This is a genomic window from Neorhizobium sp. DAR64862/K0K3, from assembly GCF_050500185.1.
GTDB classification, from domain to species: domain Bacteria; phylum Pseudomonadota; class Alphaproteobacteria; order Rhizobiales; family Rhizobiaceae; genus Neorhizobium; species Neorhizobium soli.
In genome coordinates, this window is the sequence record NZ_CP191449.1 from 1,800,716 (window position 1) to 1,858,386 (window position 57,671).

At 60.5% G+C, this 57,671-nt stretch carries 42 protein-coding genes and 3 tRNA genes (1 of these 45 cut by a window edge); 12 read left to right on the plus strand and 33 right to left on the minus strand.

Translation table 11 applies throughout. From position 1 onward, the window contains the following. Positions 1-22: 22 nt before the first annotated feature. From ACQY1L_RS08815 to ACQY1L_RS08905, 19 genes are all read right to left on the minus strand, one after another. Positions 23-1,690, minus strand: a complete 1,668-nt coding sequence (locus ACQY1L_RS08815; protein WP_184654927.1) for a ribonuclease J — start codon at positions 1,688-1,690, stop codon at positions 23-25. A gap of 8 nt (positions 1,691-1,698) precedes the next feature. Further along, the gene (locus tag ACQY1L_RS08820) at positions 1,699-2,469 is read right to left on the minus strand and encodes a biotin--[acetyl-CoA-carboxylase] ligase (RefSeq protein WP_430240700.1); all 771 of its coding nucleotides are present in this window, start codon (positions 2,467-2,469) and stop codon (positions 1,699-1,701) included. A 2-nt stretch (positions 2,470-2,471) separates the two neighbouring features. Continuing rightward, positions 2,472-3,914, minus strand: a complete 1,443-nt coding sequence (gene nuoN, locus ACQY1L_RS08825; protein ID WP_430261834.1) for an NADH-quinone oxidoreductase subunit NuoN — start codon at positions 3,912-3,914, stop codon at positions 2,472-2,474. Between the two features lie 18 nt (positions 3,915-3,932). Beyond that, complete coding sequence (locus tag ACQY1L_RS08830; RefSeq protein WP_062580009.1) at positions 3,933-5,444, minus strand: NADH-quinone oxidoreductase subunit M; 1,512 nt, start codon at positions 5,442-5,444, stop codon at positions 3,933-3,935. Continuing rightward, positions 5,444-7,444, minus strand: a complete 2,001-nt coding sequence (nuoL, locus tag ACQY1L_RS08835) for an NADH-quinone oxidoreductase subunit L (RefSeq protein ID WP_062453228.1) — start codon at positions 7,442-7,444, stop codon at positions 5,444-5,446. The genes ACQY1L_RS08830 and nuoL overlap by 1 nt, the downstream gene beginning before the upstream one ends. Before the next feature lie 7 nt (positions 7,445-7,451). Continuing rightward, entirely contained in the window at positions 7,452-7,760 is a 309-nt protein-coding gene (gene nuoK / locus ACQY1L_RS08840; protein ID WP_062453229.1) for an NADH-quinone oxidoreductase subunit NuoK, read from the minus strand. Between the two features lie 27 nt (positions 7,761-7,787). Further along, the gene (locus ACQY1L_RS08845; protein WP_062453230.1) at positions 7,788-8,402 is read right to left on the minus strand and encodes an NADH-quinone oxidoreductase subunit J; all 615 of its coding nucleotides are present in this window, start codon (positions 8,400-8,402) and stop codon (positions 7,788-7,790) included. A gap of 138 nt (positions 8,403-8,540) precedes the next feature. Further along, complete coding sequence (nuoI, locus tag ACQY1L_RS08850) at positions 8,541-9,029, minus strand: NADH-quinone oxidoreductase subunit NuoI (RefSeq protein WP_062580005.1); 489 nt, start codon at positions 9,027-9,029, stop codon at positions 8,541-8,543. Positions 9,030-9,068: 39 nt separating this feature from the next. Continuing rightward, the gene (gene nuoH, locus ACQY1L_RS08855) at positions 9,069-10,112 is read right to left on the minus strand and encodes an NADH-quinone oxidoreductase subunit NuoH (RefSeq protein WP_062454722.1); all 1,044 of its coding nucleotides are present in this window, start codon (positions 10,110-10,112) and stop codon (positions 9,069-9,071) included. A gap of 7 nt (positions 10,113-10,119) precedes the next feature. After that, complete coding sequence (gene nuoG / locus ACQY1L_RS08860; protein WP_430240701.1) at positions 10,120-12,201, minus strand: NADH-quinone oxidoreductase subunit NuoG; 2,082 nt, start codon at positions 12,199-12,201, stop codon at positions 10,120-10,122. Between the two features lie 233 nt (positions 12,202-12,434). Further along, positions 12,435-13,739 carry an NADH-quinone oxidoreductase subunit NuoF gene (gene nuoF / locus ACQY1L_RS08865; RefSeq protein ID WP_092661984.1) on the minus strand — a complete coding sequence of 435 codons (1,305 nt, stop codon included), beginning with the start codon at positions 13,737-13,739 and terminating at the stop codon, positions 12,435-12,437. A gap of 91 nt (positions 13,740-13,830) precedes the next feature. After that, the gene (gene nuoE, locus ACQY1L_RS08870) at positions 13,831-14,763 is read right to left on the minus strand and encodes an NADH-quinone oxidoreductase subunit NuoE (protein WP_430240702.1); all 933 of its coding nucleotides are present in this window, start codon (positions 14,761-14,763) and stop codon (positions 13,831-13,833) included. 15 nt (positions 14,764-14,778) lie between these two features. Then, positions 14,779-15,027, minus strand: coding sequence for a hypothetical protein (locus ACQY1L_RS08875; protein WP_062453234.1), 249 nt, complete (start codon positions 15,025-15,027; stop codon positions 14,779-14,781). Then, positions 15,027-16,217, minus strand: coding sequence for an NADH-quinone oxidoreductase subunit D (locus ACQY1L_RS08880; RefSeq protein WP_062580001.1), 1,191 nt, complete (start codon positions 16,215-16,217; stop codon positions 15,027-15,029). The genes ACQY1L_RS08875 and ACQY1L_RS08880 overlap by 1 nt, the downstream gene beginning before the upstream one ends. Before the next feature lie 234 nt (positions 16,218-16,451). Next, a complete protein-coding gene (locus ACQY1L_RS08885; RefSeq protein ID WP_062580253.1) occupies positions 16,452-17,054 on the minus strand; it encodes an NADH-quinone oxidoreductase subunit C in 603 nt (200 codons plus the stop codon). Positions 17,055-17,072: 18 nt separating this feature from the next. Then, entirely contained in the window at positions 17,073-17,654 is a 582-nt protein-coding gene (locus ACQY1L_RS08890; RefSeq protein WP_062453236.1) for a NuoB/complex I 20 kDa subunit family protein, read from the minus strand. Then, a complete protein-coding gene (locus ACQY1L_RS08895; protein ID WP_062453237.1) occupies positions 17,645-18,010 on the minus strand; it encodes an NADH-quinone oxidoreductase subunit A in 366 nt (121 codons plus the stop codon). Before ACQY1L_RS08895 ends, ACQY1L_RS08890 begins: the two co-directional genes overlap by 10 nt. 375 nt (positions 18,011-18,385) lie before the next feature. Next, a tRNA-Asp gene (locus tag ACQY1L_RS08900) sits at positions 18,386-18,462 on the minus strand. A gap of 58 nt (positions 18,463-18,520) precedes the next feature. Continuing rightward, positions 18,521-18,597, minus strand: a tRNA-Asp gene (locus ACQY1L_RS08905). A gap of 279 nt (positions 18,598-18,876) precedes the next feature. Here ACQY1L_RS08905 and ACQY1L_RS08910 point away from each other — a divergent pair. Continuing rightward, positions 18,877-18,952 (plus strand) — tRNA-Val (locus tag ACQY1L_RS08910). A gap of 997 nt (positions 18,953-19,949) precedes the next feature. Further along, on the plus strand, positions 19,950-20,741 hold the full coding sequence (locus tag ACQY1L_RS08915; protein ID WP_430240703.1) for a metallophosphoesterase family protein: 792 nt from the start codon (positions 19,950-19,952) through the stop codon (positions 20,739-20,741). On the opposite strand, the gene ACQY1L_RS08920 is transcribed toward ACQY1L_RS08915, so the two are convergent. From ACQY1L_RS08920 to ACQY1L_RS08930, 3 genes are read right to left on the minus strand one after another with little or no spacing between them, the layout of a single operon-like run. Then, a complete protein-coding gene (locus ACQY1L_RS08920) occupies positions 20,738-21,511 on the minus strand; it encodes an SDR family oxidoreductase (RefSeq protein WP_430261836.1) in 774 nt (257 codons plus the stop codon). The genes ACQY1L_RS08915 and ACQY1L_RS08920 overlap by 4 nt on opposite strands. Before the next feature lie 16 nt (positions 21,512-21,527). Continuing rightward, complete coding sequence (locus ACQY1L_RS08925; RefSeq protein ID WP_062453239.1) at positions 21,528-22,961, minus strand: aminotransferase class I/II-fold pyridoxal phosphate-dependent enzyme; 1,434 nt, start codon at positions 22,959-22,961, stop codon at positions 21,528-21,530. Next, entirely contained in the window at positions 22,958-30,394 is a 7,437-nt protein-coding gene (locus tag ACQY1L_RS08930) for a type I polyketide synthase (protein ID WP_430240705.1), read from the minus strand. Before ACQY1L_RS08930 ends, ACQY1L_RS08925 begins: the two co-directional genes overlap by 4 nt. A gap of 441 nt (positions 30,395-30,835) precedes the next feature. Between ACQY1L_RS08930 and ACQY1L_RS08935 the strand changes: the two genes are divergently transcribed. Continuing rightward, positions 30,836-31,684 carry a DUF6030 family protein gene (locus ACQY1L_RS08935; RefSeq protein ID WP_430240706.1) on the plus strand — a complete coding sequence of 283 codons (849 nt, stop codon included), beginning with the start codon at positions 30,836-30,838 and terminating at the stop codon, positions 31,682-31,684. Between the two features lie 26 nt (positions 31,685-31,710). Here the strand turns inward: ACQY1L_RS08935 and ACQY1L_RS08940 are convergent, their stop codons facing one another. The 7 genes from ACQY1L_RS08940 to clpP all read right to left on the minus strand — a co-directional run bounded on the left by ACQY1L_RS08940 (position 31,711) and on the right by clpP (position 44,412). After that, positions 31,711-35,154: an AAA family ATPase gene (locus ACQY1L_RS08940; RefSeq protein ID WP_430261838.1), complete on the minus strand. Its 3,444-nt coding sequence runs from the start codon at positions 35,152-35,154 to the stop codon at positions 31,711-31,713. Positions 35,155-35,158: 4 nt separating this feature from the next. Then, a complete protein-coding gene (locus tag ACQY1L_RS08945; protein WP_430240709.1) occupies positions 35,159-36,394 on the minus strand; it encodes a metallophosphoesterase family protein in 1,236 nt (411 codons plus the stop codon). A 106-nt stretch (positions 36,395-36,500) separates the two neighbouring features. Further along, positions 36,501-38,690, minus strand: coding sequence for an esterase-like activity of phytase family protein (locus ACQY1L_RS08950; RefSeq protein ID WP_430240710.1), 2,190 nt, complete (start codon positions 38,688-38,690; stop codon positions 36,501-36,503). A gap of 189 nt (positions 38,691-38,879) precedes the next feature. Continuing rightward, complete coding sequence (gene hupB, locus ACQY1L_RS08955; protein ID WP_062453245.1) at positions 38,880-39,155, minus strand: DNA-binding protein HupB; 276 nt, start codon at positions 39,153-39,155, stop codon at positions 38,880-38,882. A gap of 186 nt (positions 39,156-39,341) precedes the next feature. Beyond that, a complete protein-coding gene (gene lon, locus ACQY1L_RS08960; RefSeq protein ID WP_062453246.1) occupies positions 39,342-41,762 on the minus strand; it encodes an endopeptidase La in 2,421 nt (806 codons plus the stop codon). Between the two features lie 441 nt (positions 41,763-42,203). Next, positions 42,204-43,481: an ATP-dependent Clp protease ATP-binding subunit ClpX gene (clpX, locus tag ACQY1L_RS08965; protein ID WP_062453247.1), complete on the minus strand. Its 1,278-nt coding sequence runs from the start codon at positions 43,479-43,481 to the stop codon at positions 42,204-42,206. 298 nt (positions 43,482-43,779) lie between these two features. Continuing rightward, positions 43,780-44,412, minus strand: a complete 633-nt coding sequence (gene clpP, locus ACQY1L_RS08970; protein WP_062453248.1) for an ATP-dependent Clp endopeptidase proteolytic subunit ClpP — start codon at positions 44,410-44,412, stop codon at positions 43,780-43,782. A gap of 346 nt (positions 44,413-44,758) precedes the next feature. Between clpP and ACQY1L_RS08975 the strand changes: the two genes are divergently transcribed. The 3 genes from ACQY1L_RS08975 to ACQY1L_RS08985 all read left to right on the plus strand — a co-directional run bounded on the left by ACQY1L_RS08975 (position 44,759) and on the right by ACQY1L_RS08985 (position 49,144). Beyond that, complete coding sequence (locus ACQY1L_RS08975) at positions 44,759-46,018, plus strand: GGDEF domain-containing protein (protein ID WP_430240711.1); 1,260 nt, start codon at positions 44,759-44,761, stop codon at positions 46,016-46,018. Positions 46,019-46,110: 92 nt separating this feature from the next. Further along, a complete protein-coding gene (gene ggt, locus ACQY1L_RS08980; protein WP_430240712.1) occupies positions 46,111-47,853 on the plus strand; it encodes a gamma-glutamyltransferase in 1,743 nt (580 codons plus the stop codon). 40 nt (positions 47,854-47,893) lie between these two features. Next, positions 47,894-49,144 carry a cytochrome P450 gene (locus ACQY1L_RS08985; protein ID WP_430262013.1) on the plus strand — a complete coding sequence of 417 codons (1,251 nt, stop codon included), beginning with the start codon at positions 47,894-47,896 and terminating at the stop codon, positions 49,142-49,144. A 27-nt stretch (positions 49,145-49,171) separates the two neighbouring features. Here the strand turns inward: ACQY1L_RS08985 and ACQY1L_RS08990 are convergent, their stop codons facing one another. From ACQY1L_RS08990 to ACQY1L_RS09000, 3 genes are all read right to left on the minus strand, one after another. Then, positions 49,172-49,516 carry a cupin domain-containing protein gene (locus ACQY1L_RS08990; RefSeq protein ID WP_174195971.1) on the minus strand — a complete coding sequence of 115 codons (345 nt, stop codon included), beginning with the start codon at positions 49,514-49,516 and terminating at the stop codon, positions 49,172-49,174. A 7-nt stretch (positions 49,517-49,523) separates the two neighbouring features. Continuing rightward, positions 49,524-50,825, minus strand: a complete 1,302-nt coding sequence (locus ACQY1L_RS08995; protein WP_174195970.1) for an O-acetylhomoserine aminocarboxypropyltransferase — start codon at positions 50,823-50,825, stop codon at positions 49,524-49,526. Between the two features lie 127 nt (positions 50,826-50,952). Next, positions 50,953-51,390, minus strand: coding sequence for a CoA-binding protein (locus ACQY1L_RS09000; RefSeq protein WP_430240713.1), 438 nt, complete (start codon positions 51,388-51,390; stop codon positions 50,953-50,955). A gap of 406 nt (positions 51,391-51,796) precedes the next feature. Here ACQY1L_RS09000 and rplM point away from each other — a divergent pair, with 406 nt between their 5' ends. The 4 genes from rplM (at position 51,797) to argC (ending at position 54,833) form a co-directional block, all read left to right on the plus strand. Then, positions 51,797-52,261: a 50S ribosomal protein L13 gene (gene rplM / locus ACQY1L_RS09005; RefSeq protein ID WP_062453255.1), complete on the plus strand. Its 465-nt coding sequence runs from the start codon at positions 51,797-51,799 to the stop codon at positions 52,259-52,261. A gap of 2 nt (positions 52,262-52,263) precedes the next feature. Next, positions 52,264-52,728: a 30S ribosomal protein S9 gene (gene rpsI / locus ACQY1L_RS09010; protein WP_062453256.1), complete on the plus strand. Its 465-nt coding sequence runs from the start codon at positions 52,264-52,266 to the stop codon at positions 52,726-52,728. 129 nt (positions 52,729-52,857) lie between these two features. Continuing rightward, positions 52,858-53,826 carry an agmatinase gene (gene speB / locus ACQY1L_RS09015; RefSeq protein WP_062579974.1) on the plus strand — a complete coding sequence of 323 codons (969 nt, stop codon included), beginning with the start codon at positions 52,858-52,860 and terminating at the stop codon, positions 53,824-53,826. Between the two features lie 74 nt (positions 53,827-53,900). Further along, positions 53,901-54,833, plus strand: coding sequence for an N-acetyl-gamma-glutamyl-phosphate reductase (gene argC / locus ACQY1L_RS09020; protein WP_430240714.1), 933 nt, complete (start codon positions 53,901-53,903; stop codon positions 54,831-54,833). Between the two features lie 35 nt (positions 54,834-54,868). Here the strand turns inward: argC and ACQY1L_RS09025 are convergent, their stop codons facing one another. Continuing rightward, entirely contained in the window at positions 54,869-55,972 is a 1,104-nt protein-coding gene (locus ACQY1L_RS09025) for a COX15/CtaA family protein (RefSeq protein ID WP_430240715.1), read from the minus strand. 159 nt (positions 55,973-56,131) lie between these two features. Here ACQY1L_RS09025 and ACQY1L_RS09030 point away from each other — a divergent pair, with 159 nt between their 5' ends. Next, the gene (locus ACQY1L_RS09030; protein WP_062453259.1) at positions 56,132-56,344 is read left to right on the plus strand and encodes a DUF2842 domain-containing protein; all 213 of its coding nucleotides are present in this window, start codon (positions 56,132-56,134) and stop codon (positions 56,342-56,344) included. A gap of 124 nt (positions 56,345-56,468) precedes the next feature. Next, on the plus strand, positions 56,469-57,671 hold the 5' portion of the coding sequence (locus tag ACQY1L_RS09035) for a GNAT family N-acetyltransferase (RefSeq protein ID WP_430240716.1). The gene runs 24 nt beyond the window's last position; 1,203 of the gene's 1,227 nt are visible here — the first part of the coding sequence; the start codon lies at positions 56,469-56,471; its stop codon lies off the right edge, out of view.

Here is a 57,671-nt window from a genome sequence, read left to right on the forward strand (position 1 = left end):
GACTTGGTTTGGCGACGGCGCCTTAGACTTTGGAGACGAACACCGTCACGACCGGCTTCTTGCCCCAGGCCAGGTTGGCCGCGGAGCGGACGGAGCGACGCACGGCTTCGCGCAGCATGTCGAGATCCTTGCGGCGGGCGCGCGGGATGCTTTCGATCGCATTGAGAACCGCGTCATAAAGCGTGTCCTCCATGTCCTCGCCCTCATAGTCGACCTCCGGCATGCCGAAGGCAACGACGTCGGGATCGCTCAGGAAGTCGAAGCGGCTGTCGAGCAGCACGTTGACCGAGACGTGACCGGCAAAGGAGAGCTTGCGGCGGTCGCCGATACCCATTTCCTCAAAGTCGCCGATCAGCTTGCCGTCCTTGAAGACGCGGCCATGTGGCGCATCGTCGATGACCTGGGCCGGGCCCGGTGCGAGACGCAAAATATTGCCGTTGCGCACGCGCGGGATGGTCTTGATGCCGGCGGTGGCGCCGAGCGCTGCCTGGGCGGTAAGGTGGGCTGCCTCGCCGTGAACAGGCACGAGGATCTCCGGTCTGGTCCACTCGTACATCTTCAGAAGTTCATTGCGGCGCGGGTGGCCGGAAACATGCACAAGCGCATCCGAGTCGGTGATGATCTTGATGCCCTGTTCGATCAGCGCGTTCTTGATTTCGATGATCGGCTTTTCGTTGCCCGGAATGGTGCGCGAGGAGAATACGACCGTATCGCCCGCAGCAAACGCGACGTTGCGCATCTCGTCGCGGGAGATCTTGGCAAGCGCTGCGCGCGATTCGCCCTGGCTGCCCGTCAGGATCACGACGACCTTGTCGCGCGGGATATAACCGAACTCGTCTTCGGAGATGAAGGGCTTGATGCCTTCCATGATGCCGAGGTCGCGGGCCACGGCGACGACTCGCTTCAGCGACGAGCCGAGCAGCAGAACTTCGCGGCCGGCGGCGTCGGCTGCTTCGGCGATCGAGCGGATGCGGCCGACATTCGACGAGAAGGTGGTGATTGCCACCCTGCCCGCAGCATTTTGGATGACCTGGCGCAGGCCTTCCGACACTTCTTCCTCTGAGGGCGAAACGCCTTCGCGCAGTGCGTTGGTGCTGTCGCACATCAGTGCGAGAACGCCCTCGTCGCCGATCGCGCGGAAACGGTTCTCATCGGTCAGGGGCCCTAGCGACGGCGCATGGTCGATCTTCCAGTCGCCGGTATGGACGACGTTGCCGAGCGGTGTGCGGATGACCAGCGACATCGGCTCTGGGATCGAGTGGTTGACGCCGACGGCTTCGATCTCGAACGGGCCGACATTGATGCGGTCGCCAGCCTTGAAGATGGTGATCGGGATTTCGGCGCGCGTGCCTTCGTAATTCCGCTTTGCTTCCAGCATGCCGGCCGTGAATGGCGAAGCGTAGACCGGCACGTTCAGGCCGGGCCACAGATCATTCATGGCGCCGTAGTGATCCTCATGCGCGTGTGTGATGATCATCGCCTTGATGTTTTTCTTCTGGGCCGTCAGAAACCGGATATCGGGCAGGACAAGATCCACGCCCGGCAGGTCCGGACCTGGAAAAGTGACGCCGCAATCGACCATGATCCACTGCCGCTTGTCCGGCGTTCCGTAGCCGTAGAGAGCGAGGTTCATGCCGATCTCACCCACGCCGCCAAGCGGCAGGAACACCAGTTCGTCCTGTTTAGCCATTTTTATTGTTATTCCGTTCTTGCAAAAAATACATCGCCTGCTGCGATCGGCATCAAAGAGCCATGGCCGGTATCAAGCAGCAAAAATCCAGTGTCATCGATACCTGCGAATGTGCCGTTTAGCGAGCGCTCAGGTAGATTTACCGTAATTTTCTCACCAATTCCGCATGCGACGCGGCGCCATCGGTCGACGACTGTGGTAATACCCCGACCCTCGTCCCATTCCTCCAGAACTGTCGCCATCTCCCTGAAAAGATGTGCGAATACATCCTCTGGCGACGCAGAAGACCCTTGGTCGTGTAGACGTGTAACACCGTAGGGTGCGCTATCGGGCATGTGGCGAATATTGATGCCGATGCCAATCACCAGCGCACGGTGGCCGCCCGGAAGTGCTTCGCTTTCAATGAGGATGCCGCAGGTTTTCTTGCGCCCGATGAGAATATCGTTCGGCCATTTGACCTCGAGCGGCTCTCCACCGGTGGGTAGAACGGCACGCAAGGCGGCATGGACAGCGACGGCAACTGCGAGCGGGAGCGACGCAAGGCGCTCCGGAGGTGCCGGATCAATCAGCAGCAGCGAGGCATAGAGATTGCCGGGCTCGGACGTCCAGGCGCGACCGCGGCGGCCACGGCCGTCTGTCTGGCGGGTGGCGGTCAACCACAACAAACCGGCTTCGCCCGCACGGGCGCGGGCGAGGCATTCTGTGTTGGTGGAGCCGACCTCGCTCAGCGCTTCGTGACGAAACGCATCGAGCGACAGGCTTCGGCTCCTCAACGTCATCCTCAGAAGAATGACTTCGCCGCAGCGCTGGCCGCCGAGCCGATCGGTCCACCGATCAGCACATAGGCGACCACGAACAGGCCGGACAGACCGAAGATCAGACGCAGTTCGCCCGAGACGCGGGCGAACTGACCCTTCGGCTCATCGAACCACATCAGCTTGACGATGCGCAGGTAGTAATAGGCGCCGACAACCGAAGACAGCACGCCGATGCTTGCGAGCGCATAGAGCTTTGCTTCGATGGCCGCGACGAAGACGAAGTACTTGGCAAAGAAGCCCGCGAGCGGCGGAATGCCGGCCATCGAGAACATCAGCGCCGTCAGCACCAGCGCCATGAAAGGCTTGGTCGAGGAAAGACCTGCGAGATCTTCGACGGTTTCGACGTAGGTACCGTCTTCGCGGCGCATCGCCATGATGCAGGCAAAGGTGCCGAGCGTCATCACCATGTAGATGGTCATGTAGAGGACGACGCCGGAGACGCCGGTTTCCGTGCCGGCAGAAAGGCCGACCAGAGCGTAGCCCATATGGCCGATCGAGGAATACGCCATCAGGCGCTTGATGTTCTTCTGACCGATAGCCGCGAAGGAACCGAGCAGCATCGATGCGATCGCCACGAAGACGATGATCTGGCGCCAATCGGAAAGGATCGGCAGGAAGGCTTCCGAGACGACGCGGACGAGGATTGCCATGGCCGCAACCTTGGGCGCCGATGCGAAGAACGCGGTCACCGGTGTCGGTGCACCTTCATATACGTCCGGCGTCCACATGTGGAACGGCACGGCGGAGATCTTGAAGCAGGCGCCGGCGAGGATGAAGACCATGCCGAAGATGAGGCCGAGGCCGCGCTCTTCAGACGACAGAACGGTAGCGATTTCGTCAAAGCCGGTATTGCCGGTGAAGCCGTAGACCAGCGACATGCCGTAGAGCATCATGCCCGACGACAGGGCGCCGAGGACGAAGTACTTGAGGCCCGCTTCCGTGGAGCGGAGGTTGTCGCGGCTGAAGGCAGCGACAACATAGAGCGCCAACGACATCAGCTCGAGGCCGAGATAGAAGGCGAGCAGGTCGTTGGCCGAGATCAGCACCATCATGCCGAGCGTCGCGAGAACCAGGAGAACCGGGAATTCGAACTTGTCGAGTTCCAGCGCCTTGGCCTGTCCCATCGACATGACCATGGCGGTGATCGATCCGATCAGTGCCAGGATCTTCATGAAGCGGGCGAACGTATCCGATACGAAGGCGCCGCCAAAGGCCTGGCCGTCGCCGGTCATGAAGATCAGCATGGCGCCTACGACCGCCAGAAGGGCGATCGCAAGACCGGTGACCAGCGGAGCGGATTTCTCGCCGGAGAAGACGCCAATCATCAGAAGGGCGAGCGCGCCTACGGCCAGGATGACTTCCGGCAGGGCCAGACGCAGGCTTTGGCTCAAGAGTTCAGCGGTCATGTCCAGTTTCGTCCCGTCTCAGTGCACGTTGAGTGCAAGGTTCTTTGCTGCGGCCAAGGCTGCGGAGTAATTGTTCACCACGAGATCCACCGAGGCTGCGGTCGCGTTAAGGACCGGCATTGGATAGAAACCGTAGAAAATCGTGAGCGCGACCAGTGGGTAGAGCAGGAACTTCTCGCGCGTCGAAAGGTCGAGAAGTGCCTTCAGCTTTTCCTTTTCCAGTGCCCCGAAAATGACCCGGCGATAAAGCCAGAGCGCATAGGACGCGGAAAGGATGACGCCGGTGGCGGCAAACAGTGCCACCCAGGTGTTGACCCGGAAGACGCCCATGATCGTCAGGAATTCGCCGACAAAGCCGGATGTGCCCGGAAGACCGACATTCGCCATGGTGAGGATCATGAAGGCGACGGCATATTTCGGCATGTTGTTGACGAGACCACCGTAAGCCGAGATCTCGCGGGTATGGAGGCGGTCGTAGACAACGCCGACGCAGAGGAAGAGCGCGCCGGAGACGATGCCATGCGACAGCATCTGGAAGATCGCACCCTGAACGCCCTGCTGGTTTGCCGCAAAGATGCCCATCGTGACGTAGCCCATATGGGCAACCGACGAATAGGCGATCAGCTTCTTGATGTCGTCCTGCATCATCGCCACCAGTGAGGTGTAGATGATGGCAATGACGGACAGCGCAAACACCATTGGCGCGAAGTACTCGGATGCCAGCGGGAACATCTGCAAGAGGATACGGATCATGCCGTAGCCGCCGAGCTTCAGCATGACGCCGGCCAGGATGACCGAACCTGCGGTCGGAGCCTGAACGTGCGCATCCGGAAGCCAGGTGTGGACCGGCCACATCGGCATCTTGACCGCGAAGGCTGCAAAGCATGCAAGCCACAGCCAGGTCTGAACGCCGGCCGGGAAGCCGAACTTCAGAAGCTCGGTCATATCGGTCGTGCCGGCCTGCCAGTACATGGCCATCACGGCCAGCATCATCAGAACCGAACCAAGCAGCGTATAGAGGAACAGCTTGTAGGATGCGTAGACGCGATCCTTGCCGCCCCAGACGCCGATGATGATGAACATCGGGATCAGCGTCGCTTCGAAGAAGATGTAGAAAAGCACGATATCGAGGCCGACGAAGACGCCGGTCATGGCCACCTGCAGGAGCAGGAAGGAAATCATGTATTCCTTGACGCGCTTCTCGATCGCTTCCCAGCTGGCAAGCACGCAGAACGGCATCAGGAATGTCGTCAGGATGACGAACAACATGGAAATGCCGTCGACGCCGAGATGATAGGAAATCCCCGTGCTCAGCCACTCATGCTTTTCCACCATCTGGAAGCCCGGGTTCGAATTGTCGAAACCGATCCAGATGAACAGAGAGACGATGAAGGTGACGACCGTCGTCAGGAGCGCGATGTTGAGCACGTTGCGGCGACCGTTCGCCCCCTCGCCGTTTGTCAGCAAGAGGAGGAGAACGCCGACCAGCGGCAGGAAGGTGACCGTCGAGAGAATTGGCCAGTCGGTCATTACATTGAGCTCCCGAGCATCATCCATGTGACGAGGGCGGCGACGCCGATCAGCATCGCGAACGCGTAGTGATAAAGGTAACCGGACTGCAGCTTGACCACCCGGTCGGTGATATCGACCACGCGGGCGGCGACGCCGTTGGGGCCGTAGTTATCGATGACGGCGACGTCACCCTTCTTCCACAGGAAGCGGCCGAGAGCCTTGGCCGAGCGGACGAAGAGGAAGTCGTAGAGTTCGTCAAAATACCACTTGTTCAGCAGGAACTGGTAGAGGCCCTGCTGCGAAGCGGCGAGACGCTTCGGGGTTTCCGGCGACTTGATGTAGAAGTACCAGGCGGTGACAAAACCGATCAGCATGGCGATGAATGGCGACAGCGCCACCAGTGCCGGCACGTGGTGGAACTCGTGTAGCAGTTCGTTCTGCTCGGACGTGAACAGCGCGCCCTTCCAGAAGGCGTCGTAGTCGTGGCCGTAGAAGAATTCCTTGAACACGACACCAGCGAGCACTGCGCCGGCTGCCAGGATGTAGAGCGGCACCAGCATGACGTTGGGGCTCTCATGGACGTGATGCATCACTTCATGGCTCGCACGCGGCTTGCCGAAGAAGGTGAGGAAGATCAGGCGCCACGAATAGAAGCTCGTGAACATCGCGGCAATGACCAGCAGAGTGAAGGCAAAGCCTGCAACCGGCGAATGGGACGCATAGGTCGCCTCGATGATGAAGTCCTTCGAGAAGAAGCCTGCAAAACCGATTGGCGTGAACGGAATGCCAACGCCGGTGATGGCAAGCGTGCCAATGAGCATCATGGCGAAGGTGAGCTTGATGTGGCTGCGCAGGCCGCCCATGTGGCGCATGTCCTGTTCGCCATCGACGGCATGTATGACCGAGCCGGCGCATAGGAACAGGAGTGCCTTGAAGAAGGCATGCGTGAACAGGTGGAAGACGGCGGCACCATAAGCGCCGACGCCGAGCGCCACGAACATGTAACCGAGCTGCGAACAGGTCGAATAGGCGATGACGCGCTTGATGTCGTTCTGCACGAGGCCGACGGTTGCCGCGAAGAAAGCGGTGATCGCACCGATGATGGTGACAATGGTCAGCGCATCCGGCGACAGTTCAAACACCGGCGACATGCGGGCGACGAGGAAGACGCCGGCGGTGACCATGGTTGCTGCGTGAATGAGCGCCGAGACCGGGGTCGGGCCTTCCATCGCGTCCGGCAACCAGGTGTGCAGCAGGAACTGCGCCGACTTGCCCATGGCACCCATGAACAGAAGCAGGCAGACGACGGTGAGTGCTGTCGCCCGTGTCAGTTCCATGCCGAAGATGTTGGCAACGACCTGCGTCGCTTCCGGTGCGCCTTCAGCTGGCAGGTAGTTGGCCGCAGCGGCAAAGATGGTTTCAAAGCTGATAGAGCCGAACAGCACGAACAGGCCGGCAATGCCGAGAATGAAGCCGAAGTCGCCGACGCGGTTGACGATGAACGCCTTCATGGCAGCAGCCGAAGCGGACGGCTTCTTGTACCAGAAGCCGATCAGCAGATAGGATGCGAGACCCACGCCTTCCCAGCCGAAGAACATCTGGGCCAGGTTGTCGGACGTGATCAGCATCAACATCGCAAAGGTGAACAGCGACAGGTAGGCGAAGAACCGCGGGCGATGCGGATCGTGGTGCATGTAGCCGATCGAGTAGATATGCACGAGCGTCGACACGGAGTTGACGACGACGAACATGATCGCGCTCAGCGTATCGATGCGGAACGACCACTCGACGTCGATGCCGCCGGACTGCATCCACTGCATGACCGGAACCTTGATGACTTCGCCGGCTTCGCCGTGGTGAAGAGCCACGTTGAAGAAGACGATCCAGGAGAGGATCGCCGCGATGATCATCAGACCGCTGGTGACGTATTCGGAAGCCTTGGCACCGATCTGGCGGCCGAACAGGCCGGCGATCAGGAAGCCGATCAGGGGAAGAAAGACGATTGCCTTGTAGATCATGACCCGATCAGCCCTTCATCATATTGACGTCTTCGACCGCGATCGAGCCGCGGTTGCGGTAGAAGACGACGAGAATTGCAAGACCGATGGCGGCTTCCGCAGCAGCGACGGTCAGAATGAACAGTGCGAACACCTGTCCGACGATGTCGTTCAGGAAGGACGAGAAGGCCACCATGTTGAGGTTGACCGCGAGCAGGATAAGCTCGACCGACATCAGGATGATGATGACGTTCTTGCGGTTCAGGAAGATACCGAACACGCCGAGCGTGAACAGGATGGCGCTGACCGTCAGATAGTGGGAAAGACCGATTTCCATGTTTGTTGTTCCTTGTTCCCGCTACCTTCAGAGACCCTGGCCGGACTTGACCTTGACCACCTCGACGGCGGTTTCCGGCGTGCGTGCGACCTGCCTCGAAATATCCTGACGCTTGACGTTGGTGCGATGGCGCAGCGTCAGCACGATGGCGCCGATCATTGCGACCAGAAGCACCATGCCGGCGAGCTGGAAGAAATAGACGTAATTCGTATAGAGCACATCGCCGAGAGCGGCCGTGTTGGTGCGCACGGCAGGGTTCGGGATCGGCATGGTGATGGATTTGGCCGCCTCCGGTGCCAGAACCGAGCCACCGATCACGACGATCAGTTCAGCCGCGAGGATCAGCCCGATGACGATGCCGATCGGCGCGTACTGGAGAATACCGGAACGCAGTTCGGCAAAATCGATGTCGAGCATCATCACAACGAACAGGAAGAGAACCGCGACCGCGCCGATATAGACGACGAGCAGGATCATCGCCAGGAACTCGGCCCCGGTCAGCAGGAACAGGCCCGCCGAATTGAAGAAGGTGAGGATGAGGAAGAGCACCGAATGGACCGGGTTCTTGGCCGAGATGACCATGAACGCCGACGCCACCGCGATGAACGCGAAGATGTAGAAAAAGATAGCCTGCAGACCCATTGTGGTGCCTTTTCGTTCCTCATCGGGCGGCGCTTCCAAAAAGCCCCCTGCCCGTCAGAACCCGGCGCTTCGAACGCACCGAGATTAAATGATCAATGCTTGCCCGGCGCCCGATCAGAGCGACGGCATGCTCGCCCCTTACCGGTAGGGCGAGTCGATCCCGATATTGCGCGCGATTTCACGCTCCCAACGATCGCCGTTTTCGAGAAGGCGTGCCTTGTCGAAATACAGTTCTTCGCGGGTTTCCGTCGAGAATTCGAAATTCGGACCTTCGACGATCGCATCGACCGGGCAGGCTTCCTGGCAGAAGCCGCAGTAGATGCACTTCACCATGTCGATATCGTAACGCACCGTGCGGCGGGTGCCGTCGTTGCGGCGCGGGCCGGCTTCGATGGTGATCGCCTGGGCGGGACAGATCGCCTCGCACAGCTTGCAGGCGATGCAACGCTCTTCGCCGTTCGGATAACGGCGCAGCGCATGTTCGCCACGGAAGCGCGGCGACACCGGGCCCTTTTCGAACGGGTAGTTGATCGTTGCCTTCTGCTTGAAGAAATACCTCATCGACAGGAAGAAGGCGCCGACGAATTCCTTCAGGAACAGCGAGTTGATAGCCTGAGCAATAGCCATCTTATTCTCCAATGATGCCGAGTGATGAACGGGCCATGATCATGCCCATCCCATCAGTTTCAGCACGAATGCAACGATCACGACCATGGCGAGCGACAGAGGCAGAAACACCTTCCAGCCGAGACGCATGAGTTGGTCGTAGCGATAGCGCGGTACGAAGGCCTTCACCATAGCGAACATGAAGAAGACCATGGAGCCTTTCAGCATGAACCAGATGATGCCGGGAACCCAGTTGAGGAACCAGACGTCTACCGGCGGCAGCCAGCCTCCGAGGAAAAGAATAGTGGTCAGCGAGCACATCATCAGGATGGCGGCGTATTCGCCGAGCATCAGCATCATGTATGGCGCTGACGAATACTCGACCATGTAACCGGCGACAAGTTCGGATTCCGCTTCCGGCAAATCGAACGGGGGACGGTTGGTTTCTGCCAAGGCCGAGATGAAGAAGATCACGAACATCGGGAACAGCGCCAGCCAGTGCCAGTCGAGGAACGAGGCCGGCAGACCCATCATCGTGCCGAGACCGTCATGCTGTGCATTGACGATGTCGGTCAGGTTGAGCGAACCGACGCAGAGCAGGACCGAAACGATAACGAAGCCGATCGAGACTTCATAAGACACCATCTGCGCTGCGGAGCGGAGCGCGCCGAGGAAAGGGTATTTCGAGTTCGATGCCCAGCCGGCCATGATGATGCCGTAGACTTCGAGCGACGAGATCGCGAAGACGTAGAGGATACCGACATTGATGTTGGCGATAACCCAGTTCTGGCTGAACGGAATGACCGCCCAGGTGGCGAGTGCCAGCGTCACCGAAATCAGCGGCGCCAGAAGGAAGACGCCTTTATTGGCGCCAGCCGGAATGATCGGCTCCTTCAGGATGAACTTCAGAAGGTCGGCGAAGGACTGGAACAGACCGAACGGACCAACGACGTTTGGACCACGGCGCAGCTGAACGGCCGCCCAGATCTTGCGGTCGGCGAGAAGGATATAGGCAATGAAGACCAGAAGGCAGACCAGGAGCAGCAGAGACTGCCCAACCATGATCAGTGCCGGCCAAACGTAGGTCCAGAAGAACGAATCCATGTTCATATTACTCCGCCGCAACCTGGAAATTGTTGCGGGCCAGTGCCGAGCATTCCGCCATGACGGCAGATGCGCGGGCGATCGGGTTGGTCAGATAGAAATCCTTGATCGGCGTCGTGAAGCCGCCCTTGGAAAGCTCACCGGATTTCAGGCCGAGGGTGGCGATGTCGTTGACCGAGCCGGTCGCGATCTCGTCGAGATCCGCAAAATGCGGGTGATCCGCATAGAGCTTCGCACGCAGAGCATAGAGCGAATCGAACGGCAGCTTCTTGCCAAGCACGTCTGACAGGGCGCGGATGATTGCCCAATCCTCGCGAGCTTCGCCCGGCGCGAAGCCGGCACGGTTGCCCATCTGGACGCGGCCTTCGGTGTTGACCCAGGTGCCGGACTTTTCCGTGTAGGTCGCAGCCGGAAGGATGACATCGGCGGTATGCGCGCCGTTGTCACCGTGGCTGCCGATATAGACGGTGAACTTGGCGTATTTCGTCGAGAACTCCATCTCGTCGGCGCCAAGCAGGAAGAGAACGTCCATCGACTTCAGCATGGTTGCGGCATTGGCACCCTTGGCACCCGGGACGAAGCCGAGATCGAGGCCACCGACGCGCGATGCTGCGGTGTGCAGGATGCCGAAACCGTTCCACTCGTCGGTTAGCGCGCCGACGGAACCGGCAAGCTTTGCTGCCGCCTGGAGAATGGCTAGACCATCCGGACGGGAAAGAGCCCCCTGCCCTACGATGATCATCGGGTTCTTCACGCCGCGCAGCTTTTCGGCAAAGCTGTTGCTGCCGGAGGAAAGCTCGGCAAGCGAGTCCGGGCCGGCGCCGAGATAATCATAGGCGTAGCGCAGTTCGCTCACTTCGCCGATCACGCCGATCGGGAAATTGCCTCGGCGGAAACGCTTGCGAATGCGGGCGTTGAGAACCGAAGCTTCATAGCGCGGGTTGGCGCCGATCAGAAGCAGGCCACCGGCCTGTTCGATGCCTTCGATGGTCGGGTTGAAGATGTAGCTGCCACGGCCGAGCGACGGATCGAGCGCCGTTCCATCCTGGCGACAATCAAGGTTCTCCGAACCGAGCGACGTCATCAGCGACTTCAGCGCGTACATTTCCTCGACCGAAGCCAGATCGCCGGCAATTGCGCCGATCTTGTCGCCTGATGTCGCGGAAACAGCTGTTTTGATCGCTGCGAAGGCTTCAGCCCAGCTTGCAGCCTGGAGACGGCCATCCTTGCGGACATAAGGGCGATCGAGGCGCTGGGTCTTCAGACCGTCCCAGATGAAACGGGTCTTGTCCGAGATCCACTCTTCGTTCACCTGCTCGTTGACGCGCGGCATGATGCGCATCACTTCGCGGCCGCGGGTATCGACGCGGATTGCGGAGCCGACGGCATCCATGACGTCGATCGATTCGGTCTTGTTCAGTTCCCAGGGACGCGCCGTGAAGGCGAACGGCTTGGAGGTGAGCGCACCGACGGGGCAGAGATCGACGACGTTGCCCTGAAGCTCCGAGGTCATCGCATGCTCAAGGTAGGTCGTGATTTCGGCATCTTCGCCGCGGCCGATCAGGCCAAGCTCGGAAATGCCGCCGACTTCCGTCGTGAAGCGGACGCAGCGCGTGCAGTGAATGCAGCGGTTCATCACGGTCTTGACGAGCGGGCCGATGTACTTGTCTTCGACGGCGCGCTTGTTTTCGGTGTAGCGCGAGCTATCGATGCCGAAGGCCATTGCCTGGTCCTGAAGGTCGCATTCGCCACCCTGGTCGCAGATCGGGCAATCCAGCGGATGGTTGATCAGCAGGAATTCCATCACGCCTTCGCGGGCCTTCTTGACCATCGGCGTGTTGGTGAAGACTTCCGGCAGTTCGCCATTCGGGCCGCCGCGAATATCGCGCACGCCCATCGCGCAGGATGCCGCCGGCTTTGGCGGGCCACCCTTTACCTCGATCAGGCACATGCGACAGTTGCCTGCCACGGACAGACGCTCGTGGAAACAAAAGCGCGGGATTTCGGCGCCGGCTTCCTCACACGCCTGAAGCAGCGTGAAATGATCCGGGACTTCGATTTCCTTGCCGTCTACCTTCAGCTTCGTCATCGTCTTAACTACGTCCTCAGTTCATCCATCAGCCGTCTCGCCGAGGGACACATTCCTTACTTCAACAGCGCCCTCGCCTGGCCGACCCAGTCGCCCCGCTAAATGCGCCCATCGAAACCCAAGTCGTCTTCGAACCGGGCAATATCTGTTTCGGACCAAGCGGCGATCGCGGCAAGCCCGCCAACACCTTTGTCCTTCGAATTCTTTCCAACCTTCGGGCTGATGCCGTCCGGTTACTCCGCTGCTTCCAGAACTGCGCCGTGCGAGGTCGAGTCCTTCGTGTACTGGTCGATACGCGCCTCGATTTCGGGGCGGAAATTACGGATCAGGCCCTGGACCGGCCAAGCGGCCGCATCGCCGAGCGCACAGATCGTGTGGCCTTCGATCTGCTTTGATACCTGGAAGAGCATGTCGATTTCGCGCTTCTGCGCGTTGCCGCGCACCATGCGCTCGAGAACGCGCATCATCCAGCCCGTGCCTTCGCGGCACGGCGTGCACTGGCCGCAGCTCTCGTGCTTGAAGAAGGCTGCGATGCGCCAGATCGCCTTGATGACGTCGGTCGACTTGTCCATGACGATCATGCCGCCCGTGCCGAACGACGATTTCACGTCGCGCATGCCGTCAAAGTCCATGATGGCATCGGCCATGTCTTCGCCGCGAACGATCGGGCAGGACGCGCCGCCGGGAATGACGCCGAGAAGGTTATCCCAACCGCCGCGGATACCGCCGCAATGATGCTCGATGATCTCGCGGAACGACAGACCCATCGCCTCTTCAAAGGTGCAGGGCTTGTTGACGTGACCAGACACCATGAACAGCTTGGTGCCGACATTGTTCGGACGACCGATCGACGAGAACCACGAGGCTCCGCGGCGCAGAATGGTCGGCGCAACAGCGATCGATTCGACGTTGTTGACGGTCGTCGGGCAGCCGTAGAGACCCATATTGGCCGGAAACGGAGGCTTCAGGCGCGGCTGGCCCTTCTTGCCTTCGAGGCTTTCGAGGAGCGCCGTCTCTTCGCCGCAGATATAGGCACCGGCGCCGTGATGGACGTAGATGTCGAAATCCCAGCCGTTCTTGTTGTTCACGCCGAGAAGACCGGCAGCATAGCATTCATCGATCGCCGCCTGGAGGTCTTCACGCTCGCGCATGTATTCGCCGCGGACATAGATGTAGGCGGTATGCGCGTTCATGGCGAAACCGGCGATCACGCAGCCTTCGATCAGCGTATGCGGATCGTTGCGCATGATTTCACGGTCCTTGCAGGTGCCGGGCTCCGATTCGTCGGCATTGACGACAAGGTAGTGCGGGCGACCATCGGACTCCTTCGGCATGAAGGACCACTTGAGCCCGGTCGGGAAGCCTGCGCCACCACGACCGCGAAGACCGGAAGCCTTCATCTCGTTGATGATCCAGTCGCGGCCTTTCTCGATGATGATCTTCGTACCATCCCAGTGGCCACGGCTCATCGCGCCCTTCAAGGACTTGTCCTTGAGACCGTAGATATTGGTGAAAATGCGATCCTGGTCTTGCAACATGATCTATCTACCTACTCGACCGACTTTATCACATCGGATGTCATCATCAGCATGCCCGTAGTGACGGACCGAAACTTTGCTGCGCCCATCATCAGGAGCTTTCCCCTTCAGGCTTCGGCTTGCGGCTGCGCTTCGGCTTCGTCTCGCCCGAGGGAACGCCGAGCTCTGCCGGTGCGCCTTCGGCCTTGCTGCCGGTTGCCGCTGGCGCCGTGTCGGTTGTCGTCGGCGAACCTTCGCCCTTCTCGGCAACCTTGACGTTCTCGGCAGCAGCCTTCGGTGCCGTGACCGGCGTCTTCAGCGACTTGTCTGTCTCAGGCGCCGTATCCTTCGGACGACCGGCATTTGCTGGCGGCACGGATGCGCCTTCGGTCACAGCCTGTGGCTGCGGCTCGAGATTGGTGCGAACAGGCTTGATATCGTCGACCAGCGTGATCGGAGCACCGATCGGTGCCGACTCGTGACGGTCGATCTGCGGACCGGTCTTGACCTCTGAGCCCTTGCCTGCCTCGAACGTGTCGATGATTTCTTCAAGACGCTCGGGGGTCAGGTCCTCGTAGGCATCCTTGAAGATGATCACCATCGGCGCGTTGACGCAGGCGCCCTGACACTCGACCTCTTCCCAGGACAACGTGCCGGTTGCATTGAGATGCAGCGGATCGTGGTGGATCTTCTTCTGACAGACCTTGATCAGGTCTTCCGAACCGCGAAGCATACAAGGCGTCGTGCCGCAGACCTGGATATGGGCGCACGTGCCGATCGGCTTCAGCTGGAACTGGGTGTAGAAGGTCGCGACTTCGAGGACGCGGATGTAAGCCATGTCAAGCTTGGCGGCGATATGCTCGATCGCCGAGCGGGTGACCCAGCCATCCTGCTCCTGCGCACGCATCAACAACGGAATGACGGCCGACTGCTGCCGGCCTTCCGGGTATTTCCTGATCGTTGCCTCTGCCCAGACCGCATTCTCCTCGTTGAAGGAGAAGTTTGCCGGCTGGAACTGTTCTTCGGCTAGTCGACGAACGGACATGCTTTCAACGCCTTATCAGTTTATGACCCCGCACCGCGATCTCGTGAGTGTCACGAATTCGCAGGCATAGGCCGTCTTGTCTTTCTGCATGAACACGATCAGCTTCGTGCCGTTGAGTACGGATGTCTTGATCTCGTATCCCTCGGACAGGAGCGTAGCCATCGACGCCGAACCGCCGCTGACACTCGACAGCGCCTCCTGCGCCTGCGAGACCGCAGGAGCAGAGAGCACGAGAGCAGCGGCTGCGACGGCGCGAAGCTTCATCAGCGGTCAACCTCACCGAACACGATGTCCAGAGAACCCAACACCGCAGACACGTCCGCCAGCTGGTGTCCGCGACAGATGAAGTCCATCGCCTGGAGATGTGCATAACCCGGAGCGCGGATCTTGCAGCGGTAGGGCTTGTTGGTGCCATCGGCGACCAGGAACACGCCGAACTCGCCCTTGGGCGCTTCGACGGCCGCGTAAACTTCGCCGGCCGGAACGTGGTAGCCTTCGGTGTAGAGCTTGAAGTGGTGGATCAGCGCTTCCATCGACCGCTTCATCTCGCCACGCTTCGGCGGCACGACCTTGCCGTCGGTCGAAGACACCGGGCCGGTCTTTGCGTCGCTGAGCAGACGATTGACGCACTGCTTCATGATCTTGCAGGATTCGCGCATCTCGATCATGCGGATCAGGTAGCGGTCGTAGCAATCGCCGTTCTTGCCGATCGGAATATCGAAGTCGAGGTCGGCGTAGCATTCGTAAGGCTGCGACTTGCGCAGATCCCAAGCCGCGCCCGAACCGCGGACCATGACGCCGGAGAAGCCCCAGGCCCATGCATCGTCGAGGCTCACGACGCCGATATCGACGTTGCGCTGCTTGAAAATGCGGTTGCCTGTCAGAAGGTCGTCGATATCGTCGAGCTTTGCCGGGAATTCGTCGCACCACTGGCCGATGTCTTCAACCAGGTCAACCGGCAGGTCCTGATGGACGCCGCCCGGACGGAAGTATGCCGCATGCATGCGGGCGCCGCAGGCGCGCTCATAGAACACCATCAGCTTTTCGCGTTCTTCGAAGCCCCAGAGCGGCGGGGTCAGAGCGCCGACGTCCATGGCCTGCGTCGTGACGTTCAGAAGATGCGAGAGGATACGGCCGATTTCCGAATAGAGAACGCGGATCAGCTGACCGCGGATCGGGATCTCGAGGCCGAGCAGCTTTTCGACCGCGAGCGAGTAGGCATGCTCCTGGTTCATCGGCGCGACGTAATCGAGCCGGTCGAAATAGGGCAAGGCCTGCAGATAGGTCTTGGTCTCGATCAGCTTTTCGGTGCCGCGATGCAGGAGACCGATATGCGGATCGACACGCTCGACGATCTCGCCATCCAGTTCCAGCACCAGACGCAGAACGCCATGGGCAGCCGGATGCTGCGGACCGAAGTTGATATTGAAGTTCCGGACGTTGTGTTCCGTCATTTCAGCGCTCCGCGCTTTGGAAAATGGGCAACCGCCCGAAATTCTGCTTCATCGTCATGTCAATCAATTCAGACGGACGCCGACCCAGTAGGAACCGATCTTTCAGGGAGTGCAACCATGTTGCTGTCCTCTCCTGATATTTTCGACCGATATCACATTACCACGTCTAATCGACCCGCCTGCCCGCTCCCTCAACCAAGTCCACCCAACCCGGCAATTACCAAATCAACCGCGTCAGGTCTTCGCCTTCTCGTCACCGGGAAGAACGTAATCCGTCCCCTCCCAAGGTGAAAGGAAATCGAAGTTGCGGAATTCCTGCCGGAGTTCGACCGGTTCGTAGACGACGCGCTTGACGCTGTCGTCGTAACGAACCTCGACGAAGCCGGTCGTCGGGAAGTCCTTGCGGAGCGGATGCCCCTCGAAACCGTAATCGGTGAGAATCCGGCGAAGATCCGGGTGACCGGTAAACAGGATGCCGTAGAGATCCCAGGCCTCACGTTCGAACCAGTCGGCGCCCGGGTAGACCGAGAATGCCGAAGGAACCGGTTCGTCCTCGCCCGTTGCAACCTTGATCCGGATACGCAGGTTCCGGTGCGGCGACAGCAGGTGATAGACCACATCAAAACGCTTCGCACGGGCCGGATAATCGACGCCGCAGATATCGATGAAGCTGATGAAACGGCATTTCGGATCATCGCGGAGGAAGGTCAGAAGCTCGATGATGTTGTCGCTGGTGGCGATCAGGTTCAGCTCGCCATAGGACATCACCGCGTCTTCGACCAGTGTCGAGCGCGATTCGCGAATGTAGGTCGAAAGCTCGCTCAGGGTCTCGGTCATCATATCCTCCTCAAGCCCTCAACGCTCGATCGTTCCAGTGCGCCGGATCTTCTTCTGCAACAGGAGCACGCCGTAAAGCAGTGCCTCTGCCGTGGGGGGACAGCCCGGCACGTAGATGTCGATCGGCACGATACGGTCGCAACCGCGAACGACGGAGTAGGAATAGTGATAATACCCACCGCCGTTTGCACATGAACCCATCGAGATGACGTAACGTGGCTCCGGCATCTGGTCATAGACCTTGCGAAGCGCAGGCGCCATCTTGTTGGTCAGCGTACCCGCCACGATCATCACGTCCGACTGTCGCGGCGAAGCGCGTGGCGCAAAGCCGAAGCGCTCGACGTCATAACGCGGCATGGAAAGCTGCATCATTTCGACGGCGCAGCAGGCCAGACCGAACGTCATCCACATCAGCGAGCCGGTACGGGCCCAGTTGATCAGTTCGTCGGTCGACGTGACAAGAAAGCCCTTGTCGGCGAGCTCATTGTTGATCTCGCCAAAGAACGCGTCGTCGCTGCCAATCGGCTTGCCGGTATTCGGGTCGATAATACCCTTGGACTTCGGCGCGACGAGAGTTGTGCCGCTATCGACTACTCCCATTCCAGCGCTCCTTTTTTCCATTCGTAGATAAAGCCGATCGTGAGGACACCCAGGAACACCATCATGGACCAGAAGCCGAACCAGCCGATTTCACCGAAGGACACAGCCCAAGGGAACAGGAAGGCAACTTCGAGGTCAAAAATGATGAACAGAATCGACACGAGATAGAAGCGGATGTCGAACTTCATGCGGGCATCGTCGAAGGCATTGAAGCCGCATTCGTAGGCGGAAAGCTTTTCCGAATCAGGCGCCTTGTAGGCAACGGCGAAAGGCGCGATCAGAAGCGCCAGACCGATCACCAAGGATATACCGATGAAGATCGCGATCGGGACGTAGGAAGTGAGGAGTTCACTCATGATATTCGATCCCTGCTTGCCTTTAGCGCCGGGCGACGCTCGAACATGAATTCGACAAGCGTACGTGCATTGCAACAAGGCGTGACTAGCGCAGCGTGAGGAAAGGCGCAAGCCCTTTGAGTCCCCCTCACCTACCAATAATACTCCACTGGAAAACACCAGTTGGTTCGCCAACAAATCAGTACCCGACATGTTCCCGGCCAAGGGTCTGCCGACGGTCTTCTAACGATCGAGTTTCATTCAGGAATAGCGACTCGAGAGGCGCGGCGGACGGACGTTGCAACTCTCAGCGCGACAGGTGGGCTCGACGACACGATCGTTCCCCATCCCGGTGAGGATAGAGACACTTGATCAAATGGGAGGAAAGAAAATAAATGGCGCGAGTGACGGGGCTCGAACCCGCGACCTCCGGCGTGACAGGCCGGCACTCTAACCAACTGAGCTACACCCGCGCATATTGCCGACTTTACGGCGCCGCATCATTTGGACACGACGTTCGAGGAAGAAGAATGGCGCGAGTGACGGGGCTCGAACCCGCGACCTCCGGCGTGACAGGCCGGCACTCTAACCAACTGAGCTACACCCGCACATTTCTTCAGAAACTTTCGTCTCTCACCAGGCAGCCTCGACTGCTCGGTTGGCCGCTTCCTAAGAGGTTCGACGGGAGGTGTCAAGCAAGTTTGAAGACAAAATAATGACGCCACTCACTTTCCCACATCGAGGCCCGTGGTTTGTCGTAGAGAACCCTTATCTGCCACGGATTTTGTCGAAAATTCAAAAAAATGTCGTCAAAGCTCTTGCGGTTTTCGCGCGATCCGCATAGATCACGGCCACCGAAGCGGCAGACGAAACGGTCTGCAGTTTAGGGGCGATTAGCTCAGTTGGTAGAGCGCCTCGTTTACACCGAGGATGTCGGCGGTTCGAGTCCGTCATCGCCCACCATTCTTCGGCCTTCCCTCCCAGATAAATTCGGTAGAATGCTCTCGCGCTGATAATGGCACATGTTTGCCCATCACTGCTCTTTGGACGATTGCGTTGACCAGAAATAGGCGGCGGTCAAAGGGGGCTCATCCGCTCCGACAGAATACTTCGCGACTTCAACGCCAGGTTCCAACCGATTCGTTATCTAGTCTTAGTCAGTCGATCACCGGCAGATGACGTTGGCAGGCTACACAATTGTGGTTTGCATCGCTGAGGGGCTACGTTGAAAAAGACTGTCGGCCTGCACGACTATACGCGTTGTAGCATTTGGACGGCCGGCGAACACTCTCCGGTCTCCTGTTTTGTACGCCTGTCCGGCAGCACTTCAACCGGGACTGGCGCAGAGGCGAGCGGCATGCCATTGTCCCGCCATGAAAGCTGCCGCTGTCGCCTTTATTCTGCTCTCCTGCTGCGCCGTCTTCGTCGGCGGCATAGAGCTGTTCAAATATCGCCAAGGGGTCAAGCAACTCGCGGCGACCTACGCGCAGAGGCAGCCTTAGCGACAGCGCAGAAGCTCTCGTGCACTCGAAGCGCTTACGCGTTCAATCAAAGATGCTGAGTCGTTTGCTGATGTTCAGGTTCGGCATCACGCCATAAGCCTGGCCCGTCCTGTAGGTGGTCTGCAGACAATAGTATGCGAAAATCCACAGGAAAAGGCTTGCCATAATCGAGATGGCAACGAACTGTATCCGCATTTATTTCCCTCCCCCAGCTCCTCCCCTCGATAGTGTTTCAAAATAAAACAACTGTCCATAGCAGCACGAGGACTCGGTGCAGTGCAGCATTATATTTTGTGGAGCGCCGGTTTATACTTTCTAATACTGCAATGGAGGTGCAGCAGCATCGGGATCGTTGAACGGTTTGCAACGAGATCCGAAAGGGCTTGTTAAACGTCCATTAGGGGCACATTTCCCATTCTGTCCTCACGTTATCTCTCATTCTCGAAACGAACTGTATCATGCGCAAGGTCATCGGGTGGCTCACCCAGAAACGTTCCAGCCAGGCGAGCGTCCCGCGTCCCCGTCGGCGTATCGACCTTGGTGTAGACGCGCCGACCTATCCGATCTACGCGATCGGCGACGTGCATGGCTGCCTGGAGCTCCTCAAGGAAGCCGAGGCGAAGATCGCCCGCGACATCGAAGAAACGCGCCGTGCCGGCGTGGTGGTTCTTCTCGGCGACTATGTGGACCGCGGCCCGGCATCCTCGGGTGTTCTCGACTATCTGATCAAGCCGAGCGAATACGGTCTGCGCCGAATGCCGCTATGCGGAAACCATGACGATGTGTTCCGCCTCTTCCTCGATGATCCGGAGACGCATGGCGAATGGCTGAGCCTCGGCGGAGAGCAGACGCTGGCGTCCTACGGGCTCGACGTGCATGACCAGAACTTTCGCCAGCGCAGCCGCAATGGCACGCTGAAGCAGCTGCTGGCTGAAGTCGTGCCCGACGCGCACCGCCAGTTCCTCACCGATTTGCCGATTAGCATGAAGGTCGGACAGCTTCTGTTCGTCCACGCCGGCATTCGGCCGGGTGTCGCGTTGAAAGACCAGGAGGAGGCCGACCTGATGTGGATCCGCGATCCATTCCTTGCAAAAGGACCAAACCTGCCATCTACCTTCGTGATCCACGGCCACACGCCGCAGACTGAGCCCTCGCTCGGACCGAACAGAATCGGCATCGATACCGGGGCATTCTATTCGGGCAAGCTGACAATTTTGAGGATTGCGGGCGAAGAGACGCGGTTTATCTAGCGACGTCTGGAAAACCAGGCCGCCACAAACGGCTTTACCAGTGGACCGAACAGGCCAAGGCCAGTGATGGAAAAGCCGAAATAGACTTTCTTCGACCGCCGATCGATGCCGCGAACGATCTTTTCGGCAACGGCATTCGCCTTCCACGGCGGCGCGGCACCCATCAGAGCCCGTGCCTGCGCCGGGCGTTTGGCGAGTTCCCTCTCGAACTGCGGCGTTTCGGTATCCTGCGGGAAGCACAGCGCTATGGTGACGCCATCTCCAACCAACTCAGCCTGGAGGGCCTCGGCGAAACCCGTGAGCGCCGACTTGGAGGCACAATAAGCTGTGTAGCCGGGTATGCCGATCAGTGCCGCACCCGAGGACACGATCATGATTGCGCCCTGCCCGCGGCTCTTCATGCCCGCGTAGACTGCGCGTACGGCATTCGCGGTACCGAGCAGGTTGACGTCTATCTGGCGGGAAAAGTCGCTCTGCGATTGCTGGTCGAAAAATGCCGGCTCTACCATCCCGGCCGAGGCTACAAGAACGTCGCACGGTCCGAATGCGGCCTCGCAGGCATCGACAGCACGCGAGATCTCGCTATCGTTTGCGACATCCGCGTTTTCGCATCTGATGTCAGCCTTGCCGGTACTGCGGAGGTCGACAACAGCGCTTTCAAGCATTGCCGCCGTGCGCGCGATGATCGATACGCGCGCACCCCGGCATGCGTAGATCCGCGCCACTTCCAGTCCGATGCCGCTTGATCCACCCGTTACGATCACGTGCATCGTCGTCGCCACAGCCTCAGGTGTTGTCAGGCGACTGGAGAAGCGGCGCAAGCTGCATCAGTTTTTCCGGGCTGAGAGAGGCAAGACCGAAATTCCTGTCCTGCAGGTCCTTCAGGCGTCTTGCTGTCGATTCCACCGCGTGGCGAATCTGCTCTTCCGTATGGTCGCTGGTGATAAAGAATCGCAACCGGGCCATGCCTTCCGGGACGGCGGGATGAATGATCGGCAAAGCGTTGACGCCATCTTCCAGCAATTCGTTCGACAGCTGGATGGAGCGAAGCGAATCACCGACGAGGATCGGCACGACGGAGAAGCCGAGGCTCAATCCTGTGTCGAGACCGGCTTCCCGGGCGAGCTTCAAAAACAGCGAACCGTTCCGGTGCAACTGCTCGGCCCGATCCGGTTCCTCGCGCAGAATATCGAGGGCCGTGGCTGCAGCCGTTGCCAGAACAGGCGCAAGCCCGACGCTGTAGACGAAACCGCCCGCTTCTGCCTTGAGGATGTCAGCCAGCGCCCGGCTACCGGCAATATATCCGCCGCAGCTCGACGTTGTCTTCGACAGGGTGCCCATCCAGATATCGACGCTCTTCGGGTCGATATCAAAATGTTCAAACGAGCCGCGACCGGTCTTGCCGAGAACGCCGAGCGAATGGGCCTCGTCGACCATCAGCCAGAAGCCGTACCGATTGCGCAGCTCGATCAGGCGCGGCAGGTCGGCGATGTCGCCATCCATCGAATAGACGCCCTCGACAATCACGAGCACGCGCCGGAAATCGCCGGCGAGCGTGTTGAGCACCGTCTCGAGATTATCGACGTCATTGTGCTTGAACAGGCGCCGCGTGGCGCCGGAAAGCTTGATGCCGGCCAGCGCGCTGTTGTGGATGAATTCGTCGTGGATGACGAGGTCCTTGGGGCCGACAACACAGCTGATTGCCGCAACGTTGGTAAGGTAGCCGCTGACGAAACAGACTGCAGCATCAACGCCGTAGACGCTGGCAAGCTTTTCTTCGAGTTCCGCATGCACCGGGCGCTCGCCTGCGACCAGACGGCTGGCGGAGGCGGAAATGCCGAAACGATCGATCGCAGCCTTGGCGGCTTCGGTCACCCTCGGGTCCGTGTTGGTACCGAGATAGTCGTAGGAAGCAAAATTCGCATAGACTTCCCCGTCCATGGTCGTCGTCGCGCCGGCGGCTTCGTCGTGCGAGCGATAGAACGGGTTGTCGACGCCGATGATTTCGCTCGCCTTGCGCTGCACCATGACCCGTTGATATTCGGGCAAGGCGTCAAAACCGACCGGAGGGCGGGCCGGTTGCTGCGGCTGTGCATTGAGCCGCGTCGTGCGATTGCGCCCGACGTTTTCGTTGGCCTTGCGCATCTGGTCGATAAAATTGCCCTTCCCCCCAAGGCTCAGCTTGGAGGGCCGGGTTTCATCCGAACTGCTGTCTGTCACTGCGTTGCGGCTTTCTGCTGCGTCGAATGGCTTTTGACCAGCCGGTCGATCACTTCGTTCTGGACGGTGTCGTCCTCGCCGTTGCGCTTGGCGACACGCTCTCTCAGACGGCTTACCACGTCGCTGACGGACGTGTCTTCCCCTACTCCGCTCAGCGGAATATCAAAGCCCGTCTTCTGCTGGAAGCTCATACCGAGCTCCATCGCCATCAGACTGTCGAGACCGATATCCTTCAAGACCTTTTCCGGCGTGATACTGTCTTCCGTGACACGCAGGATCGTGGCGATTTCAGACGCGACGAGGTTGTGAAGAAGCTGCTGCGCTTCATCCGCCGACTTGCCACGGATCAGATCCTCAAGATCGATCCGGTCGCCATCGGAGGCCGATTGCTGATTGCCAGCCGAACGGATCGCCGTCTCGAAGATCGAGGCGTTGGAAATCGGCAGCATCCGCACTGCCTGCCAGTCGACTTCGGCAATCATCACGGCTGCCGCATCAATGGTGCCGGTGTCTGACGCCATGTAGCGTTCGACCTGCTCCAGCGCATCGCGCGCCTTCATGGCCGTCTTGCCGATTCGCTTGGACAGGATTTCGTTGACCTCGGCATTGCGTGCAAGGAAACCGGTATCGGCAATGGCGCCGAAGCCGACGGCGAGACCCGGCTTGCCGGCCGCGCGACGTGCACGGGCAAGACCTTCGAGATAGCCGTTGGCAATGACGTAGTTGGCTTGGCCCGGGTTGCCGAGCATGGTCGTGGCCGACGAGAAGACGAGGAAGAGATCGAGGTCGTCGCCCGCCGTCAGCTTGTCGAGCAGAGCCGCGCCGCGAACCTTGACCTCGACAACCGGGCGGTTGCGCTCAGGCGTCAGGTTGGACAGAAGCGCGTCGTCGAGCACCATGGCGGCGTGCACGATGCCCTTGATCGGAGCCTGCTTGCGCAGGCTGTCGAGGAGCTTCGAAAGAGCCGGCTCGCTGGTGATATCGCAGGCGTGGACAGATGCCTTCACGCTCTTCGCATGCCACTTGGCGATCGCCGCCTCGGTTTCAGCGTCGGCAACGCCCTTGCGCGAGCAAAGTGCAATCTGCTTGGCACCGCGTGCGGCAAGCCAGTCCGCTGCAACGAGGCCGAAGCCTCCAATGCCGCCGGCAACCAAATAGATGCCATCCGGATCGAAGGCGACCGGCTTTTCGTTTGAAATCACCACCTTGTCCTTGCCGGCAACCGGCGGACGGATGACGATCTTGCCGATCTGGCCGGCATTCTGCATCAGACGGAAGGCACTGCCGATCTCGTCATAGCCGAAGGCGCGATAGGGCAGCGGAGACAGGTCGCCCCGTTCGAACAGGATGCCGATCTCGGTAAAGATCTTCTTCGTGATCGCCGGCAGCTTCACCAGCAACTGGTCGGCGTCGATGCCGAAATAGCTGATGTTGCGACGGAACGGACGAAGGCCGATCTTGCGGTCGGAATAATAGTCGCGCTTGCCGAGTTCGAGGAAGCGTCCGAACGGTTTTACCAGTTCCAGGCTGCGTTCCATCGCTTCCGAGAACAGCGAGTTGAGCACGAGGTCTACACCTTCGCCGCCGGTCACGCCGCGCACGCGGGCCACGAAATCCAGCGAGCGGCTGTCGAACACATGGTCTGCACCAAGCGCTTCCAGGAAGCGGCGTTTTTCCACCGTACCGGCCGTCGCGATGACAACTGCACCCTTCAGCTTGGCGATCTGCAAGGCTGCAAGACCCACACCACCGGCCGCCCCATGGATGAGGATGGTTTCACCAGGTTCGATATGGCCGAGCTGGACCATGGCGTAATAGGCCGTGAGGAATGCCACCGGAACGGTTGCAGCAGCCTCAAAGTCGAGGCGGGCCGGGAACTTCGTAACGCCGTCGCGTCGAACCTTGACGTGGGTGGAGAAGGCGGCCGGGCCGATGCCCATGACACGGTCTCCGGCAACGAGATCCGTCACCGACGCACCGACCGAGATGACGCGGCCGGACATTTCCATGCCGATGGTTGCGCCGGCAAAGCCGTCTTCGAGCGCTTCTTCCGGAAGCAGGCCCATGGCCCACATGACGTCACGGAAGTTGAGGCCGGCCGCTTCCACGGCGAGAACGATCTCGTCGGCATCCGGCACCGGCTCGGAGGCGCTCTCCCAGATGATGCTGTCGACGCGTCCATTCACCGTCTGACGGATCGTGGCCGCGGTGAAGTCGGCGCTTTCTGTATCCTTCGGCCCGAACGGACCGCTCGATGCGCGGATTTCCGACAGCGAACCATGGCGCAGGATCCACTCACTGTTGGTACTGGCGGATGCAAGGATCTCGCCGACATGAAGGCCGAGTTCCGCACTGTCCGTCTCGAGATCGAGAAGGTGCGTGGCGACCGCATCGTATTCGTTCTGAAGAACGCGGGCGAAGGTCCAGAGACCGGCGTTGACGTCATCAGTCGCCTCACCGGCAAGCGGCGAGCCGCCGGGTGCGACGATCACGAGACGGGACTGGTCGCCCGACGCGAGGCTGGCGCTATGGCGGGTGAACGCTTCAACGATACGCTTCAGGTTTTCGAGACGTGCCAGAGCGACATCGGAGGCTTCGCGATCACCCAGACGTTCGGCGAGGAAGATGGCTTGCACGGCTTTGCCATCGAATCGGGCAAGCGACTGCGAAATCGCAAACTCATCCGGATCCGCGCTGAGCAGGACGACGGTGTCGCCGTCACCAAACGCTGCAGCACGGGCAACATCTTCAGCGAAGACGAGCGCCGACGGGATCGACGGCAGCGCCTGCAGCTGGTCGGCCGCGGCCGAGGATGCGCCTGCAACGATCAGCAGCCCTTCGGCCACATCTTTCTCTTCGACAAGCGGGGCGGCAAAGCCGAGACCTGTCAGAAGGTCGGTTACCTGTTCGGTTGTCGCGAGACGCCCGACCGGGAATTCCGGCGACTGACTTGCGGCAAACCAGTCATCCGACAGGCCGAATGCAAAGTCGTTGAACGCTGACGGTGCACGGTCGACGAACAGGAATGCAGCGCCTCTTGCGGCAGCGCCTCGCACAGCCGAACGAAGGCTATCGTCGGCGACCAGAACCGCCTGGCTTTCAAGTCCGGCGGCAACGATCACATCGATGCCGCGGAGATCGGCCAGCGCCTTCGGCTCGATCACCGAGACATGTGCATGCTGTTCGAAGGCAAGTTCGAGCGTACGGCGAACGCTTTCGCGCGGCTCGACGATGGCGAGCGTCGCCGAGTGATCGACGGCAAGCGACGCAAGCTTGCTGCTGACGGATACGGATGTGGAGCCGAGCTCGACAATGACCCGGGTCCGGCCGCCATTGGCCCGACAGGCTTGCTCGACAAGATGCAGCGCCAGATCGGAGCGCTTGCGCCCAAGTGGCGAGTGAACAAGCACGTGTTCGAGCGTTGCTTCGCTGGTGTGGCGCGCTTCGGAGACGTCTTCGCCACTATGGAGGCCGGTAAGCGACAGGTGTTCCAGAGCATCGCGATAGGCATTGTGCAGCAGCACGGCCTCGGCGATACGTCCGGAATCCTCACGGTAGATTTCTTGCAGAAGTTCAGAGACGGCCGGCATGGTGAATTCGGACGGCACGCGCCAGCCGGATTCCTCGGACGACGCGATCCCGGCATCTTCCAGAATAAACAGACAGCTTGCCAGGAAAGCCCGGAAATTGGGTTCTCCCGGGAACTCGGTAACGGACACGAACCCGACCTGTGATGCGAGCGACAGCGCAATCTCGTGGCAGGCACGGTAAATCATTGCATCCAGCATCAACGACGCAGTGTCCTTGGCTTCTGCATCCGTCGTCGCGGCCAGTAGACCGCCGGCAAACCCGATCCGAGCGAAATTGCCTGACATCGTCGACGGCACGGCTTCGTAATGGAACGCAACCGAAGCCAGCGTGTGATGACGACGCAACGAGGTGCGGCGGAACCGGCAGTCGTCAAAAGAGGCGACGATTTCGCCATCTTCCCCGAACATGCGGAAGTTGACTTTGATCGAGAAGCCGCTGAACCGTTCGATCTCAATGACTGCACGGGTAATAGGCTTGGCCCGCGCCCCCACCCGAACCGAACCAAATCGTACGGGGATATAGGGAGAGCCGGCATCGCTGCCCGATAACTGGTCGAACATGGCAACGAGGCCATGGAACACCGCGTCCACCGAGAACGGGTTGAGGTTGTAGGTCAGATAGGGGTGGGCCGGAGCCTCGGCCGCTTTCAGATCGACCTCGACGGTGTTGCGACCAAAGACGCGCGCTTCGCGCAGCAGCTGGAAGTGCGGGCCGTATTGAAGGCCGAACTTTTCGGCAGTCCCGTAGACCTCCAGCGAGGAGAGCTTCGCGCTTTCGCCTTCGTTGGCGCGCCAGATCTGACGGTCAGATGCATGCTCTACTGGCTTGCGGCAGCGGGCCACCGCATGCACGGTCCAGTCGTCGCTGCTCAGTCGTTCGCGCGAGCGGATTTCGATATCGCCTGTCTCGGGCGACAGGATCGTCGATAGCTCGAGCAGCCGGTCGGTACGAAGTTCGAGCGGACGCACGATCTCCATATTCGTCAGTTCGACGTCGTCGGACCCGAAATGCACCTGGGCGGCTGTGACGGCGATCTCGACAAATCCGCTACCCGGAAGGATCGCGCGCGAATCGACGACGTGCTCGGCCAGATCCGGAAAAAGCTGCGCGTCGACATGGTTCTTCCAGTGGGCGCTGTTGGGATCGGTGCGCCATCCGAGCAGCGAGTAGCTGCCGCGGTGTTCGCGGCCGAAGATATCAACCTCATCGGTCGTGTTCGCCATCTTCAAGACGGACGGCTCGAGCGGCAGGACCGGGAGGCCTGCAAACGCATCGCGCTTGCTGCTACGGCGCGACACGCTCGGCGAGACGCCGTGGGCGATGGCGCGGGCAAACGACTGCGCGACCGGGTCACGGCCCTCGATCGGGGTCTCGCGCTGCAGGGTGCCGATCACGACAGCCGAATGCGACGCATGCTTGGCGATTTCACTGACATAGTTCGACAGAATTGAACGCGGCGAAATCTCGATGAAGAGGTTACAGCCGAGGTCCAGTGCTGTTTCGGCCGCGGACTTGAAGAGAACCGGATCGCGGACATTCCGCCACCAGTAATCGGCATCCAGGCCGCGGCAGTCGTAGATGCCGCCGGTGACCGTCGAAACATAGGTGCAAGCGCCACTCTTCGGCTCGATCGTCGGCAGGTCCGCGAGAAAAAGATCGCGCGCGCTGTCGATGATCGGGTGATGGAACGGGTAGTTGATGTCGAGAACATGGACGACGGTCTGCGCCTTGCGTGCCGCATCGCGAAACGCCTGGATCTCGTCAGTCGGACCGGAAATCGTGACCGAGTTCGGTGCATTGATGGCGGCGACGCCGATCTCGTTCAGACCATGGGTCTTTGCGAAGGCAAGCGCCGTCTCCTCGTTCATCACAGCGGCAGCCATCTTGCCCTTGCCGGCAAACAGATCCTGCGACTTGGAGCGCTTGGCAACGATCGCAACGGCTTCCGCAGCGGTCAGGGCCTTGGCGGCATAGGCAGCTGCAATTTCGCCCACGGAGTGACCGAACACGACATCCGGGCGGACGCCGAGATTGGCGAGGCAATCCGAGATGGAAGCCTGGATCGCAAACAGCATCGGCTGGGCGATCTTCGTATCGGCAAGCCTAGTGCCGATATCGTCGGCAAACAGCAGATCCGAGAGCTTTTCGCCCAGGTGATACTCGAACAGCGCGCTGAAGGACTGGAAGCACTGGCGGAAATGGCGGCTTTCACGATAGGCCTCAACACCCATTCCAGCCCACTGCGCACCATTGCCGGAAAACACGAAAGCTGTCTTGCCGGCATGGGACGGCGCTTCTCCGCGCTCCCCCTGCGAAGCCGTTCCGGCCAAATGCGTTTCGATCGCCTTGAGAACCCTGCCCTCGTCCTTGGCTTCGACGGCGAAGCGATAACGCATCGGGTCGCGATTGGCGCTGGAGGCGGCGACCATCCGGCGTGCCTTGACAGCATCGGAGCGTTCGAGGGCCGACTGGTAGTTTTCCAGAAGCGACTTCAGGGCGGTGGCGCTATGGGCGCTGGCAAAGAAGAACTGGCTGTCGGCCTTGGCGGGCAGCGCCGGCGTGTCGACCGGATCGGGATCGCCGATCACGACGTGGGCGTTGGTGCCGCCGAAGCCGAACGAGTTGATGCCAGCGAGCCGAGCGCCCTTGGCAGGCATCAGCTTCATCGCGGACATATTGACCCGCACGTTGAGCGAGGCGAAGTCGATATCCTCGTTGGCTTTTTCGATATGCAGCGTCGCGGGCAGGAAATCGTTTTCCAGCGCGATCATCGCCTTGATGAGACCGAAAAGACCCGACACCGGCTCGGTATGGCCGATATTCGACTTGATCGAACCGATCGGCAGCGGAGCCGGACGGTTCTGGCCGATGACAGTGCCAATGGCCCAGACTTCCGCCGGGTCGCCCACACGCGTTCCCGTGCCGTGGCCTTCGATAAAGGCGACGCGGTTCACGTCGATGCCGTTGCCCTGATAGATCGAGCGCAGAAGATCGGCCTGCGCTTCCCGCGATGGCAGACTGATGCCGTTGGTGCGGCCCGAAGAATTCACGCCTGTTGCGTGGATCTTGGCGTAGCTGCGGTCATTTTCCCGCTTCGCGCGATCGCTGCGACGAAGGACGATCGCCACCCCGCCTTCGGCGCGGACATAGCCATGGCCGTTGGTGTCATAAGCACGGCAAAGCCCTTCGGGCGACAGCATCCGCGCCTGCGCGAAGCCGACGAAGGAGAGCGGGTTGACCAGGATATTGACGCCGCCGACGATCGCGGTGTCGATATCACCGCGCTCGAGCGAGCGCACCGCCTGATCCAGCGCCACCAACGACGACGAGCAGGCGGTGTCGATGGTCATGCTCGGCCCATTGAGGCCGAAGACGTGCGAAATGCGGTTCGAGACGATCGAGAGCGTGTTGCCAGTCATGAAATACGGGCTGCCGGATGCCGGATCCTCCGACGACAGCGTACTGTTTTCGAGACTGGACGCGCCGATATAAACGCCGACCTTCTCCTTGGCGAGCGTGCTTGCCGGAAGATTGGCGTCTTCCAGCGCCTGCCAGACCAGTGTCAGAAGCACGCGCTGCTGCGGGTCCATCTGCATGGCCTCGCGCTGCGAAATGCCGAAAACGGCAGGATCAAAGTCATACAGCCTGTCGATAACGCCTGCGGCAAACGTATAGGTCTTTCCAGCGACACCCTGTGCCGGATGCCAGAAACGTGCCAAGTCCCATCGATCTCCAGGGATCTCCGAAACGGTGCAACGGCCGCCGCTCAGGATCGTCTTGAGTTCCTTGACGGAGCTTGCACCCGGCGCCACACAGGCTCTACCAATAATTTCGATCGTCATTGTCACTCTGTTTTCACAGCTAAAATGGCGGATGCGGAATGCCCGCATCGGACAACTTTAACAACATACTTATTAGCGGATGTCACGAGAAAAGCTAATACACATATGGCCCAAGGCGGGTTCAGGGGTTCGCAAAAAGCACAAAGTTATTGCATAAACAAGCCATTACATAACCTGCCTCCTGTTTATACTAGCATGGGTTGGATCGCCAGATACCTTACAGCAACAATCAACCATACAGTGAACAGAAAGCGGCACCACGCCTGCAAATGGAGTTGAGAAGGCGAGACAGCTTACAGCTCCGACCAGCGTAAACTCGTCCGCCAGGCGCTGATGACCGCCGGTCGAATCGAAAATATGGCGAATCTCTAGATTTGAAGCCTGTTAGTAATGTGGTAAGCGCAGGCATCATCGCAGGCATTCCTCGATCGGAACAAGACTATGCCGCAAGAGGAGAGGCCCGCAATTTCGACCCCTGCCGAACAGCGTCGCCGACGCGGCGGCCGGTTGTTCGTTCTTGCGGTATTCCTTCTCGTTGTCTTCAGCGGGCTTGCGGCGACCGTCCTTTTCGTCAACGAAGGGCGCAACTATAAGCGTCTGGTGCGCCAGTTCGGCCTGCAAACCTATCTGCTTCCTCCTCCTCCCGCACCGGCTGTTCGCATCGGGCGCCAGCGACGGCTTGCGGCGAGTAGCAAGCAGCTGCCCAGACTGGTCCGGCCGCTGGCGCACGACACGTCGCGTCTCATCCCACCCGTTACGACATCAACCGAGGAACGCTGCCAGGCACTGGCGGGCATAGGCGGCGAACCGCCGAACTTCTTAGCGGGCGCCAATGTATGGGAGTGCACGTTCTTCCTGCCGCTGGGCCCGGGTGAAGATCCCGCGTCTCTGTTCATCCAAGCGAAAGGGGTTGGAGAGGATGACCTGCGTACCTTCCGGATCAAGCTCAGTTTCACGGATGAGCGCCACGACGGTGCGCTGTTGCAGACTGCACTGACCACGCTCGACGGTTACGGCCTGTCGCTGACACCGCAGAGCCGGTCGCATCTCGAGGCAAGGCTTTCCGCCCGCACGGCGTTTAAATCCGATCTCGAAAACTACCGCGCCACCTTTGTCCCCGAAATGATGGACCAGAGGCGGTTCAACCTGCTCCTCGTTGCCCATCCCGTTACCACGGCATGCCCGGTACCGACGCCGGAACCTGGCAGGGCGTCACAGCGAGCGATCGTCAGCACGCGGATCGGCTGCCTGACGCTGCCAGTGGGGCAAGTTTTTTCGCCGCAAGGCTAGCCACGCTACGCGACCGTCAGATTGCGTTAAAGCCTGATCAAGTCCAGCCGCTCGCCGAGTTCACGTTGCGCCGTTTCCACCAGGCTCAGCTGGTGGGTGAACAGCACCGTCTGGAACTTGTCGCCGGCGGCAGCGAGGGTACGGATGCCGGCGGCGGTGCGTTCGTCGTCGAATGTCTGGAAGATGTCGTCGAGGATCAGCGGTGCCGGTTCGTTGCGGCTGCAGTAATCCTCGAGGAAAGCCAGACGCAGCGCCAGATAGAGCTGGTCGCCGGTGCCTTCACTGAGGCCCGATAGCGGAACCTGCTCACCGGTGTTTCGCTCGACGGCAAGCTGCAGCTCGTCCTTCTCGTCATAGAGCTGCACCAGCTTGGCAAACCGTCCGCCGGTGAGATCCGCAAAAACCTTTCCTGCCCGCTGCATGACTGGATCGGCCTGCTGCTCGCGATAGCTTTCCATCGAAGACGACAGAAGGCTCGCTGCAAGCTTCAGCACCACCCAGCGACGGGCGAGGTCCCTCGCCTCGGTTTCGGCCGCATGCTTCTGGAACACAGCGCGCTCGGCACCGATGCCGCTTTCGAGTTCGCGGCGGCGGCGGGCATTGTCTGCCTCAGCGGTCCGCAGGGAAGAAATCCGGTCGATCTGCCTGCTATCGGCGCTTTCCAGCTGCTCGATCTCGAGCCCTGCGGTCACCTTGTCGAAATCGACCAGCGCCGAGCGCACTACCACTTCGTCGTCACCATCGGCGTGTTCGTTGAAACGGGAGCGGCACTGCAGCAGCTGTCCGCTCAGCCGGCTTCGCTGGCGCAATTCTTCGAGGACCTGTTCGAGGTCGGCGACGTCTCGCGAGGCGGATGCGGCAAGGGCCGCAAGCTCGTCCTGCAGGGTCTTTTGGCGCGTGGCGTAGCGCTCGAGAGAGAGCGTCGCACGCTCCAGGTCAGCTGACATCGCCGCCTTGTGCTTGGCGGCGGCATTGGCGTCCACTGCCCGGTCGTTGAGCAGGCCGGCGGCGACGTCTGCCAGCACAGTGATCAGGTCGGGCGCCACCTTGGTGCAGAGGCTGCGGATCTCTTCGTCGAAGGTTTCCATGTCGCGCTGCATGCCGCGCACCCGGCGCCTGCGGTTCTCGCGCTCGGCCAGAAGATCCGGCACGCTGCGCCAGACATCGAGCGCTGCGGCCGCCATTTCGACCGTCGCCTCATCCGGCAGACCGGCCATGGTCGCAGCGTTGGAGAATGAAGCTCGCCACGTGTCGACTTCACGGCGCAGAACGGTCTCGCGCTCTTCGAGACGTTGCAGCGCATCGACGGCGGAATGGCGCTTGCCCTCCAGCGAGCGGCTTTCCGTCCAGCGTTCCGCGATCTCCGCCAGTCTGCGATCGAGAGCGCGCGCCAGGGCCGCCGGCGGCAAGGCGGTTGCGGCAAGACCAATCGCGTCGGCAAGGCCGACCAGCACCGGCTTCAACCGCTCTTCCTTCAGCCGCGCGGTCTGCAGCGCGTCACGTGCATCCTTTAGCGCATCGACCTGATGCGACAGGGCTTCGACGCCGCGGCGCCATTCGAGCATGCGTTCGGGCGACAGCGGGGAGACGGGCACCGAGCGGAACAGGTCCTCGAATTCGGTGATCGCGTCCGACAGCGCGATATCGCTTTCGCGCGCTTCGGCGCGGGCGTTTGTCAACTGATGCTCGATCTCGTGCTGACGCAAGCTGAGTTGTGCGTGCCGGGACACGCGCTCGGCGTCGGTCAGGGCGGCGTCGGCCAGTTCGTCGGCATTCTGAACGGCCTTGTGCACATCGGCGAGCTTATCCGCTGATGGCTTTGCTCCGAATGCGGCAAGACCAGCATCGCGCAGCTGGCGGGCTTCCATGATGTCAGCACGCGAAACGATGCGGCCCTGCCCTTCCAGCGCCGCCATCTGATCGGCCACGGTCTTGGCGTCGGCCTTCACCGTCGTCAGCGTCTGGGTGATCCTCGCATGCACGGCGCGCGCATCGTCGATCAGCTTGCGGTGGCTGCTGAGCGCTGCGAGATCCGGCAGCGGGCTCGCAAGCAGGGCGTCGATGTCCTTGACCGGCGGATCGAGCCTTGCGACGGCGGCGGCGAGATCGCTCTCTGCCCGCGATACGCGAACCTGCAGGTTTTCGATGCCTGCGAGATCACTCAGTTCGGGGCGGAGCGCCGTGAGCTGCTCGGCCCATGGTTTCGGATCGATCAGCCGGCTGTCCGGATTGGCCTCATCCAGACGCCGCAGCGCCTCGCGCTCTTCTTCCAGCCGGAGATGCAGCTGTTTCAGGCTGCGGTCGAGTTCGCTGCCTTCCTCGAGAAGGGTCTTCAGCCGCACCAGATCGGCATCGGCCGGCTGGTGGCGTTCCAGGTCGTCGGTCCTGACGAGACCTAACCTCCGCCCCAGCTGCACCAGCCGGGTGTCGAAATCCTCGACCTCGCCGCGAACCCTTGCGATATCCTCGCGGGCTTTCATATAGACGCCCTTGTCGGCGTGGCGGGCGAGAATGCTGCCGGCAGCGGCGATCAGCGCGTCGTCGACATGGAGGGCGGCGATCTCATCGCCCAGCCGCGAAACTTCCGTTTCCGCCGCCCGATGGGCGTCGTCGTTGCGACGCGACTCGTCCAGCGCCCGCTCCAACGCATCCTCGAAGCCCGGCGGCAGCGAGCCCAGCGCCTGATACTGCGCCAGCTGGTCCTGCTCGCGATCGATTTCGCGCAGCACCGGCTCCAGCCGCATCAGCTTGCGCAGCCGTTCCAGGGTCTGCTTGGTGGTTTCGCGCTCGGTCTTGATGGTGGCGAGTTCCGCTTCCAGCTCGGCCTGTTCGGCGAGCAGCTTCTTCCAGTCGCCCGACTTCAGCTCGTTGTCGCGCTCGGCCTTGCGTGCCTCGTCATGGCTGTCGAGCACCTGGTAGAACAAACGGTCCTTGGAGCGGCGTGGCGCGTAGATGGTGTCGGCTTCGGCATCGAAGCTTTTGCGCAGATCTGAGAGGCCGGTAAGGCCCGACGCTGCGGAAAACAGCAGGCTGCCGATCTCGCCGCCGCTTTTCAGCATGCTTTGGCCGCCGGCCCGGAGCGACGCCGAATCGAGACCGAAGGCGCGCTGAAACACATCGCGGTTCAGTGTGCCGAGAAAGGGCGCCAGCGCATCCTCCGGCAGCGCCTCTTCCGCGTCGCTTGCCGCGAGCAGCGTGTTTTTGCGGCCGCGACGACGGCGAAAGCCCAGCTTGGTGCCATTGCGCGTCTCGATTTCAGCGCCAACCCTAAGTGCGGTCGCGTCGTGCAGAAAACTGTATTCGGCAGCCGTCGGAAAGCCGAACAGCAGATCCGAGATCGCCGACAGCGCCGAAGACTTTCCGGCTTCGTTCGGACCATAGATGACATGCAACTGAGCATCGGGGCGAAACGCAAGCGCGCGATCGGTAAGCGCGCCGTAGCGCAGGATGTCGAGACGGGTAAAACGCATGTGACTACCCTACCCTTGCCGCGCGCGACAGAAGCAGCTCGCGCGCCTCCGCCAACAGCGCTGCCGCGTCATCGCCAAGCGCCAGGTCGCCGGCACCGATACCGCCCGGCAGACGTGCGGCGATCTCGGCAATCCGGGCCTCGGCTTCGCTGACCAGAAGCGGCGAGAACTCCGCGGTCGGCAGCAGGCCTTCGAGCCCGAGCAGATCGGTCGAATTCCCCGTCGATGCGACCTCGGCTTCGAGTTTTACTTCTAGCTTTTCCAGCCAGATATCCTCATGGCCGCGATGGCAGGCGGCCTGGACTTCATCGCGAAAATCGGCCGCTCTTGCCAGGATCTCGTTGCGGAAGCGACTGCGGCCACTGATGCGGATGCGCAGCGCAAGTGGGCGGCTTTCCATGGCATCGATCACGGAGCCGAGAAGGTCTTCCAGCCGCCGCAGGATTGCCGCCGGCGTCTCGTCCGGCTCGACGAGTACGGCGAGTTCGGCAAACCTTGCGCTGTCGGTCACGATGCGCTCATAGGCGATGCGCCCGTCCTCGACGGTCACGAGCACGGCGCCCTTTGCCCCCTGCTCGCGGATCGACCGTCCCTGAAGGTTTCCGGGGAACACGACGAGCGGGTCTTCGGCGACGATTTCGAAATCGTGGACATGGCCGAGCGCCCAGTAATCGTAGCCACGCGACCGCAGATCTTCGACGGAACAGGGCGCATAGGCTGCGTGCGGCTCGCGGCCGGTCAGCGAGGTGTGCAGCACGCCGATGTTGAACCAGCCGGCCTCCGGCTTCGGATAGGCAAGCGCCAGGTTTTCATTGGCCGAGCGCTCGGCAAAACCCTGGCCATGCAGCGCGACCCTCAGGTGATCCAGCTTGAACGTGCCGGGCTTTGCAGTCGGGAATTCGCTGACATTCTTCGGCAGTGTGATTGTCTTGGTGATGACGCTTTCGGCGTCGTGATTGCCCTTCAGCAGAAAGACCGGAATGCCGGCGCGTTCCAGCCGGGCGATCTCGCGGTTGAAGAACAGGCCGATCTTGTTGTCCTTCCAGTCGCCGTCATAGACATCGCCGGCGACGATAAAGAAGTCGACCTTGCGCTCCACCGCCTCGTCCACCAAGCCCGAGAACGCCTTGCGGCTTGCCTCGATGAAGATATCGGCGAGTTCGGCATCCTTCAGCGCCAGGCCCTGAAAGGGACTGCCTAGATGCAGATCGGCGGCATGGATGAAGCGGAATGAGGTCATCGACTCGGCTGCTGGAACACATCGGGAACGACAGACTTAAGTCACGCATCGGCAATAAAAAAGGCCGGGTGCGAAAACACCCGGCCTTTTCCTGTTGATGAACGGTTTAGTTGGTCGCCTTGATCTCAACCGGGAAGAACAGCGTGTCACCAGAACTGTCATCGACGCCGTCATTGTCGGTGATGGCGAAGGCCTTGCCGGACTTGTCGAAGGCGAAACCTTCGAGCTTGTCGACCACGTATCCGTTGGTGGCGTTCTTCAGGTCGGGCAGGAAGTCGTGAACCTCCTGCTTGGTGACGAGCGGCAGCTCTCCTCCAAGCTTTGCCAGCTTCAGATCGGCGATTGCCACACGGTAGAGCTTCTTGAGCTTTGCCTTGTCGCCGATCAGGTTGTCGCGCTCGATGATGTAGAGGTAGTCACCGCGGGCCGTAATTTCCGACAGGCCGACCCAGCCTTTTTCGGTCTTTTCGAGCGGGTAGCGAACGGCGGCCCATTCCTTGGACTTCGGCTTGTAGGACAGAAGCTTCACCTGGCCCTTCGGATCGTCCTTCCATTCGCGCTGGATTGCCATCCAGAGTGTCAGGTCGTCGCCGGAACCGGTTGTGGTGATGCCTTCGAGGCCGAAGCGGGTTTCACCTGCCAGAAGTTCTGCCGGAAGCGCGATCTCGGACTTGATCTCGCCCTTGGCGCTGACGTTGTAGATGCCGTGACCGACGAACTTGGCACTGTCGCCTTCCGAAGCCAGCCAGAAGCCGCCCTTGCCGTCGAGTGCGATACCTTCGATATCCAGCTTCTGGGCCGGCTGACCGTTGCGGGTCACACGCACGACACTGGTGATTTCGGCCGGCTTCTTGGTGGCGTCGATGGTGAAGATCGAGGGCTGCATGGCATAGACGCTATCGCTGACTGCGTAGAGAATGCCGTCCTTCTCCGCATCACCGACGAGGCCCGACATGGCGCCCCAGCCGAGCGGCTTGCCGTCGACATCCTTGGAGACCAGCATCGGATAGGCCTTTTCGCCTTCGCCAAGCTCGTAGATCATGACATGCGAGCGGGCACCGCCGTCTTCGCCGAGATCGGCTTCGTTGGCAGACGCGAGCAGGTTGCGGCCGGGAATGGCAACGGCACCTTCAGGCGAGATGCCGGATGGCAGAAGCTGCACCAGTTCCGGCTCCGCGCCGGTATCCTTGTAGACCGCGATCATCGAACCGCGTTCCGACAGGACAAAGAAATACTTCTGACCGTTGAAGGTCGCAGCTTCCAGGCCTTCCGGCTCGATGCCCTTGTTCTTGGCACGTTTTTCCGGGAAGTGACCGACGCGGGCGACAGCATATTCGAGCGACGTGCCGGCGTCATAGAGAACCTTGCCGGTGCGGTCGAAAATGGTGAAGCCGCGCGACCCGCCCTTGTAGTCACCTTCGTTGGCGACAACGAAACGATCGGTTCCGAGCCACTTCACCGCATCCGGTTCGCGGGGAATGGCCGTGAGCTTGCCGGAGAAGGTCAGTGCGCCGTCGGTCTTGGTGTCAACGCCATCGAGATCAACCGTGCCGGCCGTGAAATGGGCGGTAACCTTTGCGGTCTTGCTGTCGACGATGACGATGTGGTTGTTTTCCTGCAGCGTCACGACGATTTCGCCGTTGGCGTTGATATTGACGAATTCCGGCTCAGGATCCTCAGGAGCGACAGTGGACAGTCCCGTCAGGTCGACGTGACGGATGCTGTCGCAAACCGGCACGCCATTGTTCAGGGTGACGATCTGCAATTCACCAGCCGGCAGCTGCGGAAGAGCGCCGTCGTTGAGCTTTTCGTCGCGCTGGTTCTCGATGGCAATGGCCGCAAACCTGCCATCCGGCGAGATGACGACCGAGTCCGGCTGGCCGCCGAGATCGCAGGTGGCCTCGATCTTGCGAGAGGCGATATCGACCACCCCGAGCTGGCCTGCGGGCTTGGTGAGGTCCTTGGTCCGGTCGATGGTGACGAGAACCTTCGCACCAACTGCGGCGACCGAGTTCGGCTCGCCATCGATCTTGACCGATCCGCCTGCCTTAGGGGCCTTCGCGTCGGTGATGTCGATAAAGCCAATCGTGCCGCCCGGCGCATCGGAATAGATGAGCGTGTTGCCGTCGGCGGTCGCCGTGATGATCTCAGAAGAGGTCGCCTTGTCCTCGTCCTTGGGCAGGTTCTGGGCAACCGGGAAGGATGCAATGCGGTTGAAGACTTGCTCGGCGCCGGCAGGAGCTGCAACGGAGCCGAGGAGGAGCGCGGTCAAAGCGGCGCGTGTCGAGAATGTCATGGGAAGCCTCCGTGAAACTACACTCGGCTTGTGCTGCACTGTCATGACAGGCGGATGACAGTTTTTGGCGTTGCAGGGCGGACTTGCGGATAAGGCTTGAAAACGAGTTCGCCTGACATGCAAAAGGCCCGGTTCGCACCGGGCCTTCCAAAATCGTCGCATCGCGGCGGCAGGCCGCCGGATACTTGATCAGCTGTTAACAGCTTCCTTGAGACCCTTGCCGGCCGAGAACTTCGGCACGTTACGAGCAGGGATATCGACTTCAGCGCCCGTGGACGGGTTGCGGCCCTTGGATGCTTCGCGACGCGAAACGGAGAAGCTGCCGAAGCCAGCGAGGCGAATGTCGCCACCATTCTTCAGTTCGGCCTGGACAGTCTCGAAAACGGCATCGACTGCAGAGGCGGCATCAGCCTTGGAGAGGCCGGCTTTTTCGGCCACTGCGGACACCAGTTCGGTCTTGTTCATATTTCCACCCTTTCAACGGTTTTGGAACGACTCATTTGGTCGGCGCCGACAATAGTTTTGCGTCGGCACTTGGCAACCCAAAGGCTCCGAAAAAGCCTGAAAAACAAGGGGTCTTGGGCATTTTTCACAAAAAAAGCCGGCTTTCGCCGGCTTTTTTATCAGTTCGTGGCGGCTTCAAGGCACCGCTTAGTGAGCGATCGTTGTCGACGAGTCGTCGGCACCGTCAACTGTCGCAATGACCGGAGTCTCCACCGTGCCATCCCACTCGATCGGTTCGGGAAGGCGAACCAACGCGTGCTTGATCACCTCGCCCATACGCGACACCGGGATGATCTCCATGCCGTTTTTCACGTTGTCCGGAATGTCCGCGAGGTCCTTCGCGTTCTCTTCCGGGATCAGCACAACCTTGATGTTGCCGCGCAGAGCCGCAAGGAGTTTTTCCTTGAGACCACCGATCGGCAGCACCCGGCCGCGCAACGTGATTTCGCCGGTCATGGCGACATCCTTGCGTACAGGAATGCCGGTCATGATCGAAACGATCGCGGTTGCCATGCCCACACCGGCCGACGGACCGTCCTTCGGCGTCGCACCCTCCGGCACGTGCACGTGGATATCCGACTTGTCGAAGCGCGGCGGCTCGATGCCGAAATCGACGGCACGGGAGCGGACATAGGATGCCGCAGCCGAAATCGATTCCTTCATCACGTCCTTGAGGTTGCCGGTGACGGTCATGCGACCCTTGCCCGGCATCATGACGCCTTCGATGGTGAGAAGCTCACCGCCGACTTCTGTCCAGGCAAGACCCGTGACGACGCCGACCTGATCCTCACCTTCGGCTTCGCCGTGACGGAAACGCGGAACGCCAAGGTAATCCGAGATGTTGGCAGCGGTAACCGCAACCGACTTCGTCTTGCCCTTGATGATCTCGGTCACGGCCTTGCGGGCGAGCTTCATCAGCTCGCGCTCGAAGGAGCGAACGCCGGCTTCACGCGTGTACTGCTGGCTGATCGCCATCAGGGCATCGTCCGACACCGAGAATTCCTTCGGCTGCAGCGCATGGTCCCGGATAGCCTTCGGCAGAAGGTGACGCTTTGCAATCTCGCGCTTCTCATCCTCGGTGTACCCGGCGATGCGGATCACTTCCATGCGGTCCATCAGGGGACCTGGGATGTTCAGCGTGTTCGCCGTGGTGATGAACATCACGTCGGACAGATCGTATTCGACCTCAAGGTAGTGGTCCATGAAGGTCGAGTTCTGCGCTGGATCGAGCACTTCGAGCAGCGCCGACGACGGATCGCCGCGGAAGTCCGAGCCCATCTTGTCGATTTCGTCGAGCAGGAAGAGCGGGTTGGACTTCTTCGCCTTCTTCATAGACTGGATGACCTTGCCGGGCATCGAGCCGATGTAGGTGCGGCGGTGACCACGGATTTCGGCTTCGTCACGAACGCCACCGAGTGCCATGCGCACGTACTCGCGGCCGGTCGCCTTGGCGATCGACTGGGCAAGAGACGTCTTGCCGACGCCCGGAGGACCGACGAGGCAAAGGATCGGGCCCTTGAGCTTGGTGGCGCGGGCCTGCACGGCGAGATACTCGACGATGCGTTCCTTGACCTTGTCGAGACCGAAGTGATCCAGTTCGAGGACCTTTTCAGCCGCGTTAAGATCGGTCTTGATCTTCGACTTCTTGGACCACGGAATACCGAGCAGCCAGTCGAGATAGTTGCGCACGACGGTGGCTTCCGCTGACATCGGGCTCATCTGCTTCAGCTTCTTCAGCTCGGCGTCGGCCTTTTCCTTGGCTTCCTTGGAAAGCTTGGTCTTGCCGATGCGCTCTTCCAGTTCGGCCATCTCGTCACGGCCTTCGTCGCCGTCGCCGAGTTCCTTCTGGATCGCCTTCATCTGCTCGTTGAGGTAATACTCGCGCTGGGTCTTTTCCATCTGGCGCTTGACGCGCGAGCGGATGCGCTTCTCGACCTGGAGGACGGAGATTTCGCCTTCCATGAAGCCGAGGGCCTTTTCAAGCCGCAGCTTGATCGAGACCGTTTCGAGCATTTCCTGCTTTTCGGTGATCTTGATCGACAGGTGCGAGGCGACCGTGTCGGCCAGCTTCGAGTAGTCCTCGATCTGGCTCGCGGCACCAACGACTTCCGGCGAGATCTTCTTGTTGAGCTTCACGTAGTTCTCGAATTCGGAAACCACGGAGCGCGACAGCGCTTCCACCTCGACGGCGTCCTCATCCGGCTCGGCCAGAATCTCGGCCTTGGCTTCGTAGAACTCTTCGCGGTCGCTGTATTCGGAGATCTGGGCGCGCGCCTTGCCTTCGACCAGAACCTTGACGGTTCCGTCCGGGAGCTTCAGGAGCTGCAGCACATTGGCCACCGTGCCGACCTTGTAGATCTGCTCAGGCTCAGGATCGTCGTCGCTGGCATTGATCTGGGTGACGAGCATGATCTGCTTGTCGGAACCCATGACCTCTTCAAGCGCCCGAATGGACTTTTCCCGTCCGACGAACAGCGGCACGATCATGTGCGGGAAGACCACAATGTCGCGCAGAGGCAGGACCGGATAGGTCTCAGCGCCGGATGCCGCAGACGTTGAATTCGTCATGTCATTTCCTTTCCATCGTCCCGTTGCCGGGATGGCTTGAGAAATTACCCAAGCACTTCACTCCCGCTAAAAGTGGAGTTTTCACAGATCGTTTTCAAGCCTTGCAAGGTCGCTGCACTGCACCTTGTGCAACCAGCCGTCAGACAAAGCGCCCACGCATAACGCATTACGCAAAATGTCAGCTCTTCAGCACGGACGCGCCACCGTTCTTGCCGACAAAGCTCTTCGAGACGAGGTCCGAAATCAACGGCACACGCACAAAAGATGCGAAGCAGCCGGAACGGAAAGGTTCATCCCTGACCCTGTCTAAATCAAGCGGATTATCTTGCAACTCTTTGCAGTGCAAAAATCGTGTAATACGGCCTAAAACTATAGCCGAGGCTAAAACGAAAAAGAGGCCCCAATGGGGCCCCTTCTCAATGTTGCTATGACCACTGAGGATCAGGCCGAAACGTTGGCCTTTTCTTCCTGCCTGTCGGCATAGATGTAGAGCGGACGTGCATTGCCCCGCACCACATCGTCGGAAATGACCACTTCGCGAACGCCTTCCAGCGCCGGCAGCTCGAACATCGTGTCGAGCAGGATCTTTTCCATGATCGAGCGAAGACCACGAGCACCCGTCTTGCGGATGATGGCGCGCTTGGCGATCTCGCGCAGCGCGTCCTCGTGGAACGTCAGTTCGACGTCTTCCATCTCGAACAGGCGCTGGTACTGCTTGATCAGCGCGTTCTTCGGCTCCGACAGGATCTGGATCAGCGCATCCTCATCGAGATCCTCGAGCGTTGCCAGAACCGGCAGACGACCGATGAATTCCGGAATGAGACCGAACTTGACCAGATCTTCCGGCTCCAGTTCGCGCAGCACTTCGCCAACGCGACGATCGTCCGGAGACTGGACGGATGCACCGAAACCGATCGAGGTCTTCTCGCCACGGGCAGAGATGATCTTGTCGAGACCGGCAAAGGCGCCGCCGCAGATGAACAGGATGTTCGTCGTGTCGACCTGCAGGAATTCCTGCTGCGGATGTTTGCGACCACCCTGCGGCGGAACCGATGCAACCGTGCCTTCCATGATCTTCAGAAGCGCCTGCTGGACGCCCTCGCCCGACACGTCGCGGGTGATCGAAGGGTTGTCCGACTTGCGGGAGATCTTGTCGACTTCGTCGATGTAGACGATGCCGCGCTGGGCGCGCTCGACATTGTAATCAGCCGACTGAAGCAGCTTCAGAATGATGTTTTCCACGTCTTCACCGACATAGCCGGCTTCCGTGAGTGTCGTCGCGTCGGCCATCGTGAAGGGCACGTCGATGATACGCGCGAGCGTCTGGGCAAGATAGGTCTTGCCGCAACCCGTCGGACCGACGAGCATGATGTTCGACTTCGCAAGCTCGACATCGCCGCCCTTTGAGGCATGCGCGAGACGCTTGTAATGATTGTGGACTGCGACCGACAGAATACGCTTGGCCTGCTTCTGGCCGATGACGTACTCGTCGAGGACCTTGATGATGTCCTGCGGCGTGGGAACGCCTTCACGGGACTTCACCATCGAAGACTTGTTCTCTTCGCGAATGATGTCCATGCACAATTCGACGCATTCATCGCAGATGAATACGGTCGGGCCGGCAATCAGCTTGCGGACCTCGTGCTGGCTCTTTCCGCAGAAGGAGCAATACAGGGTATTCTTGGAGTCGCCGCCGTTGCCGCCGCTGACTTTGCTCATATCACTTTCCTTCCAGCACTCCGCCTATCCGCCTGTCCAGACGGTCGCGGTCAACTTTGTCGCTGTCGACACGCGCGGACGCCATGCCGCGCCTGTCTTCGCTCAAGGGGTACTCTACCGGCCTTAAACTCGCTTTCGCAGGTCCAGAATGACCGGCTGCAACGAAACCCCTAAGACGCCAATGCTATGTCATAAACACTCAACACAGCCTTAATAGGTACTAATAGCGCGTTCCGTGCCACTTGAAACCCCCGAAATCACTCAAATCCGGGTGAGCAGCACGGATGCCACTATTGCCTCAAGACGCCGAAACGCCTTCCATTTCCTGACGCGTGGTCAGGATCTTGTCGACGACGCCCCAGTCCTGAGCTTCGTCGGCGGTCATGAAGTGGTCACGATCGAGGGTTTTTTCAACTTCCTCAAGCGTACGGCCGGTGTGCTTCACGTAAACGTCGTTCAGGCGGCGCTTCATCTTCAGAATGTCGCGGGCATGACGCTCGATGTCCGAGGCCTGACCGGTAAAGCCGCCGGAGGGCTGGTGAACCATGATACGCGAGTTCGGCATTGCAAAGCGCATGCCCTTCTCGCCGGCGCACAGCAGCAGCGAGCCCATGGATGCGGCCTGGCCGATGCAGAGCGTCGACACGGCCGGCTTGATGAACTGCATCGTGTCGTAGATCGACATGCCGGCGGTGACGACACCACCTGGCGAATTGATGTAGAGCGCGATTTCCTTCTTCGGATTTTCGGCCTCGAGGAAAAGCAGCTGGGCGCACACGAGCGACGCCATGTAATCTTCCACCGGACCGGTGACGAAGATGATGCGCTCCTTCAGGAGGCGCGAGTAGATATCGTAGGAGCGTTCACCGCGATTGGTCTGCTCAACGACCATCGGCACCAAGGCCATTGCGGTATCAACTGGATTTCTCATGTCCGTCCTTTGTCAAATGCATCGCCGAAGGCGGCGATGCGCTCCGGAATCATTGGAATGGGTTATCTCCTACATAGAGTGTCACCGCCGGGTACTTCAAGACGGAGAGCCCGATATCCTTAATCGGCTTGGGATGCGCGAGGCTGACCGATAATGCAACAACTCTCATATACCAGAGGCAAAAGAGAAGTATCGACGGCCATCCAAGCATTTTTGATCGAGCAGGGTAAAGCAGATATGAATAAATGACAGCATTCTAATCAAAATAACCGACGCAAAACAGCAACGCAGCCTTAAAGACTTGGCCGCATACTGAAGCGGCCGGGAATGAATGACGGAGCTGGACGTGGATATCTTGACGGGTCTGTTGATCTGGGCCGCTGAAGCGGTGACGCTCGCCGTCCTGCTCTTTTCACGCTGGTACTATGAGCGCGAACCACTTTATCTCAGCTGGGGCAGCGGCTTCGCTGTGCACGGGATTGGCGCAGCTCTGGTCGCAATGCGCGGCGACATTCCGGACTTCGTTTCGATCGAGGTCGCCAATACCATGGTTCTTGCGGGTATCGGCCTGTGGGCTGCGGGCCTGATGCAGCTCGACCGCCGGCCCGTGGAACCCTATGTTGGCATTCCGGCCCTGATCTGGATTGCCGGGATGTTTCTAGACCCCGTCCGCGGCGACTTCGCCAGTCGCGCCATCCTTCACCACGTCGCGGCCATGGTCGGTCACGCCATGATCATCGGCATTCTGCTTTACCATCGCGGTCCGCCCAGTATCACCCGTCGCGTGTTTGCCAGCGTCATCGGGATACAGTTCTTCTCCTGTGCGCTGATTGTCCTGATGGTGTTCATCGGTAGACCGGATGCGCTTGTCGCTGCGTCGCATTCGCCGTGGCTCTATCTCCCGGCGGCTTTCGTCTTTGTCGGCAGCATCGTCTGCGGGGCGCGACTACTGACCGAGCGGTCCGAGCTGACCCTGAAAGAGCTGGCGCGGACCGACCCGCTGACCGGCGTGCTCAACCGCCGCGGTCTGCTGGAAGAGTTTCACCGGTCGAAGGGTGTTGATGCGGTGGATGGCAGCATGATTGCTTTCATCCAGTTCGATCTCGACGGGTTCAAGCAGATCAACGACGTCTACGGTCATCAGGCCGGCGATGACGTGCTCTCCGCCTTTGCACGGATTGGTGCGGCGGCTCAGCGCGGCCGCGGCTCGTTCGGACGCATGGGCGGCGAGGAATTCGCGTCTATCATCCGCGTCTCCGATATGGTCGAAGCAGCCAGTATTGCAGAGGCCATCCGCTCGACGCTCAGACGGCAGCCAATCAGTGTCGGCGAACACAGGATAGCCGTGACGGTCAGCGCCGGCATCTCGCTGTGCTCCACGAAGGACGCTGATATCGACGTGTTGCTAACCGCTGCCGACAAGGCTCTTTACGTGTCGAAGACCAGCGGCCGCGACCGCACCGCCGTTCATACGGATCAGGAAATCATGATCGTACCGTCGACGGATTTTGCGTCCCCAACACCGTTTGCCGCAGAATTTTTCGAAGACATCAGCGTGTCCCAACAGGTGGCGTCGCTGAAACGCATCGTCGTCCTCAGCCAATAGTGCCGTTGCCCACGACCGCCTAAAGTCTTGCAATGGCGCGACAATGCTCCACACTCTCTCCGAGCAAATTCAAAAATGCGGAGAGACATGCCATGCTGAAGCAAATTTCCGGAACTGTTCTCGCCGGTTTCCTGACGATCTCGGTTGCCTCGGCGCAGCAGGCATCGGACACGACCGCGCCGGAAAAGGCATCGGCAGTCATGTCGGCCAAGCGGGTGGAGACGAAGCGCTACATGGTCGCCGCCGCCAATCCGCTCGCTGCGGAAGCGGGCCGTGCAGTGATCGAGAAAGGCGGCAGTGCCGCCGATGCACTGGTTGCCGTGCAGACCGTGCTCGGGCTCGTGGAGCCGCAAAGTTCCGGCCTCGGCGGTGGCGCTTTCCTCGTCTATTACGACGCAGCCTCGCAGAAACTGACGACGTTCGACGGCCGCGAGACGGCGCCGATGGAAGCGACGCCAAAGCTCTTTCTCGACGATCAGGGCCAGCCGTTGAAGTTCATGGCAGCCGTGGTCGGCGGCCGGTCGGTCGGCACGCCGGGCACGGTGCGGCTTCTGGAGACGGTCCACCGTAAATACGGCAAGGCGAACTGGGCGGGATTGTTTACTGCCGCCGAGCGCCTCGCCACTGACGGCTTTGAGGTATCACCCCGGCTCGGCACTCTGCTTGCGGCCGAAGGTGACAAGCTGAAGACCGATGACGCTACGATCCGCTATTTCTTCGACGATGGCGGCGCACCGCTGAAAATCGGCACTCTCCTCAAGAACCCCGCCTATGCAGAAACGCTGCGAACGATCGCATCTGGCGGCGCCGATGCCTTCTATTCCGGCCCGATTGCGCAGGCGATCGTCAAGGCCGTGCGCGAGGCAAAGGGCAATCCCGGCGTTCTCTCGCTATCCGATTTCGCCAATTACAGGGTCAAGGAGCGGGAACCCGTCTGCCTTGCCTATCGCGCTCTCGATATATGCGGCATGGGCCCACCCTCCTCCGGTGGCGTTGCCGTTGGCCAGATGCTGGGCATTCTCGAAAACTTCGATCTGAAGGGGCTCGGGCCGGACAATGTTGAAAGCTGGAGGCTGATCGGCGATGCGCAGCGCCTGGCGTTTGCGGACCGCGAAAGATATCTGGCCGATCCAGATTTCGTGCCGGCACCGATCAAGGGTCTCCTCAAAAAGGAATATCTCGGCGAACGGGCAAGACTGCTCGACACGGACAAGGCACTTGCCAAGGATGCCGTGACGGCTGGCGAGCCGACCTGGGATCACGCGCTCCTGTTCGGCCGCGGCGAGGCGATCGAACTTCCCTCCACCAGCCATATCTCAATCGTCGACAAGGACGGCAACGTCGCCAGCATGACGACGACGATCGAGAACGGTTTCGGATCGCGGCTGATGGTCAACGGGTTCCTGCTCAACAACGAACTCACCGACTTTTCCTTCAAGACGCATGATGGCAGCCTGCCGGTCGCCAACCGCGTCGAGCCGGGCAAACGCCCCCGCTCCTCGATGGCGCCGACGATCGTGATGAAGGACGGCAAGCCGCTGATGGCCATCGGGTCGCCCGGCGGCAGCCAGATCATCGGATATGTGGCGCAGGCGCTGGTCGCCTTCATCGACTGGGGCATGCCGGTGGAGCAAATCGTCGCCCAGCCGCATCTGATCAACCGTTTCGGGACATACGATATCGAAGCCGGAACGCGGGCCGAGCCGCTGAAGTCACTCGGCTACGAGGTGAAGGCCGGTGAAATGACGTCTGGCCTGCAGGCAATCGAGATCACCGACCGAGGACTTGCGGGAAGTGCCGATCCGCGGCGCGAGGGTATCGCGACAGGCGAATGACGGGCTTTCGTGGGACCGCGGATTGAGTTACCCATTCCGCATGACCGCGATCCCCGATTTCCTCCGCATCGATCCAGAAACCCGCCGCGTCTCGCTGGATGGCCGCAACCCGGCCTTCTACAGCGACCCGAACCGCGTCTACGGGCTCTTGCATCAGCACTGTCCAACCTTCTTCTGGGAGGAGCAGCGGCAGTGGTTCTTCACAGGTTATGACCATGTGAACCTTCTCCTGCGCGACCGCCAATTCGGCCGGCAGATCCTGCATGTCGCCAGCCGCGAGGAGCTGGGCCTCCCCGAGCCGGAAGCGCATCTTGCAAATTTCGACCTCGCCGAGCGGCACTCGCTCCTGGAGATCGAACCGCCGGAACATACGCGGTTACGCACGCTGGTGAACCGGGCATTCGTCTCCCGCCATATCGAGAAGCTGAGGCCGGAGATTACCGAGCTTGCGGAGCGTCTGATCGACGCGTTTGACGGCGAAGGCCGGGTGGAGCTGCTCTCGGCCTTTGCCGACATCATTCCCGTGACGATGATCGCCCGGATGATCGGCATTCCGGACGACATGGGGCCGCAGTTGCTGAAATGGAGCCATGCCTATGTCGGCATGTACATGTTCAAGCGCTCGCGGGAAGACGAACATGCGGCGGACCGCGCCGCTGCGGAATTCGCAGCCTATGTGAAGACGCTGATCGCTGAGCGCCGGCGTGAACCGCGCGAAGACCTGCTCACCCACATGATCCATACGGAGCACAAGGGCCAGTATCTGACCGATGAAGAACTCGTCTCGACCACGATCGTTTTGCTCAACGCTGGCCACGAGGCGACCGTGCACCAGATCGGCAATTCGGTTCGCGTGATCCTCGAAAGCGGTCTCTCGCCGGCCGAGCTCTTCCGCGACGAGGCCGCGACGGAGCGGACGGTGGAAGAGACGCTGCGGCTGTGCGCGCCCGTCCATATCTTCCAGCGCTGGGCGCTCGAGGACGCGGAAATCGACGGCGTTTCCCTGAAGCGCGGCGACAAGGTGAGCCTGATTCTTGCCGCCGCCAATCTCGACCCGAAGAAATTTTCAGATCCGCTGGCGTTCAAGCCGGATCGTCAGGAAGGCCAGAACCAGTCCTTCGGCGCCGGTATTCACTTCTGCATCGGCGCACCGCTGGCGCGGCTGGAACTGAATACCGTTCTGCCCATCCTGTTTCGCCGCCTGCCCGGCCTGAAAATGGCCGGGGTACCGACGGTGAAGGATGTCTACCATTTCCACGGGCTGGAGCGGCTCGATCTCACCTGGGGGTAGGAGCAGCCGGAGGATCTGCCGTCAGGTTCAGAGCCTGATGACGTAATCCTTGCGGGTCGTCTCCACCACTTCCCAGGTGGCAACCAGACCTGGCCGCAGAACCATGCTGTCGCCGGCCTTCAGATGCAGCGGTTCTGCGCCTTCTTCGGTGATGATCGAGTAGCCGAACTGGATGTGGAAATATTCCCACTCGTCATAGACGATCTTCCACTTACCCGGCGTCGCTTCCCAGACGCCTGCATAGATGCCGCCGTCGGCCTCCTCGAAATTCCAGGTGAGGAATTTCGGATCGCCGAAGATGACGCGGTCGGGAGCGGGTGCGCCCTCCTCCGGTTCAATTGCGGTCAGATCGAATGTCAGCCAGTTCTTCATGAGTGTCTCAAGTCCTTGCTAATGCTTGGTCGAGGTCGGAGAGCAGGTCTGCCACATCCTCGATGCCAACAGACAGGCGAACCACGTCAGGTCCGGCACCGGCGGCGATCTGCTGCTCTTCGGTAAGTTGCCGGTGGGTGGTCGATGCCGGGTGGATGACCAGCGAGCGGGTATCGCCGATATTGGCGAGATGCGAGAAGAGCTTAAGGCTCTCCACGAAGATCTTGCCGGCCTCATAGCCGTTCTTCAGGCCAAAGGTGAAGACAGCGCCTGCGCCATTCGGCGAATAGCGCTGCTGCAGAGCATTGTTCGGGTCGTCAGGCAGGCCGGCATAGTTCACCCATCCAACCTTCGGATGGCGGCTCAGCCATTCAGCAACGGCAAGCGCGTTGTCGCAGTGCCGCTGCATCCTCAGTGAAAGTGTCTCGATCCCCGTCTGGATCTGGAACGCGTTGAAGGGCGAGATGGCCGGCCCGAGATCGCGAAGGCCAAGCACGCGGGCGGCGATCGCAAAGGCGATGTTGCCGAAGGTTTCGTGCAGCACCATGCCTGAATATTCTGGCCGCGGCTCTGATAGTACCGGGTAGTTGCCGGAGCGCGACCAGTCGAACGTGCCGCCGTCGACGATGATGCCGCCCATGGAGTTGCCGTGGCCGCCGAGAAATTTGGTGAGCGAGTGCACGACGATATCGGCGCCGTGTTCGAGAGGCCGGACGAGATAGGGGCTCGCCATCGTGTTGTCGACGATCAGCGGGATTCCGAAACGCTGGGCCACCTCCGAAATCGCCGCGATATCGACGAAGGTGCCGCCGGGGTTTGCCAGGCTTTCGACGAAAATCGCCTTGGTGCGATCGTCGATCTCGTTTTCAAAACTTTCCGGATCGGCGCTATCGGCCCAGCGCACCTGCCAGCCGAAATTCTGAAACGCGTTGCCGAACTGATTGATCGAACCGCCATAGAGTTTGCGCGCCGCGACAAAGTTGTCACCGGGCTGCATGATCGTGTGGAAGACCAACAACTGCGCTGCATGGCCGGACGCGACGGCAAGGGCTGCCGTGCCGCCTTCCAGCGCCGCCACCTTTTCCTCCAGCGCGGCCTGCGTCGGGTTCATGATGCGGGTATAGATGTTTCCGAATTCCTTCAGCCCGAACAATGCGGCTGCATGTTCGGTATCCTTGAAGACGAAGGACGTCGTCTGATAGATCGGCACCGCCCGGGCGCCGGTCGTCGGATCGGGCTCGGCGCCGGCATGAACAGCGAGCGTTGAAAATCCGGGATTGCCGGAACTGCGTGAATTCGGGTTGGCCATGCCGGTCTCCTCTAGGGTCGTTTCATCACAGCAGAGCCTGCGGGCCGACGGCGATCAAGAAATATCGTTGCAGCATTCGCAGCGTCTGCCAAAAGAGTCCGCGAATTACCTGCCCCGCTCCCTTACCCTATCCGAGAAGACGGGCAAGCCTTGGGTACTCGATCGCCGGGCAGCGATCCATGATTACCTGGATGCCGGCGGCCTCCGCCTTGACTGCGGCCTGATCGTCGCGGACGCCAAGCTGCGCCCATATGACCTTGGGCAGCTGATCCAGCGCCAGCGCTTCGTCCACCACACTGTCCAGATATTCCGAAGCGCGGAACACATCGACCATATCGACGGGTTCGGGCACATCCGCGAGGCTCGCATAGACGTCCTGACCGAGGATCTGCTTGCCGGCCTGGCCGGGATTGACCGGAAACACCCGGTAGCCGCGCTGCAACAGAAATCCCATGACGCGGTTGCTGGGCCGGTCGGGATTGGGCGATGCGCCGACCAGCGAAATCGTCTTCGTGCTTTTCAAGACGCCAGCGATGACGTCGTCGTCATACCGATCGTGAGCCATGGTTCTAACCTCCTCATGCAGTCACCTGGACATAGGAAAGCAATGGAAATCTTCCAACTCGGTTCCGGAATCACATTTTCCCACCAGCCAGGCGTCCGGCCTGCTGCGGCTCAAACCAAGGTATCCCTTCTCAAGAAGTCGTGTAAGAGACGAAACACCGGCCGAATATTTGTGAGGTATTATTTTACCTCATCAGTAAGTCATTCTAAACGTTGAGCTATTTTTCCGACCGCTCCGGGCCGGCTGCTTGACGCTTTTTAGGCTCCGTCGTATAAGCCGCCCAGATCGCGGACCTCTCGAAGGCCCGCTTTCTTTTTTGTCGGCATAGCCGATCAAATCAAGCAACAAAAAACGCCCTTACGGCCGGTCTTCCGGTGGTCTTGGGTTCAGATGAGAGAGAAAAACAATGTCAACCTTCGTTCAGAAGCCTGCAGAGGTGGAGAAGAAGTGGATCATCATCGATGCCGAAGGCCTCGTTGTCGGTCGCCTCGCCACCCTCGTTGCCAATCGCCTTCGCGGCAAGCACAAGGTCACCTACACACCTCACGTCGACGACGGTGACAATGTCATCATCATCAACGCTGAAAAGGTTGTCCTGACCGGCAAGAAATACACAGACAAGAAGTACTACTGGCACACCGGTTACCCGGGTGGCATCAAGGAGCGTACTGCACGCGCCATCATCGAAGGCCGCTTTCCTGAGCGCGTCGTCGAAAAGGCGATTGAGCGTATGATCCCGCGCGGCCCGCTCGGCCGTCGCCAGTTGAAGAACCTGCGTGTATACGCCGGCTCCAACCATCCCCATGAAGCACAGCAGCCTGTCGCTCTCGACGTGGCATCGCTGAACAGCAAGAACGTAAGGAGCGCCTGATCATGGCCGATCTTTCCTCTTTGAAGGACCTCGCTCCGGCTGAAAGCCAGGCACCGGTTCACGTCCGCAAGGTCGATGCACAGGGCCGTTCCTATGCAACCGGCAAGCGCAAGAACGCGATTGCCCGCGTTTGGGTCAAGCCAGGCTCCGGCAAGATCATCATCAACGGTCGCGACTTCTCGGCGTATTTCGCCCGTCCGGTTCTGCAGATGATCCTTCAGCAGCCGCTGGTTGCCGCTGCCCGCACAGGTCAGTTCGACATCATTGCCACCGTCACCGGTGGTGGTCTTTCCGGTCAGGCCGGTGCCGTTCGTCACGGCGTCTCCAAGGCCCTCACCTACTTCGAACCAGGCCTGCGCCCGGTTCTGAAGAAGGGTGGCTTCCTGACCCGCGACAGCCGCGTCGTCGAGCGTAAGAAGTACGGTAAGGCGAAGGCCCGCCGGTCCTTCCAGTTCTCGAAGCGTTAATCGCTTCAAGACTTTGCATTTCGAAAGGCGGGGCTTCGGCTCCGCCTTTTTCGTTTCGGGCTTTCTTCGGTCCGAGTCTTGTCTTCCAGACACTCCCACTGCACTTTCTCTGCGATCCGGGAGAATGCAATGGCTTCAAAATCCATCGACAACGCCTTTACCGCCAAGTCCCTGCGCGATGCTGCCACCGACCCGACCTATGCGGGCGCGCTGTCCTTCATGCGGCGGCGCTATACCAAGGATCTGATCGGCGCCGATGCGGTCGTCCTCGGTATTCCCTTCGACGCTGCGGTCTCCAACCGGCCGGGTGCGCGGTTCGGGCCACAGGCCATCCGCCGGGCTTCGGCGATCTTCGACAACGACCCGCAATATCCGTTCTCGCGCGATCTCTTCGAAGCCATGTCGGTCATCGACTATGGTGACGTCATGCTCGACTACGGTCATCACTGGAAGACGCCGCGGCTGATCGAGGCGGAGGCGACGAAGATCATCGAGTCGGGCGCGTTTCTGCTGTCGCTCGGCGGCGATCATTTCGTTACCTGGCCGCTCTTGAGGGCGCATGCAGCCCGCCACGGTCCGCTTGCCCTCGTGCATTTCGATGCCCATCAGGACACATGGAGCGACGATGCGGACGAGACCGGCGACATAGAACGGATCGACCACGGCTCGTTCGTGGCGCGCGCCGTGCGACAGGGCGTGATCGAGCCGCAGCATTCGATCCAGATCGGCATCCGCACCCATGCGCCTGGGGATTTCGGCATCAGGATCATGCCGGGCCATGAGGTAGAGGATCTGAGCGCCCAGGCAATTGCCGACGCGATCCTTGCCCATGTCGGCGACCGCCCGTGCTATCTCACCTTCGACATCGACTGCCTGGACCCCGCCTACGCGCCCGGTACAGGAACGCCCGTTGCCGGTGGTCCGTCGAGTGCGAAAATCCTGTCGGTGCTGCGCAAACTCGGCGCCCTCGAGATCTGCGGCGCCGACGTGGTGGAGGTGGCACCGGCCTATGACCATGCCGATATCACCGCCATTGCCGGGGCAACGGTTGCGATGTATATGCTTGGCCTGCGCGCGGAGCGACTTTCCGCCCGCTGACACATTGAATCAGGCAGCTGGCAAACTGATTCCGGCTCTCACCCCAAGGCACTGACATTTCAGGGATAATGACCATGACGGCAAAGATCTTCATCGACGGCGAACACGGCACGACAGGGCTGCAGATCCGCACCCGTATGGCCGACCGCCGCGACGTCGAGCTCCTGTCGATCCCGGAAGCCGAACGGCGCAACGCGGCGATGCGCGAGGACCTGCTCAACAGCGCCGATATCGCGATCCTGTGCCTGCCGGACGAGGCTTCGAAAGAAGCCGTGACGATGCTTGCCGGCAACAACAACGTGCGGGTGATCGACACCTCCACTGCCTACCGCGTCGATCCGAACTGGGCCTATGGTTTTGCCGAGCTGGACAAGGCACAGGCCGACAAGATCAAGGCTGCCTGCAACGTCGCCAATCCCGGCTGCTATCCGACCGGCGCGATCGCGCTGCTGCGTCCGCTGCGCGCTGCCGGTCTCCTGCCTGACGGCTACCCGGTCTCGGTCAATGCGGTGTCCGGCTATACCGGCGGCGGCAAGCAGCTGATCGGCCAGATGGAAGACGCGTCACGCGAGGACGCGATCTCCGCCAACAACTTTCTCTACGGCCTGACGCTGAAGCACAAGCACGTGCCGGAGATGAAGGAACACGGCCTTCTCGATCGCGCGCCGCTGTTTTCGCCATCCGTCGGACGCTTCGCGCAGGGCATGATCGTACAGGTGCCGTTGTTCCTCGAAGACCTCAAGGATGGTGCCACAATCGAGAGCATTCATAGCGCCCTCGTCGCCCACTATGCGGGTCAGGATATCGTCACCGTCGTGCCGCTCGAGGAAAGCGCCAAGCTCGCCCGCGTCGATGCCGAGGAACTGGTCAACACCGACAGGATGAAGCTGTTCGTGTTCGGCGCGGCTGGCAGCCCGCATGTCAATCTCGTGGCGCTGCTCGACAATCTCGGCAAGGGTGCCTCCGGTGCCGCCGTCCAGAACATGGACCTGATGCTGTCGGCCTAAAGCATTCAGAATTTGAAATCAGAGCCGCGGTGAACTCAGTTCACCGCGGCTTTTCTGTCTTCAAGCGGGTACTCGCCGATGTAGCCGCGCCAGTGGGTGATGGCATAGCCGAGGACAACAAGGGCGCCGCCCTGATGCGCAAGCGCCAGATCGAGCGGCACCTGATAGACCAGCGTCAGGATGCCGATCACGGCCTGCAGACAGACCAGCAGGAACAGGATGACGGCGCGGCCCGTATGGACCGAACCCGGTGCTTTGGACAGTGACACGATCATATGGACCAGCGCTGCGGCCAGCAGCACATAGGCGCCGCAGCGGTGGACGAACTGCACGGTCTTCGGGTTCTCGAACAGATTGATCCACCAGGGATCGCGCAGGAAGAGGTCGGCCGGAACGAAGGCGCCATCCATCATCGGCCAGGTATTGTAGCTGAGGCCGGCGTCCAAGCCCGCGACGAGTGCGCCGAGATAGATCTGGAACAGCGCCAAAAACGCGAGGCCTCCAGCCGCGATATAGGAGTGACGCGTCGGGGCCGCCCCCTGCTTCTGGGGCGTGAGGCCGCGCATGATCCAGACGCAGGCGGAAAAGATAAGACTGGCGATGACCAGATGTGTGGCGAGCCGGTATTGCGACACGCTGACGAGCTTGGTGAGGCCCGACGACACCATCCACCAGCCGACAAAACCCTGAAATACGCCAAGTGCGAGCGTGCCGACCAGCGGCCAGCGCAGGCGTTTCTCGATGCGACCGGTCACCCAAAAGAAGATCAGCGGCACGGCGAAGACGAGACCGATCGAGCGCGCCAGGAAACGGTGCGCCCATTCCCACCAGAAGATCGTCTTGAACTCGTCCACCGTCATGCCGGCGTTGACCAGCTGGTATTGCGGGATGCGCTGATAGAGCTCGAACTCTTCCTGCCATTCTGCCGCATTGAGAGGCGGAATGACGCCGTGGATCGGTTTCCATTCAGTGATCGACAGACCCGAATCGGTCAGCCGGGTCGCGCCGCCCACAAGGACGAGGCAGAACAGCACGAAGACGACGAAGCCGAGCCAGATGCGGACCGATCTGCGGTCGCGCACGCGGCGTCTTGCTGCGGGATGGATGACATCGATGATGACGCTATCAGTCGCCGACATGCGGAAACTCCTGTCGCTCGAAGAAAGATTAGCCTTGCAAGCGCTTGAGAGCACCATGCGGGCGGTAATCTTTCCGCTCCTGGCGTTGATTTGCCCCAAGGACACGTGCAAAACAAGCCCCGATGCTTTGCGGCATCGCGTCGCGGGAGGAGAAACGCGTTGGTCCCACGCCTGAGAAGTTTCATCGGCACGATCATGATCATCGTGCTCGTCATCGTCTACGCGCTGGCTGCAACCACGGTCGCGACGCTGTTGCTCGCGACATCGCCGTGGTGGGTGCATTTCCTCTACTTCCTGTTGTCGGGGCTTTTGTGGATCCTGCCGGCCATGCTGATCATCAAGTGGATGGCGGGCGCACGGCCGAAAGTCTAGGTTATGCCTGGGTTCACCCCGCATTAACCAGCCGTGATAGTATTGGCGGCGGGCGGCACAGCAGTAAACCGATTGTTGGTGCACCCTGCCTATTCTTCCCGCTTGAAAGACAGCGGAGCGCGTCATGCAAACCTCGAGACTGATTGAAGAGCTTGCGCCGGCAGGGACATCGGGATCGCCTTCCCGTGGGACTGTCCCGTTGCGTTTCGCGCAGATCGAAATGGCAGTCGCGACGGACATGGCGGATCTGAAGTCCGACTGGCACCGTCTGCAGGCGATCAAGCTCAATTCGCTGCATCAGGGTTTCGACTGGTGCGAAGCCTGGGCGAAATCCCACGGTCGCACGCTCGCAGTCGTCGTCGGTCGTATCGACGGTCGCGCCGTGTTTATCCTGCCGCTCGATGTCGTGCTTGAAAAAGGCATCCGCGTCGCCCGCCTCCCCGGCAACCATTACAACAATCTCAATACCGGCCTGTTCGATCCGGCACTCGAGGTGGCTTCCGCTGCCGAGCTGAAGCCGTTCCTGCACATGCTGCGCACGGCGCTTTCTCCTTACGCCGATCTCGTGGTGCTCGATTGCGTGCCGCTCTCCTGGCGCGGCAGTCGGCATCCGCTGAGTGCTCTAGCAACGACCGAGAACCAGAACCATTCGTTCCAGCTACCGCTTTTTGCGAATTTCGAGACGACGCTTGCACAGCTCAATGCCAAGACGCGGCGCAAGAAATTCCGCTCACAGAGCCGTAAGATCGAAGCAGCCGGCGGCTACGATCACGTGATCGCGCTGAACGCGCACGAAAAGCACGCGCTGCTCGATACGTTCTTTCGACAGAAGGCGGCGCGGCTGAAGATGTTTGGCCTGCCCGATGTCTTCCACGCATCTGAGATCCGTGACTTCTTCCATCGCCTGATGGACGCGCCGAATGATGGGACAGACACGTCTCTCACCCTCCACGCGATCCGGATGCGCGGTGAGCACGAGGGCCATGTCGTCGCGATCGCAGGCGTATCGCGCAAGAGCGACCATGTGATCTGCCAGTTCAGCTCCATCGACGACAGCATCTGCCCCGAGGCAAGCCCCGGCGAATTGCTGTTCTGGCTGATGATCGAGAAAAGCTGCCGCGAAGGCGCGGCACTGTTCGATTTCGGCGTTGGCGACCAGCCCTACAAGCGCAGCTGGTGCAGCCAGGAGACCGTGCTGCACGATATTCTCATCGCCATCACACCGAAGGGTTCCGTCCTCAAACCGCTGATGGTTCTGGCAACGAGGGCGAAGGCTGCGGTGAAGCACAACCCGCGCCTTTACGCTCTTTTGCAGAAACTGCGGGCC

Coding starts and splice junctions, on each gene's coding strand:
- ACQY1L_RS08815 (WP_184654927.1), bottom strand. CDS start 1,690: ATGGCTAAACAGGACGAACTGGTGTTCCTGCCGCTTGGCGGCGTGGGT.
- ACQY1L_RS08820 (WP_430240700.1), bottom strand. CDS start 2,469: ATGACGTTGAGGAGCCGAAGCCTGTCGCTCGATGCGTTTCGTCACGAA.
- nuoN (WP_430261834.1), bottom strand. CDS start 3,914: ATGACCGCTGAACTCTTGAGCCAAAGCCTGCGTCTGGCCCTGCCGGAA.
- ACQY1L_RS08830 (WP_062580009.1), bottom strand. CDS start 5,444: ATGACCGACTGGCCAATTCTCTCGACGGTCACCTTCCTGCCGCTGGTC.
- nuoL (WP_062453228.1), bottom strand. CDS start 7,444: ATGATCTACAAGGCAATCGTCTTTCTTCCCCTGATCGGCTTCCTGATC.
- nuoK (WP_062453229.1), bottom strand. CDS start 7,760: ATGGAAATCGGTCTTTCCCACTATCTGACGGTCAGCGCCATCCTGTTC.
- ACQY1L_RS08845 (WP_062453230.1), bottom strand. CDS start 8,402: ATGGGTCTGCAGGCTATCTTTTTCTACATCTTCGCGTTCATCGCGGTG.
- nuoI (WP_062580005.1), bottom strand. CDS start 9,029: ATGGCTATTGCTCAGGCTATCAACTCGCTGTTCCTGAAGGAATTCGTC.
- nuoH (WP_062454722.1), bottom strand. CDS start 10,112: ATGGATTCGTTCTTCTGGACCTACGTTTGGCCGGCACTGATCATGGTT.
- nuoG (WP_430240701.1), bottom strand. CDS start 12,201: ATGACGAAGCTGAAGGTAGACGGCAAGGAAATCGAAGTCCCGGATCAT.
- nuoF (WP_092661984.1), bottom strand. CDS start 13,739: ATGTTGCAAGACCAGGATCGCATTTTCACCAATATCTACGGTCTCAAG.
- nuoE (WP_430240702.1), bottom strand. CDS start 14,763: ATGTCCGTTCGTCGACTAGCCGAAGAACAGTTCCAGCCGGCAAACTTC.
- ACQY1L_RS08875 (WP_062453234.1), bottom strand. CDS start 15,027: ATGAAGCTTCGCGCCGTCGCAGCCGCTGCTCTCGTGCTCTCTGCTCCT.
- ACQY1L_RS08880 (WP_062580001.1), bottom strand. CDS start 16,217: ATGACGGAACACAACGTCCGGAACTTCAATATCAACTTCGGTCCGCAG.
- ACQY1L_RS08885 (WP_062580253.1), bottom strand. CDS start 17,054: ATGACCGAGACCCTGAGCGAGCTTTCGACCTACATTCGCGAATCGCGC.
- ACQY1L_RS08890 (WP_062453236.1), bottom strand. CDS start 17,654: ATGGGAGTAGTCGATAGCGGCACAACTCTCGTCGCGCCGAAGTCCAAG.
- ACQY1L_RS08895 (WP_062453237.1), bottom strand. CDS start 18,010: ATGAGTGAACTCCTCACTTCCTACGTCCCGATCGCGATCTTCATCGGT.
- ACQY1L_RS08915 (WP_430240703.1), top strand. CDS start 19,950: ATGCGCAAGGTCATCGGGTGGCTCACCCAGAAACGTTCCAGCCAGGCG.
- ACQY1L_RS08920 (WP_430261836.1), bottom strand. CDS start 21,511: ATGCACGTGATCGTAACGGGTGGATCAAGCGGCATCGGACTGGAAGTG.
- ACQY1L_RS08930 (WP_430240705.1), bottom strand. CDS start 30,394: ATGACGATCGAAATTATTGGTAGAGCCTGTGTGGCGCCGGGTGCAAGC.
- ACQY1L_RS08935 (WP_430240706.1), top strand. CDS start 30,836: ATGCCGCAAGAGGAGAGGCCCGCAATTTCGACCCCTGCCGAACAGCGT.
- ACQY1L_RS08940 (WP_430261838.1), bottom strand. CDS start 35,154: ATGCGTTTTACCCGTCTCGACATCCTGCGCTACGGCGCGCTTACCGAT.
- ACQY1L_RS08945 (WP_430240709.1), bottom strand. CDS start 36,394: ATGACCTCATTCCGCTTCATCCATGCCGCCGATCTGCATCTAGGCAGT.
- ACQY1L_RS08950 (WP_430240710.1), bottom strand. CDS start 38,690: ATGACATTCTCGACACGCGCCGCTTTGACCGCGCTCCTCCTCGGCTCC.
- hupB (WP_062453245.1), bottom strand. CDS start 39,155: ATGAACAAGACCGAACTGGTGTCCGCAGTGGCCGAAAAAGCCGGCCTC.
- lon (WP_062453246.1), bottom strand. CDS start 41,762: ATGACGAATTCAACGTCTGCGGCATCCGGCGCTGAGACCTATCCGGTC.
- clpX (WP_062453247.1), bottom strand. CDS start 43,481: ATGAGCAAAGTCAGCGGCGGCAACGGCGGCGACTCCAAGAATACCCTG.
- clpP (WP_062453248.1), bottom strand. CDS start 44,412: ATGAGAAATCCAGTTGATACCGCAATGGCCTTGGTGCCGATGGTCGTT.
- ggt (WP_430240712.1), top strand. CDS start 46,111: ATGCTGAAGCAAATTTCCGGAACTGTTCTCGCCGGTTTCCTGACGATC.
- ACQY1L_RS08985 (WP_430262013.1), top strand. CDS start 47,894: ATGACCGCGATCCCCGATTTCCTCCGCATCGATCCAGAAACCCGCCGC.
- ACQY1L_RS08990 (WP_174195971.1), bottom strand. CDS start 49,516: ATGAAGAACTGGCTGACATTCGATCTGACCGCAATTGAACCGGAGGAG.
- ACQY1L_RS08995 (WP_174195970.1), bottom strand. CDS start 50,825: ATGGCCAACCCGAATTCACGCAGTTCCGGCAATCCCGGATTTTCAACG.
- ACQY1L_RS09000 (WP_430240713.1), bottom strand. CDS start 51,390: ATGGCTCACGATCGGTATGACGACGACGTCATCGCTGGCGTCTTGAAA.
- rplM (WP_062453255.1), top strand. CDS start 51,797: ATGTCAACCTTCGTTCAGAAGCCTGCAGAGGTGGAGAAGAAGTGGATC.
- rpsI (WP_062453256.1), top strand. CDS start 52,264: ATGGCCGATCTTTCCTCTTTGAAGGACCTCGCTCCGGCTGAAAGCCAG.
- speB (WP_062579974.1), top strand. CDS start 52,858: ATGGCTTCAAAATCCATCGACAACGCCTTTACCGCCAAGTCCCTGCGC.
- argC (WP_430240714.1), top strand. CDS start 53,901: ATGACGGCAAAGATCTTCATCGACGGCGAACACGGCACGACAGGGCTG.
- ACQY1L_RS09025 (WP_430240715.1), bottom strand. CDS start 55,972: ATGTCGGCGACTGATAGCGTCATCATCGATGTCATCCATCCCGCAGCA.